Origin of the sequence: Isoptericola maris, from assembly GCF_048065335.1 — a bacterium.
In the GTDB taxonomy this organism is placed as follows: Bacteria; Actinomycetota; Actinomycetes; order Actinomycetales; family Cellulomonadaceae; genus Isoptericola; species Isoptericola rhizosphaerae.
Window position 1 is genome coordinate 1 of sequence record NZ_JBLUNY010000012.1, and the last position, 57,671, is coordinate 57,671.

Annotated in this window: 48 protein-coding genes (1 of these 48 running past the window's edge); 6 read left to right on the forward strand and 42 right to left on the reverse strand. The window is 72.7% G+C overall.

The features are described from left to right. Positions 1-106: 106 nt before the first annotated feature. The 3 genes from ACH5HR_RS15225 to ACH5HR_RS15235 form a co-directional block, all read right to left on the reverse strand. Entirely contained in the window at positions 107-403 is a 297-nt protein-coding gene (locus tag ACH5HR_RS15225; protein ID WP_416478643.1) for a WXG100 family type VII secretion target, read from the reverse strand. 126 nt (positions 404-529) lie between these two features. After that, on the reverse strand, positions 530-1,129 hold the full coding sequence (locus tag ACH5HR_RS15230; RefSeq protein WP_416478645.1) for a hypothetical protein: 600 nt from the start codon (positions 1,127-1,129) through the stop codon (positions 530-532). Between the two features lie 172 nt (positions 1,130-1,301). After that, the gene (locus ACH5HR_RS15235; protein ID WP_416478643.1) at positions 1,302-1,598 is read right to left on the reverse strand and encodes a WXG100 family type VII secretion target; all 297 of its coding nucleotides are present in this window, start codon (positions 1,596-1,598) and stop codon (positions 1,302-1,304) included. A gap of 285 nt (positions 1,599-1,883) precedes the next feature. On the opposite strand from ACH5HR_RS15235, the gene ACH5HR_RS15240 reads away from it, so the two are divergent. Continuing rightward, a complete protein-coding gene (locus ACH5HR_RS15240; RefSeq protein WP_416478647.1) occupies positions 1,884-2,135 on the forward strand; it encodes a hypothetical protein in 252 nt (83 codons plus the stop codon). 15 nt (positions 2,136-2,150) lie between these two features. Here the strand turns inward: ACH5HR_RS15240 and ACH5HR_RS15245 are convergent, their stop codons facing one another. The 20 genes from ACH5HR_RS15245 to ACH5HR_RS15340 form a co-directional block, all read right to left on the reverse strand. Next, positions 2,151-2,957, reverse strand: coding sequence for a hypothetical protein (locus ACH5HR_RS15245; RefSeq protein WP_416478648.1), 807 nt, complete (start codon positions 2,955-2,957; stop codon positions 2,151-2,153). Next, positions 2,954-3,571 carry a hypothetical protein gene (locus ACH5HR_RS15250; protein WP_416478650.1) on the reverse strand — a complete coding sequence of 206 codons (618 nt, stop codon included), beginning with the start codon at positions 3,569-3,571 and terminating at the stop codon, positions 2,954-2,956. The genes ACH5HR_RS15245 and ACH5HR_RS15250 overlap by 4 nt, the downstream gene beginning before the upstream one ends. Before the next feature lie 29 nt (positions 3,572-3,600). Further along, positions 3,601-4,269, reverse strand: a complete 669-nt coding sequence (locus ACH5HR_RS15255; protein ID WP_416478651.1) for a hypothetical protein — start codon at positions 4,267-4,269, stop codon at positions 3,601-3,603. Between the two features lie 71 nt (positions 4,270-4,340). Next, positions 4,341-5,780, reverse strand: coding sequence for a hypothetical protein (locus tag ACH5HR_RS15260; RefSeq protein WP_416478652.1), 1,440 nt, complete (start codon positions 5,778-5,780; stop codon positions 4,341-4,343). Between the two features lie 9 nt (positions 5,781-5,789). After that, a complete protein-coding gene (locus tag ACH5HR_RS15265) occupies positions 5,790-6,095 on the reverse strand; it encodes a DUF6317 family protein (protein WP_416478653.1) in 306 nt (101 codons plus the stop codon). 102 nt (positions 6,096-6,197) lie between these two features. Beyond that, entirely contained in the window at positions 6,198-10,691 is a 4,494-nt protein-coding gene (locus ACH5HR_RS15270; RefSeq protein WP_416478655.1) for a type VII secretion EssC family protein, read from the reverse strand. Between the two features lie 32 nt (positions 10,692-10,723). Then, complete coding sequence (locus tag ACH5HR_RS15275; RefSeq protein ID WP_416478656.1) at positions 10,724-10,981, reverse strand: hypothetical protein; 258 nt, start codon at positions 10,979-10,981, stop codon at positions 10,724-10,726. Then, positions 10,978-11,679: a hypothetical protein gene (locus ACH5HR_RS15280; RefSeq protein WP_416478657.1), complete on the reverse strand. Its 702-nt coding sequence runs from the start codon at positions 11,677-11,679 to the stop codon at positions 10,978-10,980. Before ACH5HR_RS15280 ends, ACH5HR_RS15275 begins: the two co-directional genes overlap by 4 nt. Beyond that, complete coding sequence (locus tag ACH5HR_RS15285) at positions 11,672-13,303, reverse strand: serine/threonine-protein kinase (RefSeq protein ID WP_416478658.1); 1,632 nt, start codon at positions 13,301-13,303, stop codon at positions 11,672-11,674. Before ACH5HR_RS15285 ends, ACH5HR_RS15280 begins: the two co-directional genes overlap by 8 nt. Beyond that, entirely contained in the window at positions 13,304-14,995 is a 1,692-nt protein-coding gene (locus ACH5HR_RS15290; protein WP_416478659.1) for a hypothetical protein, read from the reverse strand. Further along, the gene (locus ACH5HR_RS15295) at positions 14,992-15,828 is read right to left on the reverse strand and encodes a PP2C family protein-serine/threonine phosphatase (protein ID WP_416478661.1); all 837 of its coding nucleotides are present in this window, start codon (positions 15,826-15,828) and stop codon (positions 14,992-14,994) included. The genes ACH5HR_RS15290 and ACH5HR_RS15295 overlap by 4 nt, the downstream gene beginning before the upstream one ends. Next, positions 15,825-17,312 (reverse strand): RDD family protein, encoded by a 1,488-nt coding sequence (locus ACH5HR_RS15300; RefSeq protein WP_416478662.1) that lies wholly within the window; start codon positions 17,310-17,312, stop codon positions 15,825-15,827. The genes ACH5HR_RS15295 and ACH5HR_RS15300 overlap by 4 nt, the downstream gene beginning before the upstream one ends. After that, positions 17,309-19,822, reverse strand: coding sequence for a transglutaminaseTgpA domain-containing protein (locus ACH5HR_RS15305; protein WP_416478663.1), 2,514 nt, complete (start codon positions 19,820-19,822; stop codon positions 17,309-17,311). Before ACH5HR_RS15305 ends, ACH5HR_RS15300 begins: the two co-directional genes overlap by 4 nt. Continuing rightward, positions 19,815-21,173, reverse strand: coding sequence for a DUF58 domain-containing protein (locus tag ACH5HR_RS15310; protein ID WP_416478664.1), 1,359 nt, complete (start codon positions 21,171-21,173; stop codon positions 19,815-19,817). Before ACH5HR_RS15310 ends, ACH5HR_RS15305 begins: the two co-directional genes overlap by 8 nt. A 50-nt stretch (positions 21,174-21,223) precedes the next feature. Then, a complete protein-coding gene (locus tag ACH5HR_RS15315; RefSeq protein ID WP_416478666.1) occupies positions 21,224-22,198 on the reverse strand; it encodes an AAA family ATPase in 975 nt (324 codons plus the stop codon). A gap of 55 nt (positions 22,199-22,253) precedes the next feature. Next, positions 22,254-28,292 carry an Ig-like domain-containing protein gene (locus ACH5HR_RS15320; protein ID WP_416478667.1) on the reverse strand — a complete coding sequence of 2,013 codons (6,039 nt, stop codon included), beginning with the start codon at positions 28,290-28,292 and terminating at the stop codon, positions 22,254-22,256. Between the two features lie 161 nt (positions 28,293-28,453). After that, positions 28,454-29,494, reverse strand: a complete 1,041-nt coding sequence (locus ACH5HR_RS15325) for an NAD(P)/FAD-dependent oxidoreductase (protein ID WP_416478669.1) — start codon at positions 29,492-29,494, stop codon at positions 28,454-28,456. After that, positions 29,491-30,036: an isoprenylcysteine carboxyl methyltransferase family protein gene (locus ACH5HR_RS15330; protein ID WP_416478671.1), complete on the reverse strand. Its 546-nt coding sequence runs from the start codon at positions 30,034-30,036 to the stop codon at positions 29,491-29,493. The genes ACH5HR_RS15325 and ACH5HR_RS15330 overlap by 4 nt, the downstream gene beginning before the upstream one ends. Continuing rightward, complete coding sequence (locus ACH5HR_RS15335; RefSeq protein WP_416478672.1) at positions 30,027-31,106, reverse strand: type III polyketide synthase; 1,080 nt, start codon at positions 31,104-31,106, stop codon at positions 30,027-30,029. The genes ACH5HR_RS15330 and ACH5HR_RS15335 overlap by 10 nt, the downstream gene beginning before the upstream one ends. A gap of 50 nt (positions 31,107-31,156) precedes the next feature. Continuing rightward, on the reverse strand, positions 31,157-31,537 hold the full coding sequence (locus ACH5HR_RS15340; protein ID WP_416478674.1) for a cupin domain-containing protein: 381 nt from the start codon (positions 31,535-31,537) through the stop codon (positions 31,157-31,159). 54 nt (positions 31,538-31,591) lie between these two features. Here ACH5HR_RS15340 and ACH5HR_RS15345 point away from each other — a divergent pair, with 54 nt between their 5' ends. Continuing rightward, positions 31,592-32,437 (forward strand): UbiA family prenyltransferase, encoded by an 846-nt coding sequence (locus tag ACH5HR_RS15345; RefSeq protein ID WP_416478675.1) that lies wholly within the window; start codon positions 31,592-31,594, stop codon positions 32,435-32,437. A gap of 15 nt (positions 32,438-32,452) precedes the next feature. On the opposite strand, the gene ACH5HR_RS15350 is transcribed toward ACH5HR_RS15345, so the two are convergent. After that, the gene (locus tag ACH5HR_RS15350) at positions 32,453-33,001 is read right to left on the reverse strand and encodes a hypothetical protein (protein ID WP_416478677.1); all 549 of its coding nucleotides are present in this window, start codon (positions 32,999-33,001) and stop codon (positions 32,453-32,455) included. Beyond that, positions 32,998-34,605: an OmpA family protein gene (locus tag ACH5HR_RS15355; protein ID WP_416478678.1), complete on the reverse strand. Its 1,608-nt coding sequence runs from the start codon at positions 34,603-34,605 to the stop codon at positions 32,998-33,000. Before ACH5HR_RS15355 ends, ACH5HR_RS15350 begins: the two co-directional genes overlap by 4 nt. A 205-nt stretch (positions 34,606-34,810) precedes the next feature. Between ACH5HR_RS15355 and ACH5HR_RS15360 the strand changes: the two genes are divergently transcribed. Further along, entirely contained in the window at positions 34,811-35,389 is a 579-nt protein-coding gene (locus ACH5HR_RS15360) for a prepilin peptidase (RefSeq protein ID WP_416478679.1), read from the forward strand. Between the two features lie 192 nt (positions 35,390-35,581). Further along, positions 35,582-37,078, forward strand: coding sequence for a S1 family peptidase (locus ACH5HR_RS15365; protein ID WP_416478680.1), 1,497 nt, complete (start codon positions 35,582-35,584; stop codon positions 37,076-37,078). Between the two features lie 93 nt (positions 37,079-37,171). Here the strand turns inward: ACH5HR_RS15365 and ACH5HR_RS15370 are convergent, their stop codons facing one another. The 16 genes from ACH5HR_RS15370 to ACH5HR_RS15445 form a co-directional block, all read right to left on the reverse strand. Further along, on the reverse strand, positions 37,172-38,215 hold the full coding sequence (locus ACH5HR_RS15370; RefSeq protein ID WP_402372639.1) for a polyprenyl synthetase family protein: 1,044 nt from the start codon (positions 38,213-38,215) through the stop codon (positions 37,172-37,174). A gap of 44 nt (positions 38,216-38,259) precedes the next feature. After that, the gene (gene nuoN / locus ACH5HR_RS15375; RefSeq protein WP_416478681.1) at positions 38,260-39,996 is read right to left on the reverse strand and encodes an NADH-quinone oxidoreductase subunit NuoN; all 1,737 of its coding nucleotides are present in this window, start codon (positions 39,994-39,996) and stop codon (positions 38,260-38,262) included. After that, the gene (locus tag ACH5HR_RS15380) at positions 39,993-41,603 is read right to left on the reverse strand and encodes an NADH-quinone oxidoreductase subunit M (protein ID WP_416478707.1); all 1,611 of its coding nucleotides are present in this window, start codon (positions 41,601-41,603) and stop codon (positions 39,993-39,995) included. Before ACH5HR_RS15380 ends, nuoN begins: the two co-directional genes overlap by 4 nt. A gap of 15 nt (positions 41,604-41,618) precedes the next feature. Beyond that, the gene (gene nuoL, locus ACH5HR_RS15385; RefSeq protein WP_402372644.1) at positions 41,619-43,565 is read right to left on the reverse strand and encodes an NADH-quinone oxidoreductase subunit L; all 1,947 of its coding nucleotides are present in this window, start codon (positions 43,563-43,565) and stop codon (positions 41,619-41,621) included. A gap of 15 nt (positions 43,566-43,580) precedes the next feature. Next, positions 43,581-43,880: an NADH-quinone oxidoreductase subunit NuoK gene (gene nuoK / locus ACH5HR_RS15390; RefSeq protein WP_402372646.1), complete on the reverse strand. Its 300-nt coding sequence runs from the start codon at positions 43,878-43,880 to the stop codon at positions 43,581-43,583. Then, entirely contained in the window at positions 43,880-44,677 is a 798-nt protein-coding gene (locus ACH5HR_RS15395; RefSeq protein WP_402372649.1) for an NADH-quinone oxidoreductase subunit J, read from the reverse strand. The genes nuoK and ACH5HR_RS15395 overlap by 1 nt, the downstream gene beginning before the upstream one ends. Next, positions 44,674-45,480 carry an NADH-quinone oxidoreductase subunit NuoI gene (nuoI, locus tag ACH5HR_RS15400; RefSeq protein ID WP_416478682.1) on the reverse strand — a complete coding sequence of 269 codons (807 nt, stop codon included), beginning with the start codon at positions 45,478-45,480 and terminating at the stop codon, positions 44,674-44,676. The genes ACH5HR_RS15395 and nuoI overlap by 4 nt, the downstream gene beginning before the upstream one ends. Further along, entirely contained in the window at positions 45,477-46,817 is a 1,341-nt protein-coding gene (gene nuoH, locus ACH5HR_RS15405; RefSeq protein WP_402372654.1) for an NADH-quinone oxidoreductase subunit NuoH, read from the reverse strand. Before nuoH ends, nuoI begins: the two co-directional genes overlap by 4 nt. Beyond that, positions 46,814-49,405, reverse strand: a complete 2,592-nt coding sequence (locus tag ACH5HR_RS15410; RefSeq protein WP_416478683.1) for an NADH-quinone oxidoreductase subunit G — start codon at positions 49,403-49,405, stop codon at positions 46,814-46,816. Before ACH5HR_RS15410 ends, nuoH begins: the two co-directional genes overlap by 4 nt. Next, entirely contained in the window at positions 49,402-50,742 is a 1,341-nt protein-coding gene (gene nuoF / locus ACH5HR_RS15415; protein ID WP_402372658.1) for an NADH-quinone oxidoreductase subunit NuoF, read from the reverse strand. The genes ACH5HR_RS15410 and nuoF overlap by 4 nt, the downstream gene beginning before the upstream one ends. Beyond that, positions 50,735-51,583, reverse strand: a complete 849-nt coding sequence (gene nuoE, locus ACH5HR_RS15420; RefSeq protein ID WP_402372661.1) for an NADH-quinone oxidoreductase subunit NuoE — start codon at positions 51,581-51,583, stop codon at positions 50,735-50,737. The genes nuoF and nuoE overlap by 8 nt, the downstream gene beginning before the upstream one ends. Next, positions 51,580-52,941 (reverse strand): NADH-quinone oxidoreductase subunit D, encoded by a 1,362-nt coding sequence (locus ACH5HR_RS15425; RefSeq protein WP_402372663.1) that lies wholly within the window; start codon positions 52,939-52,941, stop codon positions 51,580-51,582. The genes nuoE and ACH5HR_RS15425 overlap by 4 nt, the downstream gene beginning before the upstream one ends. Then, on the reverse strand, positions 52,938-53,696 hold the full coding sequence (locus ACH5HR_RS15430) for an NADH-quinone oxidoreductase subunit C (RefSeq protein WP_402372666.1): 759 nt from the start codon (positions 53,694-53,696) through the stop codon (positions 52,938-52,940). The genes ACH5HR_RS15425 and ACH5HR_RS15430 overlap by 4 nt, the downstream gene beginning before the upstream one ends. Next, the gene (locus ACH5HR_RS15435; protein WP_402372669.1) at positions 53,693-54,244 is read right to left on the reverse strand and encodes a NuoB/complex I 20 kDa subunit family protein; all 552 of its coding nucleotides are present in this window, start codon (positions 54,242-54,244) and stop codon (positions 53,693-53,695) included. The genes ACH5HR_RS15430 and ACH5HR_RS15435 overlap by 4 nt, the downstream gene beginning before the upstream one ends. A 58-nt stretch (positions 54,245-54,302) precedes the next feature. Further along, a complete protein-coding gene (locus ACH5HR_RS15440) occupies positions 54,303-54,665 on the reverse strand; it encodes an NADH-quinone oxidoreductase subunit A (RefSeq protein WP_402372671.1) in 363 nt (120 codons plus the stop codon). A gap of 77 nt (positions 54,666-54,742) precedes the next feature. Continuing rightward, positions 54,743-56,068, reverse strand: a complete 1,326-nt coding sequence (locus ACH5HR_RS15445; RefSeq protein WP_416478686.1) for a geranylgeranyl reductase family protein — start codon at positions 56,066-56,068, stop codon at positions 54,743-54,745. 224 nt (positions 56,069-56,292) lie between these two features. On the opposite strand from ACH5HR_RS15445, the gene ACH5HR_RS15450 reads away from it, so the two are divergent. Then, a complete protein-coding gene (locus ACH5HR_RS15450; protein WP_402372675.1) occupies positions 56,293-56,451 on the forward strand; it encodes a hypothetical protein in 159 nt (52 codons plus the stop codon). A gap of 117 nt (positions 56,452-56,568) precedes the next feature. On the opposite strand, the gene ACH5HR_RS15455 is transcribed toward ACH5HR_RS15450, so the two are convergent. After that, positions 56,569-57,261, reverse strand: coding sequence for a demethylmenaquinone methyltransferase (locus ACH5HR_RS15455; RefSeq protein ID WP_402372677.1), 693 nt, complete (start codon positions 57,259-57,261; stop codon positions 56,569-56,571). Between the two features lie 90 nt (positions 57,262-57,351). Here ACH5HR_RS15455 and ACH5HR_RS15460 point away from each other — a divergent pair, with 90 nt between their 5' ends. Next, positions 57,352-57,671 carry the start of an isochorismate synthase gene (locus ACH5HR_RS15460; protein WP_416478688.1) on the forward strand. It continues 1,054 nt past the right edge of the window, so 320 of the gene's 1,374 nt are visible here — the first part of the coding sequence; the start codon lies at positions 57,352-57,354; its stop codon lies beyond the right edge, outside the window.

Sequence of the window (57,671 nt, forward strand, 5' to 3'; positions counted from 1 at the left end):
GCCGCCCGCTCGCTGCTCGTCCGCAGACGTCGAGGGGCGGCCCGGACGAACCGGACCACCCCTCGACACCACCAGCCCCGCAGGGCCGGGCACCGCTGAGACGACGTCAGCCGCGGATACCCTGCGCCAGCTGCGCGTCCGCGTCCGACAGCGTCTGCGCCGCCTGCTCCAGGAACGACGCCATCCCCTCAAGACCCTCAATGGCCTGCGTCGTGCCCGTCGTGAACTCCTCGTAGGACGTCTGGAACGCCCCCGACGCCTGGTCGGTCACGAAGCCCGACGACACCAGGTTGCTCACCTGCGTCTGCAGGTTCTGCAGCACCTCGGTCAACTGCTGCTGACCGCTGCGCAGCTGACCAGCCTGAGACCGCAGCTCGTCGTACGTGACGTTCATGTTCGCCATGAAAAACTCCTCGATCGTCGCTTCGGCCGGCCCTCGTGCACTGGCCGATCCGTCCGTCGAGGACGACCCTAGCCGTCACCATGGGCGGCGGTCGATGGGGACTCCTCCCCATGGAGCATCGACGTCTCATGGCCGCACGGTCGGTTCCGCCACCCCCGTCAGGTCGGCGACCGCGCGTTCCACGTCAGGACCCGCCATGCCGCCTGCCGCGCGCAGCGGACGGTAGGCGGGGACGAACGCCGCCGCCGCCGTCCCGTCCCGCAGCCACACGGCCGCGGCATCCCGGTTGCCGTACACCGCCCGGCCCGCGGCGACCGCCTCAGGCCCGCGCCGCACCGTCCACCGCGGCCCGGTGTCCTTGCGGCCCCAGATCTCGAAGGCATCAGGTGCCGCCACGACGGCGACCGCGCTGCCACCCATCGGCAGCCATCCCTTGCGTGACGCCCCGAGGCTCGCGGCGATCTCCGTCATCTCCGCCGTCGTGAAGCCCGGCACCACGACCGCGCCCGGTCGACGGGACGCTGCGTTCTCAGCACAGGAACGAGCCCGCCGGGTGACCACGGCGACCGTGATGACGACGATCGCCATGACGACCAGCAGCGCGATCCAGATCGCCGCGGCGTCAGGGTCGCCGTCCTGGAGTGTGCGCACCAGTCGCAGGATCGACACGACGCCGATCACCACCAGCGCGACGGTGTAAGCGATGCGCTTGTTCTTGGCGCTCACGCGAAGGATCCTCTCGGTTCTGGGATGTCGTCGGGACCTTACCGCGGACCGACGTCCGGGTGGCGGGCCGCCCGCTCGCTGCTCGTCCGCAGACGTCGAGGGGCGGCCCGGACGAACCGGACCACCCCTCGACACCACCAGCCCCGCAGGGCCGGGCACCGCTGAGACGACGTCAGCCGCGGATACCCTGCGCCAGCTGCGCGTCCGCGTCCGACAGCGTCTGCGCCGCCTGCTCCAGGAACGACGCCATCCCCTCAAGACCCTCAATGGCCTGCGTCGTGCCCGTCGTGAACTCCTCGTAGGACGTCTGGAACGCCCCCGACGCCTGGTCGGTCACGAAGCCCGACGACACCAGGTTGCTCACCTGCGTCTGCAGGTTCTGCAGCACCTCGGTCAACTGCTGCTGACCGCTGCGCAGCTGACCAGCCTGAGACCGCAGCTCGTCGTACGTGACGTTCATGTTCGCCATGAAAATCTCCTCAGTCTCGCTCCACCGGCCGACCTCTAGCCGGCCACCCGTCGTCGAGGACGACCCTAGCCGTCACCATGGGCGGCGGTCGATGGGGACCTCTCCCCCCCGGAGCGGGGTCTGTTCGCGGTGCCCGAGCGACGAGCGCGACGCTCGCGAGGACGAAGATGATCGCGACCATGGGGCTCCCGCGCTCCGACGGCGGCGCCGGCCGGCAAAATCCCGTAGCCTGCGGCCGTCACCACCCACTGCGCCCGCCGTCGGGCGGAACGAGGAGAACACCCGATGCCTACTCGCACGAACGGCTCCCCGCCGACCCGCCGGAAGAAGATCGAGACGCCGGTCATGATCGCGACGTTCATCTGCATCGTCCTCGCGGGCATCGGCGCCCTCACCGGCTTCGAGGTCCTCGGTGGGCTGGGACCTGTCCCGGTGCTGATCGTGCTCATCGTGGCGGTCTTCGCCGTCGGCGCTGCCATGACCGTCCGGAGGATCGGTGCGCTGCGGACGGCGTCCGCGGACAGACCGAAGGGCTGACCAGCCACCCGCCGGTCAGCCTGCGCGTGAGCTGCGCCGCCTCTCCTGGCGCCGCGCAGTCAGCTCCGCGAGTCGCGCCTTGCGCTGGTTCGGACTCATGGTCGCGACCCCCTCCGTCGTCGGCTCGGGGCCACCGGTGAACCTGCGCACCCAGGCTCGCCGCCCGAGCACCACGCTCCACAGCGCGAGCCCCGCCGCGGCGAGGAGCAGCACCACGCTCGCCACGGAGGGGACGTCGCGCGCGAGACCGACGAGGGCCAGGAACCAGCCGAGACCCGCTGGGAGCATCGCGAGAAACATGCGCCCGTCAGGAAGCCATCCAGACACGTAGAACCGCATCAGCAAGCGCGTCAGCCTCGACTCGCGTACCGGCTGGAGCGACAGCGCCACCCCACCGACCGTGGGCAGACCGATCGTCCGCCCGCGTCCTACCCGCTGCGTACGGGACAACGGTTCGCCGGCGTGTCCGGGACGCAGCGAGCGGCCGACGTAGACGAAGGACAGGGCGGCCAGTGGCCAGCTGACCGCCGGCAGGTACCAGAGGACGCCCGGCCCCCAGAGGACCACGAGCAGCGGGATCGCCAGAGCGAACGCCACGCCTTCGGAAGGGTCGGTCGCGATGCCCTCCCACACTCCACCCAGCTCCATGGTGCCGTCCATGGCGACATACACCAGGATGCCCGGGCCCAGCCCGAGGACGACGAGCGAGAGCACCGTCCATACCAGGCCCACCACGAGGTAGCCCATCGGCCTGAGGGCACGCGCCGCCCGGCCAGGGACCGGCGGACCGGCGACGCCGTGCTCGTCGGACGCGCCTGTCACCGTGCGGCCCGCTCCGGTCGGGCCTGGTCCGCCACCCGCCCGTCCTCGCCGTCCGGCTCCATGAACGTCAGCGAATCGAGGATCTCGTCGAAGAGCGTGGCGAACGGCTCTGCGGACGGGATGCCCGGCACGTTCACCCGCGCCAGGAGAAGCTTTGAACCGTCCGGGTACGGGATGTGGTACTCGAGTCGCATCGTGAGGACGACGTCACCCTCCTCCGTGTGCCCCTGGGTCATCTCCGCGACACGTGCGACGGGACCGTTGCGCTGCGGCGCGACCTCGCCCGACGGAAAGCCAGCACTCAAGGCTTCCGCGACGTCGCCGCGGTCACGAGCCTCGGCGGAGGCCTCGGGCCACTCCTCGTCCCGGGCAAGGATGACGGCCGGGAACGGCACACCCGGCAGCAGTTCCAGAGACATCAGGTAGGTGTGGACACCTGCCGCCATCGCGGCACGCACGTTCTCCGTCACCTCCTGGGCCGCCTCCCGGCGGGCGCGGGCGAGCCGGTCCGCCCTGCCCACCTGGCGCCGCACGAGCCGGCGCACGTGCGCGACCGCGGTCTCCTCGTCGTCCAACGGGATGTTCGACCACGTCCCGGGAAGGACGATCCGCATCCGTCCCTCCCTGAAACCCACCTCGCGCGTCACGCCGCCTCCAGCTCCACCGACAGACCATCGAGCAGGTCGACGACCGCCTGCGCCATGTCGTCGAACACGGAGACCCCGTTCGCGATCACGGTCACCTCGAGCATGTCAGGGCTCCCCGGGGGGAAGACGCCGAGCGCGACACGTTCCTCCAGGTGCGCGACCCCGTCGCCGAGGTCGCCGTCGAGATGACCGATCATGAGGTGCGCGCCGCGCACAGAGCCCGCGGGCACGTCCGCGTCGATCGCCTGGGCATACATGTACGGCGGGTCGTGCGAGTCGGCGACCAACCGCTCGAGGTCCGCGGCGAACGACTCCACGGTGAGCCCGGCCTGCGCTACGACGGTCAGCATGGCGTCGACCTCGCCCCGCTTCGGCTGCCGGACCAGGAACGCCACCGCGAGACCACTGATCCCGCTGGCGGTCGCCGACCGCGCCACGTCGGCGATCCGCTCCGCGAGCGCCTCCGACGGATCGGCCTCGGCCGGCGTCGGTTCGTCCGAACCGGGCACGACCTGCGAGAGAGTCGTCACGGCGTCCGCCGCACCGGGCGGGACGAGGCGGGCGGCGGTCTCTCGTGCCCAGCCGTCGATGTCGTCCAGCCCGAGCGGCACGAGCGTCCATCCGTCGTCCAGGCTCAGCTCGTAGCCGGCCACCCTGCGTGTCACGTCGGTCTCCTTGGTTCGAGGCTGCTGACCGGGCTCATCCTAGGGCTGGCAGCGGTCCACGGGCCGGGGCGTCAGCCGGGATCGGGCACGCCGCCGGCGAGGCTCAGTCCACCGCCGATGAGCTTGCCGTACGGACCGCCCATGCCGGACGTGCCGAGGCTGACGCCCGGAGTGACGGCGCTACCGAAGTCCCCGACACCCATCTCGTTGGCGAACGAGACACCGTTGCGCACACCGTTGAAGGCCGTCACACCGAATCCCCCGACCGCGGCGATCGACGAGGTCACCGAGCTGATGTTGTCCATGTGGATGGTCCCGATGGACCCGGGCAGCCGAGCGTCCATCCGACCCATCACCTGCATCATGTCGGTGACGTCGTCGTTGCCGAAGATCGACCGCATCCCCGAGGCCGTGAAGGGGTTGGGGAACATGGTCTTCAACCCCTGCCCGATGTTCCCTCCACGGAACAGGCCCGCGACCTGCTTGTCCGCAGCCGAACGGACGAAAGGCGACTTGAGGACCTCAGTGACGCGCTGCCCGTTGGTCTGCGCGAAGACCTTCCGTGTGCTCTTGAGCGTCGCCGCGCCGAAGACGTTCTTGGCATTCCTGGGCGACATCCGCGAGGCCGTCTGCACGACCATGCGCGCCTTGGAGTACTTCGCGAGGGCGCTGATCGCCTTGCCTCCGAAGAGCGACAGCGCGGCGAGGCCGGCGGCGCCGACGACACCCCACCATGATCCTTGTCCTCTCGCGGCCTTGAACACTGCGTTGACGACGGCGAGGATCGCGCCGACGGCCGCGAGCACGAGGAGGATCTGCCCGAGGATCGGTACCCAGGACAGGAAGATCGCGAGGATGCCGGCGATGTCACAGATGACCTTGACGACCTTGTAGACGTTGTCCCAGACCTCGCCGGCCTTGTCCCAGAACCCGTCCTCGAGACCGTTCACCTTGTCGCCGGTGACTACCTCGTCGATCCTGTCCCGCGCGCCCCGCGCCGCGCTGTCCTTGTACTCTCTCGCCTCGTTCCACTGCCCCTGCCAGTAGCTCAGGCTGCCTTCCAGGCTTGAGACACGCGCGTTGGCGGTCGTCAGTGCGCTGTTCGCGCTGTCGATCTCACCCTGCTGAGAATCGTTGGGCAGGTCGTCGACCTCGCTCTGGGCGTTGCTCGCCGTCGCCCGCGCGGACGCCAGGTCGTCCTCGATCGTTGCGATCTGGGCCGCCGCGGTCTCCGAGTCGGAGATCGCGACGTCCAGGAACGACGCGTAGGACACCAGGGCGTCACCCGTCTCTCGGTACCGCTCCGTTGCCTTGGAGATGTCCTCCTTGACGTCCGACGCAAGCTTCTTCGTCTCGTCCATCGACTGCGCGGTGGTGCTCGCGTCGTCGACGATCGACTCCAGCGTCGAGGTCGCCCGCTCGATGGCGTCCGCGATCTCCTGGTACTTCTGCCCCTTGCTGCGGACCAGCTCGGCGTTCCCGTCGAGCTTCTGCCACTGCGTGTCACCCATGACGTCCTCCTACTTCGCGTTCTCCGCGGCGTCTTCGAGCGCCTTGGCAAGCTCTGTGTCGATCTCGGAGAACGTGTCCGCGACCTGCTGGATGATGCCCTGCAGCTTCTCGACGTTGCCGGTCATCTCCTCGCGCTTGATGCGCCACTTGTCCGCGAAGTCGCTGACCTTGTCCCGCAGCTCGTCGTGCCCGGTCGCGTCTGCGGCGTCCTCGGCCCGTTCGTCGGCCCCCTCGAACTCCTCCTGGATCGTCTTGAGGTCGGTCGCGAGCGTGCGCAACGCCTCCATGTCGATCGACAGGTCGTATCCGGCCACGTCTCTCCCTCGTTCTCGCAAGCTCGCCATCACCGCCGGGCAGCACGCTAGTCCAGCGGGTCCGTCGCGGTCGATGGGGAGTCCTCCCCATCGACCGGGCGATCAATCGTCCAGGACCAGCGGCAGCTGTACCCGCGTGTGCTTCCCGCGGGCGATCCACGCGCCGCGGCCAGGCGGGAACTCACCCTTGCCCGCGCGCGGCAGCGACGTCTTGAGGATCGTGTCGCCGTCGAGGTTCTCCGGCTGCAGGATGAGTCCGCGGCGGCCGTTCTTCACCTCGCCGAGCAGCGGCCAGGTGGCGCCCCAGCCGCCGGTCTCCGCCTCGGCGACCAGCAGGTGGTCGCTGTTGCGCATCGCCTTCGTGAGGTCCTGGATCGGCTTGTCCGCCGGGGACTGCAGGTACTCGTTGATGCCCTCGATGAGCACGACGATGCCGGGATCGACGTCGTCGTCCTGGACCGCGTCGAGGAGGACCGTGGCGAGCGCCTTGACCTTCTCCGCCCCCGTGGCCACCTCGGTCCAGGGCAGCTTGTCCGCGATCGCCGACCGCCCCTGCGCGAACAGGTACAGCCGCGCCTCGGGGTTGGCGCGCAGGACGGACCGCCCGATCGCGACGAGCGCGTTGCTGCGCCCCGAGCCGGGCGGCCCGGCCACGACCATCGTGCCCGTCGGGTCGAAGCCCACCGGTCCGAGCGTGATGCCGTCCAGGCCCAGGACCGGCTGCCCGTCGAGGCGGGGCGGGAGCTCGTCCGCGCGGTACTCGGTGGGCAGCACCCGCACCGCCGGTGCCGGCCGCACCCCGGCCTCGAGCATGGACCGGCCGAGCTTCTCCGTGGCCGCGGCCTGCGCCGAGACCGACGTCGTGCCGCCGATGACCGCGACCTGCACCTCGAGGCCGTCGAGCAGAGCCCGCCCGTTCGGTGAGTCCGAGGTGATGACGTCGCGCGGCGCGTTGAACGCCAGGTACCCGTCGTCCGTCATCCGCAGCAGCAGGTTGCGCTGCACCATGGACCGCACGTACGTGGGGACGGCGCCGGCGCGGTCGGCGGTGAACACCGTGTGCATGCCCAGCGCACGTCCGTCGTTGAGGATGTCGCGGAACACGTCGAACCACTCCGCGCGGCCCGCCCCGACCTCGAAGTCGTCGCGGAACCCCGGGAACCCGTCCACCAGCAGCAGGATGCGGGGCACGTCGGAGCGCCCCGTGAGCTGGCGGTACTCGGTGATGCTCGACGCCGACACCGCGGCGAACTCCTCGCCGCGCCGCTGCAGCTCGCCGCGCAGCATCCGCATCACGGCCACCACGCGCTCGATGTCGTCGCCCTTGGCGATCCCGCCCACGTGGGGCAGCGACGACAGCATCCGCAGCGCCCCGGCGGCGAAGTCCAGCCCGTACACGTGGACCGGGCCGCCGCGCGGCGTGATGCCCGCGGCCGCGGCGAGCGTGCGCAGGGCCGTGCTCTTGCCGGCGCCGCCCGTGCCGTACACGCCGAGGTGACCGTCGGAGTCCGGCTCGAAGTAGACGGGGCGCTGCGCCTGCTGCTCCGGAATGTCGGCGACACCGACGAGCAGCTCGGTGTCGGTGCGCTGGTGGAGCCTCGTGAGGTCGTAGGCGTCGGCCATCGAGTCCAGCCACGGCCGGCGCGGGGCCGGCAGGCGCGCCGCGGTGAACGCCGCGGTGATCTGCGCGACGAGCCGCTGCTGGTCGTTGGGGCCGAGGTCGACGTCGTCGTCCACGACCGCCGACGGGTCGACGGGCTCCTCCCACTTCTCCTCCCGCCCGAAGTGCAGCCCGGCCACCTCGATCGCCGCCCGTTCCGGCTCACGCGTGCTCCAGGCGCCCGCATAGCCGGACTGGAAGGCCTGCAGCCGGCCCGGGCCGGTCTTGACCACGCCGCGACCGGGGATCGCCGGATCGATGTGCGCCGCGTCCTTGATGTCGACGACGTCGCTCGAGTCCGACTCGTCGGCCATCCGCAGCGCCACCCGCAGGTTCGTGTTGGCGCGCAGGTTGTCCTTGATGACGCCCGCAGGCCGCTGGGTGGCCATGATGAGGTGGATGCCGAGCGACCGCCCCCGCTGCGCGACGTCCACGACGCCGTCGACGAACTCCGGCACGTCCCCCACCAGCGCCGCGAACTCGTCGATGACGATGACGAGCGCCGGCGGGGTGTCCGGGTCCCCCCGCTTCTCCAGCTCGAGCAGGTCCTTGACCTTCTTGCGGTTGAACAGGTGCTCGCGGTGGTGCAGCTCGGCGCGCAACGACGTCAGCGCGCGCAGCACCAGGTGCTGGCTGAGGTCGGTGACCAGGCCGACGCAGTGCGGCAGCTGCACGCAGTCGGCGAACGCCGACCCGCCCTTGTAGTCGACGAAGAGGAACGTGACGCGGTCCGGGCTGTACTCGGCGGCCATCGCGAGCACCCACGCCTGCAGGAACTCCGACTTGCCCGCGCCGGTGGTGCCGCCCACCAGGGCGTGCGGGCCCTGGGTGCGCAGGTCGAGGTGCTGCGGGTCGAGACCGGCCGAACCGACGATCGCGCGCAGCGAGCCCGCCCGCTTGCGAGGAACGGCCTGGGCGCGGTCGTACACGGAGAGGTTCTGCCGCCAGCGCTCGATCACTGCTCCGGGGTCCTCGAAGAGGTCGTGCCCGAGAAGCCCGGGCATGGTAACCGAGCGGGGCAGGTCGGAGGAGTCGTCCACGATCGCGCCGGCGTCGAACACGGGCGCCAGACGCCTGCCGTAGTCGAGGGCGGTGGTGGGGTCGACCTCCTCCAGCTCCACGTCGTCGACCCACCGGCCCAGGCGCACCATGCCCACGCGCGGACCGTGCTCGCCCAGGTCGACGAACGTGCGGCACGCCGCCGGCATGGTCGCGGCGTCGACGGAGATCCACAGGGGGAACACGCCGGCGTCCGGCCCGTTCTCGGCGAGCTGCACGAGCCGGGCGCGCTCGACGTCGATGTCGTCGCTGATCACCACGACCACCGCGGGGACCGGTGACTTCGTCCCGGTCTCCGCCTTCTTGCCGCCGACCTCCGCGCCGCGCTCGAGTGCCGCGTCGTCCTCGTCGATCGCGCCGCGGCGCTGCGGCCCCCGCTGCGTCTTGAGCCGGGTGGCGACGAGCTCCTCCAGCTCGGCGACGAGCCGCGCGGCACCGCTGGCGGAGTCGGCGAGGTGGTGGCCCTCGATCGGGCTGTGCGGCGACGACGTGTGCGGGATCCACGTCAGCCACTCCAGCGGCCGCGTCCACACCGGGCTGACCATGCCCGTGACGACGAGCTCCGACGGCGAGTGCAGTCCGGTGAGCTGCAGCAAGGCCGCGTTCAGGCTACCGGCCACCCGCGCGGGCGGACCGGCGAAGCCGAGCGCCCCGGCGTCGTACAGGTTCTCCACCACCGGGACGCCGGCGACGTTCTCGTAGCGGTCGACCACCGCGTCGAGACGGTCCTGATACTCCTTGAGCATCGCGCCCTTCGGCGCCTCCTTGACCGTGTTGCGCGACGGCATCGTCCCGATGCCGAACCGGACGTTGAGGAAGCTCCAGTGCTCGGGCCTGCGGGTCCACAGCATCGGGCCGTGCCGCATGGCCTCGGCGTAGACGTGCGGCGTCGCCGGGGCCTCGCGCAGCCGCACGGACCGCTCCGTCTCCTCCTCGGCGGCCAGCGCCTCGCGCAGACCGACCAGCCGTTCCTCGAAGCGCGCGATGTCGCGTTCCCGGCGCTTGCGCTCCTGCCGGCCCCGCGTGAGGTAGTTGCCGATCAGCAGCATCGGCGACAGCGCCATGAACATGAAGCCCATGGGCCCGCGGCCCATCGCGATCATGAACCCGCCCATGAGCACCGGCGCGAGCAGCGCGATCCAGGGGAACTCGCGCGGCTCGGTCTCCTTCGGCACCTCCGGCGACTCGAACTCCTCGCCCGTGTACCGTGCCTCGACGCGCGGCGAGCGGGTGAAGGGCACCGGTCCGGCCTTGGGCGCGACCCCGGACAGCGTGCGCGGCTGGCGCCGCTCGATCGTCATCGTCGTGTCGCCCACGACGACGCGCTGGCTGCCCTCGACGCGCAGGCGCTGCACGTGGTCGCCGTCGACGAGCACGCCGTTGGCCGACCCGAGGTCGACGACGTCCACGACGTCGCTGACGTCGAGGCGCAGGTGCCGCTTGGACACCAGCGGGTCGGTCAGCACGACGTCGCAGTCCCCCGCCCGACCCAGCACCCAGCTGCCCTCGGGCAGGTCGATGCTGCTGCCGTCCGCGAACCTCAGGGTGGCGCGCACGTCGTGCGACCCCGGGTAGTCGAAGCCCGGCCGGTCCAGCTCGACGACCGCGACCTCCGCACCCGAGCCGATCCAGGCCTCACCCAGTGCCGCGTCCGCCGGCAACCGCACCGGCTTCTCCTGGCCGGGCAGCCGCGCCTCCAGGGTCCGGGGCCGGTCGTCCGCGCCCCCGGCCCCGCCGGAGGGCACGGCCCGCGCTCCCGCAGGGTCGACCCGCGCGACGGTCGACGCCACCTCGCCGATGGTCGCGGCGGCGTCGGCCGTGATGACCACGTCGTCGTGCGTGGTGTCGGGGCGCCGGAGCGTCACCTTGACGCGCATCGTTCTCCTCGGTTCTGGTCTCGGTCAGGGCGTCAGCGTCGCCGGGTCAGCAGGGTGGCCACCGCCGTCACGACGGCGGCGACCAGGGCGCCGACCACCATCACCGTCCAGGTGGTCGCGTCGGTCGCCTCGCGGGCCAGGGCACCGTAGAAGTCCGCGGGATCGCCGGTGCCGGCCCCGTCGGCGAGCACACCGGTCGCGACCCTGACGACGAAGACGATCGCGGCGACGGCCGCCGCCACCACGACGGCGAGCTGCCACCACGTGGGGCGGGCGGGACGGTTCGTCACTCGGCGTCCTCCTCGACGTCCAGCAGCGGCAGGTCCTCGGCGCTCACGAGCCGCGAGGCCACCGCGTACTCGACCAGCCGTGCGCGCCGGTTCGTCGCGAGCCCGCTCCCCGGGCGTCCGCGCAGCCCCTTGACCCCGATCCGGTCGAGCTTCTCGCACACGTTGTCGAGCTTGCGGTTGAACCGCGTCGTGGTCCAGCCGAGCCGGGCCGCGGCGTCCGCGGACGACGGGATCTCCGACACGCCCGTGCCGTCCCGGCGCAGCATCGGCTCGCACAGCGCGACGACGAGCTGGCGCTGGCTCGTGGTGAACGGGATCAGGCCGATGGTGGTGGCACCACCGTCCGGCTCCTCGGTGCGGATCTCGGCGTACGGCGCCGGCTCCAGACGAGCCAGCAGCTCGTAGGTGGTGGGCCCCGCCGTGAAGACGATGGAGGTGGACGGGAAGACGATCGGCAGGGAGTTGCCCGGCGACAGCCACGACTGCACGCCGCCGGCCGCGTCGCACACCGTCACCGCCAGACGTCCGCCGACGTTCCCGAGCCACCACAGTCCACCGCTCCGGGTGATCTGCAGGAAGCGGCGGTGCAGGTAGGGGTTGTCGTCCAGCTCGAGGTCTCCCTCGCGGCCGATCTCGAACACCTTGTCCGGGTCCGGGCGGAACCACTCCCCCGCGAACTCCACGGCGAGCTCAGTCATCGACGCACTCCAGCTGCGACTGCACCGACATGGCGCCCGACCGGTTGATGACGACCTCGACGCACGTCTGGCCGCCCTCGGCGCGCGGCACGCGGACCTCGGTCTCCTCGGTCGGCTGGTACCGGGTCTCCGCACCGATCTCGGGCACGCGCCAGCCGTAGACGTCGCCGTCCTGCGGCTCGGGGTTGGTCCACGTGAAGAGGACCTCGTCACCCTCCACCGTGCCCTCCAGCTCGGTGACGCCGGGCACGAGCCCGCCCAGGTTGTCGGCCGGGCCGCCCGGCTCGTCGACCGCCTCGGTCACGGCGGGGTCGGGCGGCGTGCCCTCGTCGACGGGTGCGTCCGGTCGGAGGGCGACGACGACGGCGACCACGGCGGCGACGGCCACGACACCCGCAACCACCAGGGCCGCGACGACCCCCGGCCGCCCGGCGGGACGCCCCTCCGGCGCGGCGGGCTCCTCGGGCGACGTCGCGGGGGATGCCGGTGCCGCCACGGACCGGTGGACGGTGTCGCCGAGGTCGTCGGCGAGCCCGGGGGCACCGGACGCCGCGCGATATCCGGGCGGCGACGCGGCGCTCCCGGGCGTTGCCGGGGACGCCGCCGAGGCGACGGAAGCGGCCGACGACGCGCTACCGGCCGGGCCCCGAGGATCGACCGAGACCACCTCACGCAGCCGTGTGCCGACGTCGTCCTCGTCGGCAGGGCTGGCGCCGCCGTCGTCCGGGCCGTCGTCCTCGTGCACGACCCGGTCGTCGTCGAGCAGGTCGATCGGCGTGACGGCGAAGGCCAGCTCCGTCTGGACGGCCTGCAGGGCGCGGGCGAACGCGAGCGCCGTCGGGTACCGAGCCGCGGGGCTCTTCGCCATGGCGGTCCCCAGCACCCGCTCCAACGAGGCGGGCACGTCCGAGCGCCCCGTGGGGCGTACGGGAGCCGACTCGATCCGGGCCACGAGGTCTGCGCTCGAGTTGGGTCCGCCAGGCACCTCGAACGGGGTCCGGGACGCCAGCAACGAGTAGGTCGTCGCCGCGAGCCCCCAGACGTCCGTGCCGACACCGGTGCCGGGCGGGTCGGCGAACGACTCCGGTGGGGACCACGGGATGGACATCCCCTCGGCCCGGCCGGCGTCGTCCAGCGTCGAGGAGATGCCGAAGTCCGTCAGCGCCGGGTGCCCGTACTCGGTCACGAGGATGTTCGCCGGCTTGATGTCACGGTGCAGGATGCCGGCGCGGTGCGCCGTCTCCACCGCGCCCGCGATCTGCACCGCGATGCGCAGCACGTCCGGGACGCTGAGCCGCTCGCTGCGGTAGCGCGCACCCAGGTTCGGGCGCGAGCAGTACTCCAGGGCGAGGAAGGGCCGGCCGTCCGCGGCGACGTCGGCCTCGTACATCGTGACGATGGACGGGTGCGTCGAGAGCGTCGCCATGAGGTCGGCCTCGGCGTCGAAGGCCTCCCGCTGCCCCTCGCCGGTCCACTCGTGCAGGAGCACCTTCATCGCCACCCGGCGGCGTGGTCGCCGCTGCTGGTAGAGGAAGACGTCGGAGAACCCGCCGGACCCGATGAGCGAGACGTAGTCGAAGCCGTCGATCTCGGGAGGCGGGGAGGGCGGGCGCTTGCTGCTCACTCAGAGGATCCCTTCGAACGTCAGCGTGACGCCGTCACCGAGGTCGACGACGTCGCTCGCGACGACGAGCACGGGCTCGCCGGGGTGCAGGCGCAGCGGCGGCTGCCCGGCGCGCAGGAGCGTGGTCCCGTTCGTGGTGCTCATGTCGCTGACGAGCACGTGCCAGCCCTCGAGCCGCACCTCGACGTGGGAGCGTGAGATGTCCTGCTCCGGGCTGGGGACGGTGACGAGTCGGGGCAGGTCGTCGCCCGCGGCGCGCGGTGAGCGTGGCCGGCGTCCCACGACGACCGGTCGGTCCAGCGTGACCCGCGGCCCGTCGGAGACGGCCATGACTCCGAGGGACGGCCGGGGCACCTGCTGCGCCTCGCCGACGAGCGGCTGGCCGCACGTCGCGCAGTGGTCCCGCTGCGGCGGGTTGGGGTGGCCCGCACCACAGGTCCGGGCCAGGATGGCGGGCCGACCGGGCAGGGGCGCCGAGGCGAACGACGGTCCGGGTGCCTCGGGGGCTTCCGGCGCACCGGGGACCGCCTGCTCACCCACCGGGTTCTCGTCCGCCGTGTCGGCGAGCGTCACTCCCGCGACCGACCGCAGGTCGGCAATAGCCGAGGACATCACGGTGCTGCCGTCGATCTCGTCCTCGACGCCGGCCGCGACGTCCGGCCCGGGTGCCGCGGCCGGAGTAGGCGCGTCGGGCACGGCGCCGTCCGACGCGACGCCCGGGTCGGCGCCGCCCGGCCGGGCCGACGCTGCAGGCTGGGCCGACGCTGCGGGCTCGGCGTCCTCGCCGTCCTCGTCCTCCGCGGGGCGGACCGCAGCGGCCTCGACCCCCTGCATGAGCGTGGCACCCCACAGGTGGTCGAACCCCGTCGTCTCCTCCACCGGAGGCTCGACCGCACCCGAGGAGTCGCTCGGGCCCGCGGGCACGGCCGGGGCGTCCACCGGGCCGGGTGCTTCGGGCGCCTCAAAGCTCTCGGAGGGCCCGGGAGCGAAGGTCGCCTCCGGAGCGAAGGTCGCCTCGGGCACGATCGTGGCGTCCGAGGCACGCGGGACGTCCGGCGCGCTCGAGTCCGCCGACGACGACCCGTCCGGCTCGTCGACCACCGCACGGTGCGCCGGCGAGGCCTCCGCGTCCCCGGGCTCGGGCGTCGTGGACCGGTGCGGGACGACGTCGTCGTCGACGTCCCACGGTTCCGGCGCTGGCTCCGCCCGACGCGGGGCCGAGGCTGCCACGGCGTCCTCCGTGAGCCGCACGCCCACCGACGTCACGAGGACCACCCCGGAGGTGAGGGGCAGCGCCCGGACGTCCACGAGATCGGCGTCCGGCTCGGTGGTCCCGACCTGGACCGCCAGGTCGACGACGTCGTCGAACGTCCGCTCGGCCCACGTGGTCACGCCGTCCCCGGAGACCTGCTCGCGCCCGTCCGTCCGAGCGACCGTCACCGAGGCGGCTCCGCGCGCCGCGACCTGCACCCGCCGATCGTCCACCACGGCGAGCGCGAAGGGCGGCAACGAGGCCAGGCTCGCCCCGAAGGCGCCGGTGAGCACCTCGAGGACCCGCACCACACCGCCACCGTTCTCCAGGACGCCCCAGAGCTCGGCCACCAGCTCCGGCGTCACCTTCTCGGGCAGCACCACCACGGTGCCGCCACGCACGACGGCGTAGGCCGGACCGATCACGTAGCGTGCCGTCACGTCAGCGCCCCTCTCCACGGCGACCGCCGGGGCACCGTGTCCTCCTCGTCCTGATGGTCCGCGTGCCCGTCCCGCGGGGCCGTGCTCTCGAGAGCCTCCGTCAGCCCGTTGGCATCGACCACGACGACCGTGATGTTATCGCGGCCGCCCGCGTCCAACGCCTCTTGGACGAGCCGGTCCGCCGCCGCCTGCGGGTCGGCCTCGGCGAGGAGGATCAGGGAGATCCGCGCGTCCGGGACCTCGCCCGTCAGTCCGTCGGAGCACACCAGCAGCCGGTCCCCGGCGTGGACCGGCAGGAACCAGAAGTCCGCCTCGGGGATCTCGGGTGCCCCCAGCGCGCGAGTGACGACGTGACGGCGCGGGTGGGTCAGCGCCTGGTCGCGGGTGATGCTGCCCGCGTCCACCAGCTCCTGGACCTCCGAGTGGTCCACGCTGACCTGTTCCAGGTCGCCGTCGGCCAGGCGGTAGGTCCGCGAGTCGCCGACGTTCACGACCAACCAGTAGGGCTCGCCGCCCTGCGCGGTGAGGGCGACACCCGTCAGCGTCGTCCCCGCGCCCCGACCGGTCGCCGTCTCGATGCCGCAGACGGCGTCGTGCGCCCTCCGCACCCGGCAGCGCACCTGGTCGACCCCGACGACCTCGGCACCAACCAGCGGCCGCAACGCCTCGACGGCCGCCTCGCTCGCCACCTCGCCCGCTTCGTGGCCGCCCATCCCGTCGGCCACGAAGAACACCGAACCGCCCGCGAGGTACGAGTCCTCGTTGAGCCGGCGCCGAGCGCCGCGGTGCGTGGCGGCTCCCCAGAGCAGGCCGATGCTCGTCGGGTCGCTCATGCCCCGCCGTCCGAGCCGATCACCGTCAGACGGCGTTCGCCGAGCTGGACGACCCACCCTGCCGTGACGGTCACGGGTTCACCTGCGCGGAGCTCCCGCACGGACCCGCTCGGGGCGACGGCCGCGCTGCCGTTGGTGCTCCCCAGGTCGGTGACCTGCAGCCCGTCCGGCGTCGGGAGCAGCTCCAGGTGGGTCTTGGACACGGACCGCGTGAGGTCCTCCACCCGCAGCAGGGTGGCCGCGGCACCGGCGTCCTGCTGGGGGTTGCGGCCCACCAGCGTGCGCGTCGTGACGTGCACGCGCCGGTCCGGCTCGACCTCCACGACGATGCGCGACGGCACCGCCGTCGCCGCCCCCTCGCTGCGGCGCGACGAGACGCTGAACCGGGTCGCCTCGAGGTCGTCCTCGAGCGCGGCTGGCACCCTGCCCACCGCGTCCGCGTTCCCGGCCTCGGCCGGGCTCTGGGGTGCCGGCACCGTCGGCGGGGTCTCGCGAACCGGCACCGCCGGGCTCCCCGGGCCCGGGCGCCCCTGGGTCGCGGCATCCTGTTCCGGCAGGGCCGGGGACACCCCGGGGACCCCCGTGATGACTCCGCCCGAGGGCGTTCGCTGCCCTGCCGCAGGGAAGGACCAGGGGTCCGTCCCGCCCGCGGTGGCCGGACCCTGCGGTGCGACCGGGCCCGCCGGCTCGACGGGCAGGCCCCCCGTCGGGGCCGCCGACGCCGCCGAACCCTCTGGTACGGGGAGCGACGTCGCCGGGGCGAAGCTGCGCGGCGGGACGCCCCGGACGTCCCGGACCAGCGCGCGCGAAGCCTTGTCGTGCCAGCCCTGCCGCCGGCCGGTCGCGTCGAAGGTCGGCGAGACGAGCACCAGCACGGTGCCGATCAGGGGCAGCACACCGCAGAGCGCCAGGACGAGCCAGCGCAGCAGGCCACGGCCCGCACCGATCGTGCCCTCGCCGTCGAGCGCCATGGTACGGATGCCCAGCACGGCGTTGCCGAGGGTCCGGCCGCTGAGGCCGTCGGCCAGCGCGAGACCGAGCCACCCCAGGAGACCGATCAGGCCGACCACCCCGTAGACCACACCGAGGGCGGCCATGAGCTCGCTCGTCGCCGCCTGGACGCCCAGCTCCGTCGTGGTGTCCCCCACGGCGGCGTAGCGGTCGGGGACGCCGGTGGCCAGCGCCGCGACGAGGCCTCCCGCCCCGGCCACGAGCGAGACGGCCGCCAGGTCGAGCACGTAGGCGCCCGCCCGCCGGCCCGTACCGGCCAGCGGCGGCTCGGCCCGTGCGCCGGACGCCGCGCGCAGCATCCCGGCCGCGCCGTGGCGCGTGCTCTCCCGCAGCTCCGGCTCCGTCGTCCCCTCGAGGCGCGGGCTGATGGCGCCCGGCTGCCGGTGCGGCGTCGCTACCGTCGGCGTCCCGCACACCGTGCAGAACGCACCACTCTGCTCACCCGCCCCGCAGGCGGTGCACGTCGTCGTCATCGTTCCTCCCGCTGCTGCGCCCGTGCCTTCTGCCGTCGCGCGCGGGCCATCCTGCCACGCACGGCCTGGACGCGGGCCGCGGCGGTCCGGGCGAGCGCCCGCGGACCGGCCGTGAGGCCGCGGAGCACCACGGTGCGCACGGGAGGCGCCCCGACACCCCGCACCGACCGCAGCGAGAACCGCGCGGCGACCCGACGGCGCCACGGGACCGAGCGGTGCAGCTCGTGCAGCACCCCGTCGACGTCCGTCCAGTACTGGTCGACCTCCGCGACCGTCGGTGTCTCCGCGCCGAAGACGACGTGGTCGGCGCGGCGGGCGAGCACTGTGGTCGCTGCCGCACCGGACGGTGCGTGCTCGGCGAGCAGCCGCGCACCCTCGCGACGTGTCGCTGCGGGAGGCACTCCCGCGCCGAGGTCCGTCGCGGTGTCGAGGACCTCACGCCAGCCACCGCTGACCCGGTCGACGAGCACGGGTGCCGACCGGCGTCGACCCCGGCGGCGCGCCTTGAAGGCCAGCACGAGCAGCAGCGGCAGCACCAGGACCGCGAGCGGGATGCCCACGGTCACGACGACGGTGGCGATCCGGCGCCAGTCCACGCCCTCGGCGTCGTCCTCGTCGCGGTCCTCGTCCTCGACGTCGCCCGGGTCGGCCTCCGGCGGCTCCTCCGGAGACTGAGGGTCCTCGAGGACCGGCGGCTTGGGAACCTGGCGGGAGCGCGGCAGCGGCTCGACCTTGTTGTCCTCGTCGGGCACGACGTCGAACGGGACCCAGCCGTGCCCCTCGAACGGCACCTCCACCCAGGCGTGCACGTCCGCACCGGTCACGGCGTACGGCGTCCCCGGCGTCCACGTCTTCTCGTCCGGGTAGAAGCCCATCACCACGCGCGCCGGGATGCCGGTGCTGCGGGCCATGAGGGCGAGCGCCGTGGCGAACTGCTCGTCGTCGCCGACCATCTCGTCCTTGGCGAGCAGCTCGTCGAGGCGTGCCGCCGAGTGACCGGGGCGAGAGGCGGGCTGGTTCTCCAGCCCGTGGGAGTAGACGCCGGTCGCGACGAGAGCGTCGCGGATGTTCGTCAGGCGTTCGAACGGGTCGGTCGCGTCGGCGGCGAACTGCTGCGCCTTCGCCGGCACGGCGTCCGCGACGTCCTTCGGGTCGGGCAGATCGACCTCCAGGATCGGTGTCTCGGCGAGAGTCTCCTCCGCGGGCACCTCGTCGACCACCGTGTCGAGCCGGTACGAGTCGCCCGGGCGCAGGCCGGCGGTGACGATCGCGGTGCCGGAGGTGCTGTTGTAGTACGTCGAGGCCGACAGCTCCTCCGCCCGGTCCCCGGCGAACTCGATGCCGGACAGCTCGCCCAGGTCCGGCAGCCAGACACCCGAGTAGCCCGTGACCGTGACGTCGACCGACACGCGTTCGCCGCTCGCGACGGTGTCGATCACCTCTCCGGCGCGGCTGAACACGCCGGTCTCGCCCCCGCTCGAGACGTCGTACACGGTCCCGGCGTAGGTGTCGAGGGTGGCGAGCCGCACCCGGCTGCCCTCCGGCATCCCCTCCACCGTGAACAGGGTGGTATCCGTCAGGTCCTTGGTGTAGCTGCGGAAGCCCACCAGCGGGCTCGTGTACTCGTGCAGGTCGAGCGGCGGCGTGATGATCTCGCGCAGGACCACCCGCTCGCCGGCGGAGAGCTGCGGCGCGACGAGCACCGCCGCGACGCCGCCCAGCGCGAGGATGGCCGCTCCACCGCGCAGCCGTTGGGCACGCAGGCGCCGGGTGGCGCCGCGGCTCGCCTCGGAGAGCAACCGGTTGGCCCCCATCCGGCTCTCGGCGGCGCGCCACGAGGCCCACAGCAGGCCGAGGACAGCGACCACGAGCCCCTGCAGCACGGGCAGCGCGGGCAGGACGGTGCCGAGCAGCGCGACACCGGCCAGCGCCACGACGACGGGGAGCATCGCCCACGCCGCTCGCGTGGCCCGCCACGCGATCGTGCCGGACAGCACCCCGGCGAGCAGCAGGAGGAGGAACGGCACGACGGCGAGCTCGGGGAACGACGACAGCGGCGGGACGGAGGTGATGAACTCCTTCCACCCCTGCACGGCACCGAGCGCCAGCTCCTGCCAGGTGGCGGGTGTCGGCACGACACCGCCCAGCGCGGTCCCCGGGAGGGCGAGCGCCCCACCCAGCAGGAAGTAGGCGAGCACGGTGGCGAGCGCCGTCAGGAGGACCGGCCAGCGCTGCCACGCGGCGACCCACGCTACGAGCAGCCCGACGCCGGCACCGCCGAGCGCGGGCAGGAGATACCCGTCGGTCCCCCAGGCCGGCCCGAAGCCGAGGGCGACGACCGCGAGCATCGCCGCCAGCGCGACGCCGTCGACCGCGCCCGCCGCCGTCAGGGCCCGCGGTCGCGTGCTGTCCCGGCCGCGGGCTCGCGTGGTCGCCGCACGCGCCTGCGTGCGCGACGTGCCTCCCGTGCTGCCGGTGCCCTCGGCGAGACCTGTTCGCTCGTCAGTCATGCATCCTCCGCAGTGCGAGGGGGAGGTCGGCGAGCTCGCCGAGGGTCAGCACCTGCATGTCGGCGACGCGCCCGCGGCTCACGCCGCTGCCGGGCGCGCACCGCAGCGCGACCAGGCGGGCGTCCACCGGCAGCCGCACGGCCGCCGCACGCAGGTCCGTGGAGGTCACCGTGCTGCCCACGACGACAGCGACGACGGAGGCGTCCATCGAGGTCCTCGACGCGACCCGCGCGACCTCGGCGAGGCTGGTGCGGCCCGCGGCGAGCTCCAGTCGGGTCAGGTCGTCGAGCAGCCGGGTGCGGTGGTCGCCGCGCACCCGGCCGCGCTGGACGAGCACCGTGAGACCGCCGTCCTCCCGGATGGCCTGCAGGCCGAGGGAGCCGCACACCGAGACCGCGAGCTCGAACTCGTCGGGATCGGCGTAGTCCTCGGCGCGCGTGGACAGGATGACGGCGAGGCGGGACCGGCGGGTCTCCTCGAACTGGCGCACCATGAGCTGGCCGGTGCGCGCCGTCGACTTCCAGTGGATGTGCCGGCGGTCGTCGCCGGGGACGTAGTCGCGCAGGGCGTGGAACGAGATGTCCGAGTCGGAGATGTCGGGGGTCACCCGGCCCTCGAGGTCGTGCAGCAGCCCCGTCGACGAGCCGGAGAGCGGCAGCGTGCGCGGGTGGACGAACAGCTCCTCCGGCTCGGTCCACACCAGCTCGCGGCGCAGCAGCCCCAGCGGGTCGGCGCGCACCGAGCGCACCGGACCCAGCGGGATGACGGCGCGCCGCTGCGTGGGGACGGCGAAGATCTCCTCGTGCTCCGCCTGCGCCCGCAGCCGCGGCACCGGGAACGTCGCGACGCCCCGCCCCACCTGCAGCTCCATGACGGCCGGCAGCATGGGCCGCGCGGACCCGTTGCGCACGACCAGCCGGCCGACCGCGCGGTCGCCGACGACGACGCGGCGCGAGGCCACGTCCAGCGTGACGTCGTACCGCAGGCGGCCGAGCACGAAGACCACGGCGCCCACCAGGGCCACCGTCACGGTGACGGCGATGATCGCCGTCTCCTGCCACCGCAGCGCGACACCAGCCCACCACGAGGCGACGGTGAGCACCAGCACGCACCAGCCGAGCGGTGAGACGACACCCAGCACGGGAGCGCTCCGGGTCCAGACCTGCGCCGACCCGGCACCGATCGCACGGCCCGCCGAGGCGGCGTGCGCGCGCAGCGCCGGCCACCAGGAGCGGCGCCTGCGCCGCCCTGCCGGCGTCGCGACGTCGGCAGCACCGGGGTCGACGGCGTCCGGGGAGGCGTCGGGTGACGCGGCGGCGACCTCCGGCTCGGCGGTCGTGGTGCTGGTCATGGTGGCTCCGGGAGGAGAAGGCGGGTCGGGGTTCGGTGCGGGGCCTGCCGTCAGGCGGTCCGGCGCTCCTGCGGGGCGGCGACGTCGGCCAGCAGGCGGGTGACGACGGACTCCGCCGTGGCGCCGGCGAACTCGGCCTCGGGGTCGAGGACCATCCGGTGGCCCCACACCGGCCGCAGCAGCTCCTTGATGTCGTCGGGCAGCACGTAGTTGCGCCCGTGGGCGGACGCCCACACCTTGGCGCAGCGCACGAGGGCGAGCGCACCGCGCACGGAGACGCCCACGTGCACGTCCGCGGCCTCGCGGGACTCCTCGGCGAGCCGCGAGACGTACTCCAGCACCGCGGGATCGACGTGGGCGGACGCGGCGAGCGCGCTCATGTCCACGACGGCCTGACCGGTGATCACCGGCTGCAGCGCAGCGCTGCGGTCACGCACCGAGGAGCCCGCGAGGATCTCGACGGTGGATGTGAGGTCCGGGTAGCCGATCGACGTCTTCATGAGGAACCGGTCGAGCTGTGCCTCGGGCAGCCGGTAGGTGCCCGCCTGCTCGATCGGGTTCTGCGTGGCGATCACCATGAACGGCGAGCCGACGTCGTGCCCGACGCCGTCGACGGTGACCTGTCCCTCCTCCATCACCTCGAGCAGCGCCGACTGGGTCTTGGGCGAGGCGCGGTTGATCTCGTCGGCCAGCACGATGTTGGCGAAGATCGGTCCGCGGTGGAAGTCGAAGGTGCCCGACTTCTGGTCGTAGATCGTCACGCCCGTGACGTCGGAGGGCAGCAGGTCGGGCGTGAACTGGATGCGGTGGTTGGTGCCCTGGACGCTCGCCGCCATGGCGCGCGCCAGCATCGTCTTGCCGGTGCCCGGGGCGTCCTCCAGCAGCAGGTGGCCGTCGGCCAGCATGCAGGTCAGCGCCAGGCGGATCTGGTCGTCCTTGCCGAGGACGGCCTGCCCGACGTTGGCGACGATGCGGTCGAACGTCTGGGCGAACCAGGCAGCCTGCTCGGGGGTCATGGTGCTCATCGGGTTTCCTGTTCTCTCGGCAGCACGGCTGCGGCCGTCGTCGTCGGCACGGCGTCTACCAGGTGATCCGGTTGCTCGAGCCCCACGGTGTGGTGACCCACACCTGGTTGCCCGGGCGGCCGTAGTAGCAGTAGAGGTCACGCGGCCCGGCGTCGCCCGAGCCGTTGGTCCGCGTCCGCTCCATCGGGGAGTGCCAGGACGAGCCGGCCGTCGAGAACTGCCCGGTCGAGGCCATGCACTTGTAGGTGAACGTCGTGTTCGGGTCGGCGTTGCGGATCGTCAGATTGATGTACCGGCACGACGAGTGGGTGCAGTCACCGTAGGGGTCGTCGCCGTACTCGCGCGCACCCTTGCTGATGGTGACCGTCGGTTGAGGCTTCGGGTCGGACTTCGCGCTGGCGCACTTCCTGGCCGACTGCCCCTCCCTGTCGGTGGCGGTGACGCAGATCTGCTTCGTGTCGGAGTATCCGGCGTTCACCGTCTTGCTGCCGTTCTTCGCGGTGCTGCTGAAGGCACCGCTGACCTGCACCGAGACGCCGCGGCCGTTGGTCGAGGTCGACCAGCTGAACGACACCTTCTGGTCACCGCCGCTCGCGGAGACGCTCGGCGTCGGCACCGGGCCGAAGGGCTTGACCGCGTTGGACCAGTCCGTCCAGGCTGAGCATCCCGCGGCGTTGCACGCCCTGACCCGGAACCGGTAGGAGCTGCCGTTCGTCAGGCCGCCGTACCGCAGGGAGGTCGCGGTGGTCTGGCGGGAGCCGCCGCCCTCGGCCGCCACCGTGTAGGTCAGCGCGTTGCCGTTGGCGTCCGCCGCCCCCCACGACACGTCGGCCTTGCCGCTCATGCCCGTGCCCACGCTCGCCGACGGCTTGCCGGGCACCGTCGGGATGCCGTAGGGCGTCACGGCGTTGGACGCCGGGCTCTTGGCGCCCTTGCCGGCCTTGTTCTCGGCGGTCACGACGAACGTGTAGCTCGACTTGGTGTCCAGGCCGGTGAAGTCGTACGACGTCTTCGACGTCGTGACGGTGTCGACCACGGATCCACCCCGACGCACGTCGACGTGGTACGTCTCCACGGCGTCACCGTTCGCGAACGGCGCCTTCCAGCTCACCGCGACCCGTCCGCCGAGCTCGGTGTCCACGCGCGAGGCGCTCGGGGCCGCGGGCGCGTCCGGCGGGCCGGCCGGGATCTCGGTCGCCGAGTACTCGCCCCAGTCGGACGGGTCGGGTGCCAGGTTCACGGCCTGCACGCGCACCTTGTAGGCGGTGCCGTTGGTCAGCCCCTCCCAGACGATGCGGTTGCCCGTGACGCCGACCTTCTGCGTCTGCCCGGAGGCCGGGGCCGGCGAGATCTCCAGGTTGACCGACTCGATCGGCGAGCGGTCGGAATAGGTGGCGTTCTCCCAGGTCACCGTGAGCGACTCGTCGCCGAACTCCAGGTTCGGGGCGGCCGGCGGGTCCGGCTTCTCGTCCGGCCGCGCCTCGGCGGAGGATGGCGACGGGTCGGAGTCACCGACCTCGTTGGTCGCCACCACCTGGAACGTGTACGTCACGTTGTTGGTCAGACCGTCGAGCGTGCAGGTGGTCGTCGCACACTGGAACTCGTCACCCTGGTCCGAGCGGACGGTGTAGCCCGTGATCTCGGCGCCGTTGTTCAACGGCGGCGTCCACGACAGCACGACCGTCTCGGAGCGCACCTCCTCCACGGAGGGCGTCGCCGGGGCCTCGGGCACACCGAGGACGTTGACGGTGATCCTGCCCTCGACCTCGCGGTCGGGGTCCTCCGTGGCGTCCTGCACGCGGTAGCGCACCACCATGGTCCCGACGAAGCTCTCCTTCGGCACCACGACCACCTGGTCGCCGTCGACGGTCGCCCCGCCCTCGCCGGTCTCGACGGTCGGCTGCCCGACGAGCTCGAGCGGCCCCCGCTCCGCGAACGGGTTGGAGTCGTTCGCGAGCACCGGGACGGACACCGGCTCACCCTGGTGCGCGCCGTCCACCGTGTCCGGGTTGGCCTTGGCCAACGGGCGCGTGGAGGCGACGACGTCGACGTTCAGCGACCCGTCGACCGACGGGTTGTTGCCGTCCGACACCGTGAACGGGATGGTGACCGACGAGCCCTTGGGCACGTCCGGGTCGGCCTGCAGGGTCACGACACCGTCGGCGAGCACCGCACTGACGCCGGCAGGTGTGCTCCCGAGGCTGAAGGTCAGGGGGTCGTCGTCCGGGTCGCTGGCGTAGCGACCCAGATCGACGTTGCTCTCCTCGCCGGCGGCCACCTGGCCGGCCGGCGCGCCCGGCTCCGGCGGGAGGTTCTCGGGCGGCAGCACCTTGATCGGCACCTGGACCAGCGCCGTGTGGTCCTCGGGATCGCCCTCCAGCCCGTCGGTGACCTGGGCGCTCACCGACGCCGGCCCCACGTAGTCCTCGTCCGAGGTGTACGTCAGGTGCTGCGCGTCCTCGATCTCCACGCTGCCCGCCACGGCGCTCACGCTGTCCGGGTCGGCGATCTCCGGTGTGCCTCCCGCGGCGACCACCACGGTATCGGTGAGGTCGACGTCGAGCGGCTCGCCCGACATCACCTCGAGCGGCACGAAGTCGGGCTTGAGCCGCGGGTGCGTGCCGCCTGCGAGGTCGCCCGCGGGCGGCACCTGCAGGAACGCGCGGGCCTCCAGACCGTCCTGGTCCGTCACCGTGTAGGTGAGCAGCTGCCGCTCGGCTCCGAGCCGCACGTCCACGACGCCGTCCTCGTCGACCGTCGCGGTCGACGCGTCGAGCGTCACGGTCAGCTCGCTCGCCGCACCGTCGGGGTCCTCGTCGTTCTCGAGGACGGGCACCTGCACGCTGGTCTGGTCGGCCGACAACTCGGAGGGCAGCACGACGTCGTCGCGGGCGATCGGTGCGAGCAGCGGGGCGTCCTCGGTCACCTCGATCGTCACCGAGCCCATCGCGCGGGCGCCCCAGGTGTCCTCCACGGCGTAGTAGAAGCTGACGGTGCCCTCCTTGCCCGGGGTCCGCAGCACGATGCGGTCCTGCTCGACCTCGGGGTCGAGGGGGTCCTCGGCCTCGATCGCACCGGGCACGAGCCCGATCTGGTCGCCGTCGGGGTCGGAGTCGTTGCGCAGGGCGGGCACCGCGACCCGTCGGTCGGGTCGCACGGTCATGACGTCGTCGGCCGCGACCGGCGGGTGGTTCTTGACGCCCGGCGGCGAGATCCCGACACGGACGGTCCCCACCGCGGTCTCGCCGCGCGAGTCCTGCACCGCGTAGGTCAGGATGTCCTGGCCGCTGACGTCGTCGGTGGCCCGGAAGTCGATGTAGCGTCCGTCGACGATCTCCGCCATCCCGAGGGAAGGCGGCTGGACGATGTTGAGGAGGCGGACGGAGTCCCCGTCGGGATCGATGCCGTCCAGCGGCACCTCCACCCGGACGGTGCCGCCGGACAGCACTCTCGCCTCGGTGTCCTGCGGCACGGGCGCCGCGTTCTCCTCGCTGTCGCGGATGTGGATCGTGACCTGGGCGGAGTCCTCCTGCCCGTTCGGGTCCTGGACCCGGTAGATCGCGTACGCCGTGCCGCCCTCGGAGCCGGCGCGGAACCGCAGCTGGCCCTCCGAGGCGAAGATCTCGCCCTGGCCGGGCTCGATGGTCTGTTCCAGCTCGTCGTCGAGGGTCAGCTCGAGCCCGTCGGGGTGCGTGTCGTTCTCCAGCACCGGGATGTTGACGTAGTCGCCCGTGTGCACGGTGACCTCGTCGGGCACCGCGTGCGGCGGCTGGAGCCGGTCGGGCGCGGGGATGGGCAGGATGCGCACCTGGCCCGTCGTGGTCTCCTCGCCGTTCGAGACCGTGTACTGCAGGGTGACGGCGTCCGAGATGCGCCGCGACTCGGTCACGCGGAGCATCTGGTGCCCCAGCACGGCGACCGTGACACCGGCGTCCTCCGGTACGTCGACCGACTGCACCACGAGGACGCGACCGGCCGGGTCGGTGTCGTTCGCGAGCACGTCCACCAGGGTGGAGCCACCGGCGGGCAGGAGCGCCGTGTCTGCCACGACGACCGGCGCGCCGCCGGCGTCGTCCGGGTCCTGCACGTCGACGCGCACCACGCCCGTGGTCGAGCCGGGGCCGTCGCTCACCTGGTAGAGCACGTCGTAGGACTTCGGCTCGTGGGCCAGGAACGTGAAGGTGCCCGCGTCGTAGTTGGGCGTGATCTCGGCGGGTGCCGCCTCGCTCACGGAGGCGAGTCGCAGCGCGTCGCCGTTCGGGTCGGTGTCGTTCTCCAGGGGCTCGATGGTCACCGGCTCGCCGGCGGGCACCACGACGTGGTCGCCCACCGCCACCGGCGGCTCCTGGGATTCGCCGAGCACGTCCACCCACAGCGTGCCCTCGACGACCTCTCCCCGACCGTCGCCGACCGTGAGGTTGACCTTCTTGCGCCCGGTGGCCGACCCGTCGTCCTGGAACTCCACGAGCCCGTCCGGGTAGGCGCGCACCTCGTCGCCCTTGACCGTCGACGACGCCGTGGCGAGGTAGACGTCGTCGCCGTCGGGGTCGCGGAAGAACGGCAGCACGCGGATCTCCGCCGTCCCGCCCTGCTGCACGCGCAGGACCGGCTCGCCGGTCTGCTCCGGTGCCGCGTTGTCCTCGTCGGGCACCACCCGCACCCGCACGGTCGCCGTGTCGGTACCCCCGCGACCGTCGCTGACCTCGTACTCGAAGGAGACCCGTCCGGATGCGTCCTCGGGCACGACGGCCTGCAGCGCCTTGCCCCCGAGCACCTCCTGGATCTCCAGCTCGTCCGGTTGGTCGCCCTGCAGGGCGGCGGTGATGACGTCGCCGTCGGGGTCGAGGTCGTTGGCCAGCACGTCCAGCACCGTCGCGCGGCCCGGCCGCACGCCGAACGAGTCGTCGTTCGCCTCCGGCGGGTCCTGACGCTCGCGGTCGACGATCGTCGTGTCCACCAGCTCGGGGGTGTCGTCATCGGCGTTCACGTCCTCGCCGTCGCCCTCGTCGGGGCGCTGGACGTCCCAGTCGTCGACCTTCTCGTACTCCTGGAGGGCCATCCAGACCGTGCCCGCCGACAGGTCGTTCAGCACGACGTTGTTCCGGTTGACGCGGTACTCGAGCTGCGTCTGCGGGTCGATGCCCTCCAGCACCCGGTCGAGGTCCCGGTCGGTGCCCGGGCAGTCGCGCACGATCTGTCCGCTGGCCGACCACGCCCCGAACAGGCATCCGTCGAGCTGGACGGGCGCGGCCGGCACGCCGGAACCGCGCCGCTCGATCGCCGGTCCGCCGTCCAGCGGCTGCTGCACCAGGCCGGTCGACGTCGCGTAGGCCACGGTGTCGGTCGCCGCTCCGGGCTGCTGCAGCCGTGCACCCTGCGCGTCCGCCACCGTGACGGCGTCGCCACCGGGGAGGAACAGGCGGCCGGACGTCCGGTCGAGGACGACGACGTCGTCGCCCACCGCCGTCAGGAGGACGTCGCTCGACTCCCCGGCCAGCTCCAGCTCGGTGCTGGTGGGGTCCTCGCCGGGCGTCAGCGTCCACAGCAGTCCGGTGGCCGGCACGGCGGCGTGCACGGTGCCGTCCTGCGCGACCACCACCTCGGCGGGCCCGCCGAGGTCCAGCGTGGGGTCGGCGTCCTCCAGGTCCAGCGTCGCGAGGCGGTCGAACGCGGTGACCCACAGCTCGCCCGACTCGCCGTCGGTGACCGCCACCCGGCCACCACCCGCGGTGACCTCCGCAGTGGGGCGGACGGCGGTGGTGGAGTGGTACTTCAGGCGGGCGACGTCGACGATGCTCGCCGCGCTGTTGCCCTCGTCCGGGACGAGGACCTCGCTCGCCTGCTGCTCGACGTCGAAGTCCGCGCTGCCCGCGAGGAGCGTGCCGTCGATCGCCTGGGCCTCGGTGTTGAACCGGCCGACCAGGCCGGCGGACTGCTTGGTCACCCACACGCCGGAGTCGTCGAGGTCGACGTCGGCGGTCGCCTCGCCGTCGTAGAGGAAGGCCGCGGCCGCCACGCCCCCGGACAGCACGACGACCGCTGCCGTCGAGATGCTCGTCCGTCGGTCGCCGCGCAGGCGCGTGAGCAGGCTCAAGTTTCCCCCAGATTGGTGACGACCGGGCGGAGATCTTGGACAGGCCTCCGGCACCCTGTGAGCATCGCCTGCACAGGATAGCCAGGACGCCCCGCACGGGGGCAAGGTTTCTCGCGATGCGGCGATGGGTAGTTGTCCCCATCCCTGGGCAGGTCGGGCGCCTACCGCGCCAGCCGCTCGACGACCGCCCCGTAGGCCCTCGGCAGGCGGGCCGCCGTCGGCACCACCGCGCGGCGCAGCGGCGACTGCGCCGTGCGCACCAGCCCGGCCGTCAGCACCCGGTAGTCCCGCGTGACCCGTCGCCACGCCCGTTCGTACGCGGCGGCGTCGTCCAGGTGCGCGACGGCGGCCCGCGCCTGGGCGAACCCGACCCGCAGCCCCTCGCCCGTCAGGGCGTCCACGTACCCCGACGCGTCCCCGACCAGCCGCACGCGGCCGGCCGTGCGCGCCGACGTGCGCACCCGCAGCGGGCCCGCGCCCCGCACCGGCCCGTCCGGCACCGCGCGCACCAGTCGCCCGAGGAGCTCGGGGATCGACTCCAACCCCGCGTCGAAGCCCGCCCCCGGCGGGCCGAGCAGGGCGACACCCACCAGCCCGTCCGCGACCGGTGTGACGTAGGCCTCCGCACGCGGCCCCCAGTGGACCTCCACCAGGTCCGACCACGGCGCCACCCGGTAGTGCCGGCGCAGCCCGAACCGCCGACCCGCACCGACCCGGCCGGGACCACCCTCCGCGGCCCGCTCCAGGCCGACCTCCCGGCGCACCCGCGAGTGCAGCCCGTCGCAGGCCAGCAGCCAGCGGGCCCGCACGCCGCACGCCGTGACGCCGTCGTCGTCCTGAGCCACCGACGTGACCCGGCCCGGCACGACCACCACGCCGGCCGCGAGCGCCGCCTCGTGCAGCGCGGCGTGCAGGGCGGTCCTGCGGACTCCGCGGCCGGGCCCCGCACGGAAGCGGTGGTCGGCCACGCGCCCGTCCTGCCGGTAGGAGATCCCCCGGATCTCCCGACCCGGCGGGTCGGCCCCCAGCCGCCGCGTCGCCGCGAGCGTGCCGGGCATCAGCCCCTCGCCGCACACCTTGTCCACCGGAGCGGCCCGCGGCTCCAGGACGACGACGTCGAGCCCGGCGCGGCGGGCCTCGATCGCGGCGGCGAGGCCGACCGGCCCGCCCCCTGCGACCAGGACGCCGGTATCGGTTCTCACCGCCGGCCGGGGTCCTGCGCCGGTTCCACCGCGGCTTCGAACGCCCGCTCCTCGGCCGGGATCCGGAACCCGAGGAGCAGCCAGGCGTTCAGCACCGTGAAGCCGACGGCGGTGATCCAGGCCGAGTGCACCAGCGGCAGGGCGATGCCCTCGAGCACCACCGCCACGTAGTTGGGGTGCGGGATCCACCGGTAGGGACCACGGCGCACCAGGTCGAGCCCGGGGACCACGATGACCCGGGTGTTCCACTGCGGACCGAGGGTGCCGATGCACCACCAGCGCAGACCCTGGCTCGCCAAGACGAGGACGAGCATCGGCCAGCCCAGCCACGGCAGGAACGGCCGGTCCAGCGCGACGACCTCGACGACGCACGCCACCAGCAGCCCCGTGTGCAGCACGACCATGGGCCCGAAGTGCCCGCGCCCCGACTCGACCCCGCCGCGCGCGAACGACCAGCGGGCGTGCCGGGCCGACACGACGAGCTCGGCGAGGCGTTCCAGCCCCGTCGCCAGCACCAGGGCCGCGTACAGCATCACGCCCATCCCGCCTCCCGACCGCTCAGGAGCACCAGCTCCGCGGCGACCCCCGGCCCGAAGGCCATCAGGACCGCCCACTCCCCCGGCCGTGGTGCGCCGTCGTCCAGCGTCGCGGCGAGGACGTGCAGCACGGACGACGACGACAGGTTCCCCTCGGCCGCGAGCGTCGCGCGGGTGCGCGCGACGGCGCTCTCCGGCAGCGCGAGAGCGTCCCGCACCGCGTCCACCACCTTCGGGCCACCGGCGTGCACGATCCACGTGCCGACGTCGTCCACCGTGAGGTCGTGCGGCGCAAGCAGATCCTTGACGTCCCCGGCCAGGTGGGCGCGCAGGAGCTCCGGGAGCTCCGGTGACAGCACGATGCCGAACCCCGAGTCGCGCACGTCCCAGCCGAGGGCGTCCGCCGTGCCGGGATACAGGTGGCTGCGGCTGCCCATCACCTGCGCCGCCGGTCCTGTCCCGCGGCGCACGGCGTCCCCGCCGACGACGACCGCCGTCGCGCCGTCCCCGAAGAGGCCGGAGGAGACGAGGTTGGCCGTCGAGGTGTCGTCGCGCTGGAAGGTGAGCGAGCACAGCTCGACCGAGACCAGCAGGGCGACCTGGCGCGGGTGCCCGGCCAGGTACTCGTGCAGGTGAGCCAGGCCCGCCGCCCCGCCGGCGCACCCCAGGCCGAAGGACGGCACCCGCCGGACGTCGGGGCGCAGCCCCAGCCGGTGCACCAGGGCCGCGTCGATCGACGGCGCGCCCAGTCCTGTCACGGACGTGAAGAACACCAGGTCGACCTCGTCCGGCTCGACCCCCGCGCCCGCGAGCGCCTCCCGGCCCGCCCGTTCGGCCAGGTCCGTCCCGACCCGCACGAAGTGGGCGTTGGCGTCGCCGAACGACGTCAGGCCCGCGTACTCGTCGATGGGGAGCGCCAGGTGGCGCGTGTCCACGCCGGAGGCGGCGTGGACCCGGTGCGCGAGCCTGCGGCGTGCGCCCTCCGGAGCGAGCAGCGGCACGATCGCCTCCGAGATCTGCTGCTGCGGGTAGACGTCCGGGGGCAGCGCGGGGGCGACGGCCAGCACACGGGACATGCTGGCATCGTGGCACCTCACCGGCCTCGACGCGCGGGGGACGGTGCGGGTCAGAGGCGGACGGCTCCGGCCGCGAGCGCGGTGAGCAGGATCGAGGAGTCCTCGAGAGCCTCCAGGCGGTGCCGTACCGGCGGGATGACGACGAAGTCGCCGACGGTCCCCTCCCACGACTCCTCCCCGGCGACCAGCCGCACCCGCCCCCGGAGCACCTGCAGGGTGGCCTCGTCGGGCGCGTCGTGCTCGCTCATCTCGCGACCGGCGGTCAGGACGGCCACCACCTGACGCAGCGCGTGGTCGTGGCCGCCGCGGATGGTGCGGGCACCGCGACCGTTGGTCTGGCGAGCCTTCGCCATGAGCTCGTCGGTCAGTGCGGGCAGGGACAGCGATTCCACGGCGGGCTCCGGTCGGTCGACGTCGAGGGACGCCCTCATGCTGCCACCTGGCTCCCGGTCGTGCCGAGAGCCGGGCGGCACTAGGTTCACGACATGTCCGACGTCGGGAACCTGGTTCGCAGCATGGTGGCGGCCACGCACCCGGTCCCGGCCGCGGTGGTCACCCTGTTCGCGCTGGCGCTGGCGCTGCCCGTGGCACCGACCATCGGCCGGGCGCTGCTGGTCACCGCGGCCGTCGGGGCCGGTCAGCTCTCGATCGGCTGGAGCAACGACTGGCTCGACGCCGCCCGGGACCGCCAGGTGGGCCGCACCGACAAGCCGACCGTGCGCGGGTCGGTCACACCCGCCACCCTGCGCACCGGCGCGTTCGTCGCCGCGGCGGTGAGCGCGGTGCTGGGTCTGGCCGCCGGGCCGGTCGCGGGCGTGGCGAACGTCGGCGTGGTCGCCGGTGGCTGGGCCTACAACCTCGGGCTCAAGCGGACGGCGTGGTCGTGGTTGCCCTACGCCGTCGCGTTCGGCCTGCTGCCCGCGTTCGTCGTGGCGGCGGCCGGCGGTGGCCGCGTCGTGGCCGGGTGGGCCGTGCTGGCGGGCGCGCTGCTCGGCGTCGGGGCGCACGTGGCCAACGTGCTGCCCGACCTCGACGACGACCGAGCCACCGGGGTCCGCGGGCTGCCGCACCGGCTCGGGCGACGTGGCGCCGGCGTCGTCGCCCCGGTCGTGCTGGGTGCGGGCAGCGTCGTGACGCTGATCGGGCCGCCGGGTGCTCCTGCGCTCCCTGCCCTCCTGCTCACGGCGGGCGCGTGCCTGCTCGCCGTCGCGGCGGGCGCCGTCGGGCTCGTCCGGCCGCACAGCCGGGCGCCGTTCCTGCTCAGCATGGCCGTCGCCGCCGTGTGCGTCACCGAGGTGGTGCTCGCCGCGGACGCGGTCGGCGCCGGCTGACGCGGGGTCGGGCCTCTAGCTCTCCCGTGAGAGCCGGCGGGCGAGCAGGCCGAGCCCGAGCACGACGAGCCCGGAGACGACGAAGAACGCCCCACCGCCCGCGCCCGAGGACGAACCGTCGACGTCCGCGACGCCGATCGACTCCACCCCGGCACCGTCGCAGGTCACGGCGCCCAGCATCGGGTCGAGAGTCGTCAGTCGGACCCAGCTGGCACCCCCGGGCTCCTGCCGGACCGCCGAGCCCGCAGCCTCTGGCGCCCCGTCGACGGCGACCTGCCCGTCGTCGGTGGTGCACCTGACCGAGCCGACGTCCACGCTTCCCGGCTGCGCCCACAGCACCTGCGCCTCGTCGAGACCGAATACCTGCAAGGGCTCGCCGGCCGCGACCGTCTCGGCCGGAGCGAACGGGCGCTCGGTGTCGGCCTGCGAGGACCACGGACCGACGTCCGCCCACAGAAGGACACCGACAAGCACGACCAGAGGTGCTGCGATCAACGCGATCCGCGAGAAGAGCCTCAGGGAGGCACGGATCCAACCGGTCTCCACGCGCTGGGCCCCCCTCATCGCACCGGGATGTCGGTCAGGCGGAACGGCTCGGCCCCGAGGTTGTGGTTGAGCTGGACCGTGATCGTCTCGGCGTCCTCGAAGCCGGGGTACACCGCGGTGAACGTGACCGTCTCTCCCCCGTCGACCTGGCGCAGGGTGTCGAGCTCGCCCAAGGGGTTCCACACCTCGGTGTCCCCCTCGTCCCTGATCTTGTAGTCGTACGGGTACACGGCGGACGCCCCCGAGAGCACCGTGAGACCCAGCATGTTCTTCGGCACCGTCACGTCGTCCCCGCGGTACGACCAGTAGCCGGCGAGGTTGCCGGGCCCGAATCCCGAGTCGACCTCGTCGTCCTCGGCCGTGACGTGCAGGTCCAGGACGAGCGAGTCACCCACGCGCCGGGCCTCCGGCACGGTGAAACGCCACGTGCGGATCCCGCTCTCGATCACGGCTCCCTCAGCGCCGGTGCCTGTCGGGCCGTCGTCGAACGGCGGCAGCTCGCCCTCGGCCGCGACTTCGGTGGTGGTGGTCACCTCGGAGACGAGCGTGAGGGCCACCCGCCGGTTCAGCTGCCGGTTCTGGTCCGACGTGTTCGCCACCAGCGGCTCGCTCTCCCCCTTGCCCGACGTCTCCAACGGGTACTCGGCCGGATCGAGACGCTCGGCCAGGGCCCCGGCGACCGCGTCCGCGCGCTGCTCGGAGAGCTTCTTGTTCGACGCGTCGTCACCGACGTCGTCCGTGTGCCCGACCACCGCGACCGTGCCCGGAGCGCGGTCCTCGATGCGACGAGCCGCGGCATCGATCGCCTTCTGGGCGTCGGAGCGCAGCTCGGCCGAGGAAGAGTCGAAGAGCACGTCGCCACCGAGGTTGACCGTGACCTCCTCGGTGGACTCGAGCACCTGCACCGCACCGTCCAGCTCCGCGGTGAAGGACTCCAACGGCAGGACCGGTGCCTCCGCCACCTGCGCCGGGTCCGCGGCTTGCGCCGGTTCGGCCTCCGCCTCTTCCTCCGCGGCAGCAGGCAACGTCGGTGCGGGGATCTCGCCGTCCAGCACGGGCACCTCGTCCAGATAGCCCCCGGGTAGCAGGACGCCCAGTGACGTCACCGAGGCCCCGGGAGCCGCATACACGCGTTGCACGCGCAGTCCGCCAGTGTCGAGGCTGAACAGCCGCTCCCCCGCGCCGACCGGATCGCCCTGAGCATCCAGGCCCGGGAGGTAGACCTCCTTCGCCGTCAGATCCACCAGGCGGATGCCCCCACCCTCGACCGGACCGTCTGTCACCTCACCACTGAAGAGCCTGCTGAGCGTCACGTCTTCAGTGGCATCCGTCGTCAGGTCCATCGTGAGGACCACGTGGTCGTCCGAACGGGTCAGCGGATAGACGGCCGCCTGGAGCTCCGCGCCGCCGGCGACCAGGTCCAACGTCGCGGCCGGTGACGCGGCGGCGTCGGGCTCGGAGGAGGCGGGCTCGGACTCCGTGCCGGACGACGGCGATACCGACGCGCTGGCCGCGCCGTCAGGGTGGGAAGCGGTGCACGCTGCAAGCGGGACCGCCAACCCCATCACCAGGACTACCAGCGCCACCCCGACGGCACCGCTGACCACCTGATTCCCACGCACGGGCACTCGCTCCTCCACGACGGCCGACGACGCGGCGGGGCCGTTCGCTCCCGCCGGACGCCAGTCTGCCCGTGATCCGCCGCGGGCGTCGGTTCTGTCCACAGCTTCGACGGCGCGCGCTCGCAGTGGCCGCCGCCATCGCGACCTGGCGTCCCGCCTGTGGACGGGCCACACCGAGCACGCCCCGCTCCCCTACGATCCTCGCGTGCCGACCCTCACCGAACGCGCCGCGCTCGAGACGTCGCCGTACCGGCGTCGCATCGTCGTCGGCGGCACGCTCGCCCTGGTGTGGGCGGTGTGGGCGAGCGGCCCGGGATGGTCGACGCCGGCGCTCGCCGTCGCCGCGGTCGCGGGCGTCGCGCTCGGGGTCGTCGACGGGGCGACCCACCGCCTGCCGGACGCCCTCACCTACCCGACCACCGCCGTCGTCGGCCTGCTCCTGGCGGGCGCGGCGCTCGCCGGTGACTCCTGGGACGTGGCGCTGCGCGCGCTGCTCGGGGCGCTCTCGCTGGGCGCCGGGTACCTGCTGCTGCACCTGATCAGCCCGTCGGGTCTCGGCCTCGGTGACGTCAAGCTGGCGGTGCTGCTCGGGCTGGTCGGCGCCTGGTACGGCTGGTCGGTGCTGTGGGCCGTGGCCGTGCTGCCGTTCCTGGTCGGCGGCCTGACCGCCCTGGCCCTGATCGTCACCCGGCGAGCCACCCGGCGGACCGCGATCGCGTTCGGACCCGCGATGCTCGTCGGTGCGGCGCTGGCGCTGACGGCCGCCCGGGTCGGCCCGGCCTGACCCGTTCGGCGGGCACGATCCACCCGAACCGGGCAGGCTGGTGCCCGCACCACCATCGATGCTCCGGGCTACCGTGTCCGGCCTGGATACTACCTCGGTATGACCTGAATAGTATCTGGGCAGATGCTGAACGATGAGCATACCGTGGGGTCTGCCGGGTACTCCGCCCGGCACCTGACGGAAGGAAGCTCCATGAGACGAACGACCTTCAGGACGCTCGCCACCACCACGGCGACGCTCACCTTCGTGGCCACGGCGTTCACCGCCCAGGCTGCGAGCCCGACCCCCGACGCCGACGACCCGCTCGGCGACGCGGACCTGGCGGAGAAGTACCCCGTCGAGCTGCTCGAGGCCATGCAGGACGACCTCGACGTGACCAAGGACCGTGCCGTCGAGCGCCTGGACTTCCAGGCCGACGCTTCGATCACCCTCGACGAGCTCGACGACGAGCTCGGCGACGACTTCGCGGGCCTGTGGCTCGACACCGACGACGACGTCGTCTACGCGGCCGTCACCGACGCGGGCAAGTCCTGGACGGTCCGCAAGGCCGGCGCCGAGGCCGTCACCGCCCGCTACTCCCTGGAGGACCTGGAGCAGTGGCAGTCCTCCCTCACCGCGCCCCTGACGGACGTCGACGGCGTGCCCGGCACCTACGTCGACCTCGCGGAGAACACGATCGTCGTCCAGGTGCACCGCGGTTCCCGCGGTGAGGCCCGTCAGGCGGCCCGGGTCGCCGGAGTCCCCCAGCGCGCCATCACCTTCGAGGTCACCACCGAGGAACCCCGCACCTACCAGGACGTCGTCGGCGGCAACGCCTACTACATCGGCAGCGGCTCACGCTGCTCCGTCGGCTTCGCCGTCACCACCGGGTTCGTCACGGCCGGGCACTGCGGCTCGACCGGGGCGACGACGTCCCAGCCGAGCGGCACCTTCGCCGCCTCGATCTTCCCCGGCAGCGACATGGCCCACGTCCGGACCGGCTCCGACGACAACCCCGTCGGCGCGGTCAACGACTACAACGGTGGCACCGTCGCGGTCGCCGGCTCCACCCAGGCTCCCGTCGGCTCGCAGGTGTGCCGCTCCGGTTCCACCACGGGCTGGCACTGCGGCACCATCCAGGCCTACAACGCCACCGTCACCTACCCGCAGGGCAGCGTGAACGGCCTCATCCGCACCACGGTCTGCGCCGAGCCCGGCGACTCCGGCGGCTCGCTCCTCGCGGGCGACCAGGCGCAGGGCGTCACCTCCGGCGGGTCCGGCAACTGCCGCTCCGGCGGCACGACCTACTTCCAGCCGGTCAACCCGATCCTGTCCCGCTACAACCTCACCCTCGTCACCAACGGCGGTGGCGGTGACGACGGCGGCGACCCGGGCACGTCCTGCACCGGCTCCTCCTACACGGGCAACGGCTCCCTGAACCGCGGCGGCCAGGCCGTGCACCCCGACGGGACCTACTGGAACCAGAGCGGTTCCGCGACCATCACCGCCTGCGTCGAGGGCCCCTCGAACGGCGACTTCGACGTCTACCTGCAGCGCTGGAGCGGCAGCAGCTGGTCCACCGTGGCGCAGGGCACCACGACGTCGAGCCTCGACGCGCTCACCTACTCCGCGTCGTCCGGCTACTACCGCGTCGTCGTCCACGCCTACTCGGGCTCCGGCGCGTACACGACGGGCATCACGGTGTCGTGACGTCCTGACAGGCTCCTGATCGCGCGGGACCCGCGGGTCAGGCCGGCGGGCGCGGGCGTGAGGACGACAGGTCCTCGCCCCGCGCCCGTCCTCTCAGGTGGCCCGGTCGGCCAAGGCGGTCGCCAGGTCCCCGAACGCCTGCTTCACCGGGCCCTCGGGCAGCGGCGCCAGCTCGGCCGCCGCCTCCCGCGCCCAGCGCACCGCGAGCTCGCGCGTCTCGGCGAGCACACGGTGCTCGCGCAGCTCGGCCACGACGGCGGCCAGCGCCGCGTCGTCCGACAGGTCCCCGTCGAGACGGGCCAGCAGCTCGATGTCCGACGGCGTGGCCTCGCCGCGCTCCACCCGACGGCGCAGCAGCAGCACCGGCATGGTCGGGACGTGCTCGCGCAGGTCGGTCCCCGGCGTCTTGCCGGACTCGGTGCCGGACGACGCGATGTCGAGCACGTCGTCGGCGAGCTGGAACGCCGTGCCCACCTTCTCGCCGTACCCGGTGACCGCCCCGACGATCTCGTCCGAGCAGCCACCAAACATCGCGCCGAGCCGTGCCGACGTCGCCAGCAGCGACGCCGTCTTGTCGCTGAGCACCTGCAGGTAGTGCTCGACGGCGTCGTCCCCCACGCCCGGTCCCGTCGTCTCGTGGAGCTGACCGAGGCACATCCGTTCGAACGTCTGCGACTGCAGCACCACCGCCTCCGGCCCCAGACCCGCCACGAGCGCCGAGGCGCGCGCGAACAGCAGATCGCCGACGAGGATGGCGACGGAGTTGCCCCAGATGGTGTGCACCGCCGGTGCACCACGGCGCACCGGCGCGGAGTCCATGACGTCGTCGTGGTACAGCGAGGCGACCTGGGTCAGCTCGACGACCACGGCGGCGTCGACGAGCCGCGGGTCCGCCCCGTCCCCCAGCTCGCCCGCCAGCAGGGTCAGCAGCGGCCGGAACCGCTTGCCGCCTGCGGAGACCAGGTGACGCGAGGCGTCGTCGGCCAGCGCGTCCGTCGACGCGACGGCGGCCGCCAGGGCGGTGTCCACCTGTGCCAGCCGTCCCGCGAGCCGTTCGGCCAGCTCGGGATCGTTCAGCGGGATGGCGGTCGGCAGCGCGGCTGAGGCGCCGGCCGAGGCGTCGGTAGCACGGGTCACGATCCGAACCTATCTGCCCGGACCGGGCCTCAGCGAACCGGGCGTCACGGCTGCAGAGGCCGGAACGTCGCCGCCTGCGTGGCCCAGTCGAGTGCCATCTGCGGCACCACCCCGAGCAGGACGACCCCGACCGCGCACAGGACGATCGCCACGGTCGCCGGCCCGCGCGACGTCACCACGACCACGGAGGCCCGGGCGAGCGTGGACCGCGCCGCGGCCAGCGTGGCGGTCGCCGGTGCGCCGCCGTCGGCCGAAGGCTCGCCCTCGGCCGACCTTGCGCCGTCGGCCGCCGAGCCGCCGTCGGCCGCGCCGGCGTCCTCCGCGTCCTCGGAGCGCGGCGTGAGCACCATCAGCACGATGAGCCGCACGTAGAAGAACACCGCGACCGCCGAGGCGAGCACGCCGAGCACCGCGAGCGGCCAGGCGCCCGCGGCCACCGCCGCGGAGAACACCGCGAACTTCGCCACGAAGCCCGCGGTGAGCGGGATGCCCGCCATCGACAGCAGGAACAGGGTGAACGCCGCGGCGAGCCAGGGCGAGCGACGCGCGAGCCCGGCCCACTGGGACAGGTGCGTCGCCTCCCCGAGCACCACGCCGTCGGCGTCCTGCTCGCGCACGAGCGTCACGACCGCGAAACCACCGAGGGTCGCGAGCCCGTAGGCGAGCACGTAGAACAGCACGGCCTGCGACCCGACCTCGGAGAAGCCCACGAACGCGACCGCGAGGAACCCCGCGTGCGCGATCGAGGAGTACGCGAGCATCCGCTTGACGTCCGTCTGCACGACGCCCGCGGCCGTGCCGATCAGCATCGTGAGGATCGCCACGGCCCACAGCCCGACCTCGAGGTCGCGCCGCAGCGGCTCGTCCAGACCCGCCGCCAGCGTGAAGATCACCCGCACCAGCGCACCGATCGCGGCGGCCTTGACGCACGCCGCCATGAAGCCGGTGATGGGGGTGGGTGCACCCTGGTAGACGTCCGGCGTCCACGTGTGGAACGGGGCGGCACCGATCTTGAACAGCAGGCCCACCGTGATGAGCAGCACGCCCGCGATCACCAGTCCGGGCATCAGCTCGAGCACCTGGCTCTCCGGGTGCGCCAGGACGAAGAGCGCACCCTCGATGCTGACCGTCCCCGCGAACCCGTAGACCAGCGCGATGCCGAACAGCATGATGGCGCTCGCGAACGACCCGAGCAGGAAGTACTTGAACGCCGCCTCCTGGCTGAGCAGCCGCCGACGGCGGGCCGTGGCGCACAGCACGTACAGCGGCAGCGACAGCACCTCGAGCGCGATGAACAGCACGATGAGGTTGTCCGTGGCGGGGAACAGGAGCATGCCACCGGTGGCGAAGAGCACCAGGGGGTAGATCTCCGTCTGCTGCAGCCCGGCCTCCCGCGCGGCGTCCTCGTAGGTGGTGCCGGGCACGGCAGCCGCCGTGGGCGCGAACGCGTCCTGGCCGGTGCGCGTGCGGTCGGCGATCACCAGCACGCCGAGCAGCGCCAACACCGCCACCACCGTCTGGATGCCCAGCGTGAACGGGGTGAGCAGGTACGTGCCGTCCACCACGAAGGCGTACCCCTCGGTGGTGACGCGGTCCCACAGCAGGACCACGGACGCGAGCGAGCCGACGAGGGCCGCGAGGGTCAGGACGACCTGGGTGGTGCGGCGCGCCCGGTCGGGCACGAAGGCCTCGATCAGGACGCCGACCACGCCGGCGGCCAGCACCACCAGGACGGGCATCAGGACGCCCCACTCGATGACGGGTGCCTCGAACGCGTTCACTGCTCGCTCCCCTCGAGAGCCCCGAGGACGGGCTCCGGATCGGTCTCACCCACGTGCTCGACGGAGACGCCCGCGGGTTCGCGCACGTAGTCCAGCGCCGGCCCGGGCATCAGCCCGAGCACCACCAGCGCGGCCACCAGCACGCCGGCGACCGTCTTCTCCCGGACGTCCAGGTCCTTCGCGCCGACGACGTCGGCACCCACCTCGCCGGTGAACATGCGCTGGTAGGTCAGCAGCACGTAGACGGCGGCGAGCACGACGGCGGGGATCGCGACCAGCACCGGCGCGGGCCACCGGGCGAACGCGCCGAGGAAGACCATGATCTCCGAGACGAACGTGGCCAGACCCGGCAGCGCGAGCGCCGAGAGGCCCGCGACCAGGAACGTCCCGCCCAGCACCGGCGCGACCTTGCGCAGACCGCCGTAGTCGGCGATCTGCTGGCTGCGGCGCGGGTGCCGGGCGATCACGAACCCGGCGAGCAGGAACAGCGCCCCCGTCGAGATCCCGTGGTTGAGCATCATGAAGCTCGCACCCGAGATCCCCAGGGACGTGAAGGTGAAGATGCCCAGGATGATGAACCCGAAGTGCGACACCGACGTGTAGCCGATGAGTCGCAGCAGGTCGGTCTGGCCGATCGCGAGGATCGCGCCGTACAGGATCGAGATCACCGCGAGCACGATGATCGCGGGAGCCGCCCACCGGCTCGCCTGCGGGAACAGCGGCAGGCACAGGGTCAGCATCCCGAACGTGCCCACCTTGTCCAGGACGCAGATGAGCAGCGTGGAGGTGCCCGGCGTCGAGTTCTGGGTCACGTCCGGCAGCCAGGTGTGCACCGGGAACATCGGCGCCTTGATCGCGAACGCCAGGAAGAAGGCGCAGAACATCAGCCGCTCGACCGTCGGGTCGAGCTCCAGGCCGGTCATGCTCGCCGTCAGGAACGCGTCCTCGGGGCGCAGCCCGGTAGCCGGGTCCACCGGTACCTGCAGGTACAGCGCGACGACGGCGACCAGCATCACGAGCCCGCCCGCGAGCGAGAACAGCAGGAACTTCACCGCCGCGTACCGGCGCTGCGCGCCCTGCCCGAAGCCTCCGATCAGGAAGTACGCCGGGATCAGCATGGCCTCGAAGACCACGTAGAACAGGAACACGTCGCGCGCCGTGAACACGACCACCATGAAGGACAGCAGCACCAGCACGGTGGCGAGATAGCGCCGCAGCCGGACGTGGTCACCGCCCTGCTCGTGCCAGGCGGCGAGGATCACCAGCGGCACGAGGCCCACGCTCAGCGCGACCAGCAGCAACGAGACCCCGTCGACGCCGACGGCGTAGCTCGCTCCGAGTGCCGGGATCCACGCGTACGTCTCGGTCAGCTGGTGGGTGCCCGCCGCCGACGTGTCGAACGCCAGGAAGGCGCCGACCAGCAGGGCGACCTCCACCAGCGAGCCGACGAGAGCCACCGTGCGGGCCGTGCCGGCGCGGAACGCGCCGCCCCCGCTCGCCGCGCCCGAGGCGGGGCGCCCGCGCCCCGCACCGGTCAGCACCGTCGCCGCGGCCGCGACCAGCGGCCACACCACGAGAGCAGTCACCCAGGGAAAGCCGGACATCATCATCCCTTCCACGCCTCAGCTCGCCCCCTGGCCGGAGACCAGCCAGATCACGAGCACGATCACGCCCAGACCACCCAGGGTCGTCGCGGCGTACTGCCGGACGTACCCGGACTGCAGCCCGCGCAGCCAGCCACCGAGGCGTCCCACGCCCCCGGCCAGGCCCAACCAACCCGCGTCGACGGCCGTCCGGTCCGCGAAGACCATCGACCGCGTCAGCACCTTCCCCGGCAGCATCACGAGCCCCTCGTTGACGTCGTCCTGGTGGAGGTCCACCCGAGCCGCACGCACCAGCGCAGAGGCGGGTGGCGGCGTCGTCGGCACCCGCTGCACGGCGTACTGCACGAAGGCGAGCGCCGCGCCCAGCACCACGAGGACGAGGGTCAGCGTCACGATCAGCCAGATCGGCAGGACCGGCTCATGGTGCTCGGCGTGGCCCGTCACCGGCTCGAGCCAGTGCACGAACCGGTCGCCCGCGTTCAGCACGAACCCGAGCCCGACCGATCCGATCGCCAGCACGACCATCGGCAGCGTCATGAGCCACGGGGACTCGTGCGGGTGCCGCACCGGGGTGCCGTCGGCCGCGCCGTCACGACCCGCACCGCCCGCGAGCTCCGACGCCCACCGCCGTCGGCCCATGAACGTCATGAAGAACAGGCGCGACATGTAGTACGCGGTGATCCCGGCGCCCACCAGGGCGACGATCCCGAAGACCCACGGGCGCCAGCCCTCTCCCACGAACGCGGCCTCGATGATCTTGTCCTTGGAGTAGAAGCCGGAGAACGGCGGGACGCCGAGGATCGCCAACCAACCGAGGCCCATCGTGATCGCCGTGACGGGCAGCAGCCGGGCCAGCCCGCCGAACCGGCGCATGTTCACGTCGTCGTCCATCGCGTGCATGACCGAGCCGGCCCCGAGGAACAGGCCGGCCTTGAAGAAGCCGTGCGTCAGCAGGTGGAAGATCGCGAACGCGTACCCGACGGGTCCGAGCCCCGCGGCGAGCATCATGTAGCCGATCTGCGACATCGTCGAGGCAGCCAGCGCCTTCTTGATGTCGTCCTTGGCGCAACCGACGATCGCCCCGAACAGCAGGGTCAGCGCACCCACGACGGCGATGACGAGCTGGGCGTCCGGCGCCGCCTCCAGGAGCGGTCCCGAACGCACCAGGAGGTAGACCCCCGCGGTCACCATCGTGGCGGCGTGGATCAGGGCGGAGACCGGCGTCGGGCCGGCCATCGCGTCGCCGAGCCACGCCTGCAGCGGCAGCTGGGCCGACTTGCCGCAGGCCGCCAGCAGGAGCAGCAGCCCGATCGCCGTCGCCGTGCCCTCGTCGACGGCCCCGGCCGTCCCGAGCACCGTGGCGAAGTCCACCCCGCCGAACGTGGCCAGCATGAACATCATCGCCGCGATCAGGCCCATGTCGCCCACGCGGTTCATGACGAACGCCTTCTTGCCCGCCACCGCGTTGGGCAGGTGGTGGTCCCAGAACCCGATGAGCAGGTACGAGGCGAGGCCCACGCCCTCCCACCCGACGAACAGCAGCAGGTAGGAGTCCGCGAGGACGAGCAGCAGCATCGCCGCCACGAAGAGGTTGAGGTAGGCGAAGAACCGACGGCGGTCGCGGTCGTGCGACATGTACGCCACCGAGTAGAGGTGGATCAGCGAGCCGACGAAGCTGATCAGCATGACGAACGTCATCGACAGCGGGTCCACCTGGAACCCGAGGTCCACCGACAGCGGGCCCACGTCGATCCAGCTCGCCGTCGTGTGGACGCCCACCCGCTCCGCGGCGTCCACGCCCAGCATGTCGAGCAGGATCACCAGGCCGATCACGAACGTCGCCGTCGAGGCGAGCACACCGAACCAGTGCCCCCACCGGTCGCTGCGGCGCCCGACCAGGAGCAGCAGCGCCGCGCCGATCAGCGGCGTGGCGACCAGCCAGGGCGCGAGGGAAAGAGTCTGCATCAGTCGTCGGCCCCTCTAGCTCTTGAGCAGGTTGACGTCGTCGACCGAGGCCGACCGGCGGGCACGGAAGATCGTCACGATGATCGCCAGTCCGACGACGACCTCCGCGGCGGCCACCACCATGACGAAGAACGCGAGCACCTGGCCCGTGATGTCACCGTGCATGCGGGCGAACGTCACGAGCGCCAGGTTGGTGGCGTTGAGCATGAGCTCGACGCCCATGAACACGACGATCGCGTTGCGACGCAGCAGCACCGTGGTGGCACCGAGCGCGAACAGGATCGACGCCAGGTAGAGGTAGTTGACGAGCTCCATCAGCCCTCCTCCTCGTTCTGGTCCGGCGCGGGCCGGTCCACCTGGATCCGTTGCACCAACAACCCCTCCGCGGTGAGCAGCTCGGACGCCGAACGCTGCTGGCCGCGGATGCGCAGCACGCGCGGCACCGAGTGCTCCAGCGGGCGGCCCTGCGGGTCGAGCGCCGGGGTGTCCATCGCGTTGTTCTGCGCGTAGACGCCCGGGGCGGGCAGCGGCGTGAGCTGCCGGCCGGTCGGCAGCAGCGCCACCTTCGCCTCGGCCAGCGCGCGCTGCGTGGGCTTCTTGCCGAGCCGGCGCCGGTGCGTGAGCACCAGCCCCGCGAGCGCAGCCGTGACCAGCAGGATGCCCACGACCTCCATCGCGATCACGTAGTGCTGCAGCAGCACCCGGGCCAGCGCCACCGGGTTGGTGACGGCGTTGGCCTCGACGAGGCCCACCGACGGCGGGAAGGTCGCCTGGGCGACGACACCGAGCAGCACCGCCGCGAGCCCCGCGCCGAGCAGCAGGCCGATCCAGCGCTGACCGCGGATCGTCTCCGTGAGCGAGTCCGCGGCGTCGACCCCCACGAGCATCAGCACGAAGAGGAAGAGCATCATCACGGCGCCCGTGTAGACGACCACCTGGACGATCCCGAGGAACGGCGCCTCCTGCGCCACGTAGAGCACCGCGAGGCCGATCATCACGAACACGATGCAGACGGCGGCGTGCACGGCGCGGCGCACCACGAGCAGCCCCGCGGCAGCGATCACCATGAGCGGTGCCAGCGTCCAGAAGAGGACCTCCTCACCGCCGCTCATCGCGTGCCCCCCTGGCCAGCCCGCGACGCCTCGCGGGCCGCGCGCTCACGAGCAGCCGACCGCCCGTCGATGTTGGACTCCTCGGCCGCGGCACGCGTCGCGGCGGCCCGGTCCTGGTCCGGACGCAGCCGGTGCTGGTCCGGCGTCGGCGGCGGCGCGTCCCCGGCGACGACGGCGGCCGCCGCGTCGAGCGTCGGGTCGTCCGGGCGGCGCTCGCGCACCCAGTCGACCTGTGCGGCGGTGGGTGCGCTCACCTCATCGCGGTAGTACTCGGTGTCCGTCGTGCCCTCGACCATGGGGTGCGGCGCGGCCAGCATGCCCTCGGCCAGCGGTGCCAGGATGTCCTGCTTCTCGTAGATCATGCCCTCGCGCGTGGGACCGGCGATCTCGTAGTCGTTGCTCATCGTGAGCGCCCGGGTGGGGCACGCCTCGATGCACAGCGCGCAGAAGATGCAGCGCAGGTAGTTGATCTGGTACACGCGGCCGTACCGCTCGCCCGGGCTCATGTGGGCGCCCTCGGGCAGGTCCGCGTTGTCGGCACCCTCGACGTAGATCGCGTCGGCCGGGCACGCCCAGGCGCACAGCTCGCAGCCGATGCACTTCTCCAGCCCGTCGGCGTACCGGTTGAGCTGGTGACGCCCGTGGTAGCGGGTCTGCGGAGCCGTCTTCTTCCGGGGGTACTCCTCGGTGACGGCCGGTCGGAACATCGACGAGAACGTCACGCCGAACCCGGCGACCGGGGCGAAGAGCTCGCCCACCGGCCCCTTGGTCGGGCGCAGCGGCTCGTACGGCTTGTCGGTCATCGCGTCTCCTCCGCGTCGACGTCGGCCGGGGAAGCCGGGGGGTCCTGCGGTGCCGGCGGCACCGTGCGACGGGCACGCGGCGAGGCCGGCAGCGCCTGTCCGGGCAGGGGTGGCACGGGGAAGCCGTCCGCGAACGCGTCGAACCCGCCGCCGTCGTCCGGGCCCGCGCCGCCGACCGCCCGCCTGTCGGGTGCCTTCCGGTCCGGCCACAACCACAGGATGACCATCACCAGGGCGAACACCACGAGGATCGCCACGATCATCTGCGTGCGGGTCACGCCCGACAGGCCGGCCCAGCGGAACGAGGCCAGCGCCACCAGCCACACGATGGCGAACGGGATGAGCACCTTCCAGCCGAACACCATGAACTGGTCGTAGCGCAGCCGCAGCAGCGTGCCGCGCACCCAGACGAAGAAGAACATCAGCACCCACACCTTGGCCAGGAACCACAGCACGGGCCACCAGCCGGTGTTGAGCACGCCGTCGCCGATCATCGACAGCGGCCACGGGGCGCGCCACCCGCCCAGGAAGAGCGTCGTGGCGACCGCGGAGACGTTGATCATCGCGATGTACTCGGCCAGGAAGAACCAGGCGAACTTCATCGACGAGTACTCGGTCATGTAGCCGGAGACGAGCTCGCCCTCGGCCTCGGGCAGGTCGAAGGGGAGCCGGTTCGTCTCCCCCACCATCGAGATGATGTAGACCACGAACGCCGGTGCCAGCGGCAGGAACCACCACAGGGCCGTCTGGGACTCCACGATCGACGAGGTCGACATCGACCCGGCCATGATGAAGACGCTCACCAGCGACAGACCCATCGCCAGCTCGTAGCTGATGACCTGGGCGGTGGAGCGCACGGCGCCCAGCAGCGGGTACGTCGAGCCGGAGGACCAGCCGCCCAGCACGATGCCGTAGACGCCGATGGAGGCGCACGCCAGCACGTACAGCGTCGCCACCGGGAAGTCGGTGAGCTGTGCCGGGGTCGAGTAGTCCGTGAACGGGATGGTGACGCTCGGCCCGAACGGGATCACGGCGAAGACGAGCAGCGCGCAGAACACCGAGATCATCGGTGCCAGGAGGTACATGACCCGGTCGGCGCGCGTGACCGTCAGGTCCTCCTTGAGCAGCAGCTTCATCGCGTCGGCCAGCGACTGCAGCAGACCGATCGGACCGTGCCAGTTCGGCCCGGGACGCAGCTGCATGCGAGCCACGACCTTGCGCTCGAACCAGATCGCGAAGAGCACGCTCGTCAGCAGGAACACGATGATGAGCACGGCCTTGACGATGGTCGTCACGATCGTGTCCGCGCTGAAGTCGGCGGCGACTCCGGGGATCATGCGTCGTCTCCCTTCTCGGCCGGCGCGATCCGCACCGGCTCGCCGGGCCTGGCACCCAGGTCGTCGTGGACCCGGCAGCCCCGGGAGGCCGTCGGCAGCCACACCACGTGGTCGACCATCTCCGTGATCGCCACCGGCACCGTGACCGAGCCGCGGTCCGTGGAGACCGTCACCAGGTCGCCGTCGAACACGTCGAAACCGGCCGCCGTCACGGCGCTGACCCGCGCCACGGGGCGCTTCGCCGTCCCCGCCAGGTGCTCCTCGCCGTCCTGCAGCGCGCCGTCATCGAGCATCAGGTGCCAGCTCGCGAGGACGGCGGTACCGGCGGCGACGGCGGGCGGCTCGGGCGGACCGGACCGCGGGGCGGCAGCCCGCCCGCCCGTCCACGCGCCGAACGCCGCGATCGCGCGGTGCGCGTCGAGCGGTTCGGCCGCCCCGAGGTCCACGTCGAGCTGGGCGGCGAGCGCGTCGAGCACCCGGTGGTCGGGCAGCGCCGACGACTCGAGCGCCTGGCCGAAGGAGCGCACGCGGCCCTCCCAGTTCCAGTAGGACCCGGCCCGCTCGACCGGTGGCGCGACGGGCAGCACGACGTCGGCCAGTGCGGTGGCCTCGGTGTGCCGCACCTCGAGCGCGACGACGAACCGGGCGGCACCGAGCGCCCGGCGGGCGTGCTCCGGGTCGGGCAGGTCGGCCAGCTCGAGGCCGCCCACCAGCGCGCCGGTGAGCTGACCGACGCTCAGGGCGTCGAGGATGCCGTCCGTGTCCAGGCCGGGGGTGTCGGGCAGCGACCCGGCGTCGACGCCCCACGCCGCGGCGACCTCGGCCCGGGCCGCGTCGTCGACCAGCGGGCGCCCGCCCGGGAGCAGGCCCGGCAGCAGGCCGGCCTCGACGCCGCCACGCTCACCGGCGCGGCGCGGGATCCAGGCGACCCGGGCACCCGTCGCCTCCGCGAGGCGCAGCGCCGCGGTGTACGCGCCGGGCGCACCGGCGAGGCGTTCGCCGACGAGCACGACGGCGCCCTCCTGGCCGAGCGCACCGGCCACGTCCTCGATCGTCTCGCGGTCTGCTCCGGCGGGCACCAGGCCGCCGTCGGCCTGGGTGGCGAGGGTGCTCAGCCAGTCCGCCTCCGTGCCGGGCGCCGTCGGCAGCAGGGTGCCGTCCAGCCGGGCCAGGCCGCGGCTGCGGAACGGCGCCACCGAGAACACGCGCGCGCCGGCCTTCACGGCCTTGCGCAGGCGCAGGAACGTGATGCCGCCCTCCTCCTCGGCCTCCAGGCCGGCGAGCAGGACCGCGGGCGCGGCCTCCAGGTCGGCGAACGTGACGCCGACGCCGGTGCCCGCCACCCGGTGCGCGAGGAACGCCGTCTCCTCGACCGAGTGCACACGGGCACGCTGGTCGACGTCGTCGGTCCGCAGCACCGTCCGGGCGAACCGGGACCAGGCGAAGGCGTCCTCCACGGTGAGCCGGCCGCCCGGCAGGACGCCGACCCCGCCGTCGTCCCGCGCGGTGGCCAGGCCCTGCGCCGCGACCTCCAGGGCCTCGACCCACGACGCCGGCCGCAGCTCGCCGTCCTCGCGGACCAGCGGCGTCGCGATCCGGTCCGGAGCGGACTGCCACGTGAACGCGAAGCGGTCCTTGTCGGTGATCCACTCCTCGTTGACCGCCGGGTCGTCGCCGGCCAGCCGGCGCATCACCTTGCCGCGGCGGTGGTCGACGCGGATCGCGGCCCCGCACGAGTCGTGCTCGGCGATGCTCGGGCTCGAGACCAGGTCGAACGGGCGCGAACGGAACCGGTAGGCGGCGCTGGTCAGCGCACCCACCGGGCAGATCTGCACCGTGTTCCCGGAGAAGTAGGAGGCGAACGGCTGGCCCGAGACGTCGGGCTGCGCGATGCCGAGCGGGACGTCGACCACCTTCGAACGGTCGTCCCCGGGCGGCGCGAAGTCCAGCACCTGCTCGTCGAAGCGGCCGATCTGCTGCTCCGCGCCGCGCTCCTGCAGCGCGATGAACTCGTCGCCGGCGATCTCCTCGCTGAAGCGGGTGCAGCGCTGGCACAGCACGCACCGCTCGCGGTCGAGGAGCACCTGGGAGGAGACGTGGATGGGCTTGGGGAAGGTGCGCTTGATGTCGACGAACCGTGACGTCGCCCGGCCGTTCTTCATGGCCTGGTTCTGCAACGGGCACTCGCCGCCCTTGTCGCAGACCGGGCAGTCGAGGGGGTGGTTCATGAGGAGCATCTCCATGATGCCCTCCTGCGCCTTGTCCGCGACCGGCGAGGTGCGCTGCGTCTTGACGACCATGCCCGGCGTGACGGTCATGGTGCAGGACGCCTGCGGCTTCGGCATGGCGCGCACGTTGCCCTCGCGGTCCGGCATGGCGACCTCGACGAGGCACTGGCGGCACGCCCCGGCCGGCTCCAGCAGCGGGTGGTCGCAGAACCGCGGGATCTCGATGCCGACCTGCTCCGCCGCGCGGATGATCAGCGTCCCCTTCGGCACGGTGACCTCGACCTCGTCGATCGTGCAGGTCACGGTCTCCACAGGGGCGTCGGCCGCGCCGGGCGTCCCCTTGTCCGTGGTGGCGGTCATCGGTGGCCTCCCGCACCCGCGAGCGCCGGCGGCGCCTGGGGTGTGTCGTCGAACAGCGTGGACCGGGCCGGGTCGAACGGGCAGCCCCGGCCGTCGAGGTGCGCCTCGAACTCGTCCCGGAAGTACTGGATGCTCGAGGTGATGGGCGACGTCGCCCCGTCACCCAGCGCGCAGAACGCGCGGCCGAGGATGTTGTCGCACAGGTCGAGCAGCAGGTCGATGTCGGGGGCGGTGCCCTCGCCGGCCTCGATGCGGTGCAGCACCTGCTTGAGCCAGTAGGTCCCCTCCCGGCACGGTGTGCACTTGCCGCAGGACTCGTGGGCGTAGAAGTCCGTCCAGCGGCTCACGGCGCGCACCACGCAGGTGGTCTCGTCGAAGATCTGCAGCGCCCGGGTGCCGAGCATGGACCCCGCCGCCCCGACCGACTCGTAGTCGAGGGGGACGTCGAGGTGCTCCGCCGTGAACAGCGGCGTCGAGGACCCGCCCGGCGTCCAGAACTTCAGCTCGTGGCCCTCGCGGACCCCGCCGGCGAGGTCGAGGAGCTCGCGGAGCGTGATGCCGAGCGGCGCCTCGTACTGCCCCGGCCGGGTCACGTGCCCCGACAGGGAGAACAGGCCGTGGCCCTGCGACTTCTCGGTCCCCATCGACGCGAACCACTCGGCACCCTTGGCCACGATGCCGGGCACGGACGCGATCGACTCGACGTTGTTCACCACGGTGGGGCGGGCGTACAGGCCGGCGACGGCAGGGAACGGCGGCTTGAGGCGCGGCTGGCCCCGCTTGCCCTCGAGGGAGTCGAGCAGCGCCGTCTCCTCGCCGCAGATGTACGCGCCGGCCCCCGCGTGCACCGTCACCTCGAGGTCGAACCCCGACCCCTGGACGTCGGTGCCGAGATAGCCCGCGTCGTAGGCCTCCTGCACGGCGGCCAGGAGGCGGCGGTAGACGTGCAGCACCTCGCCACGGACGTAGATGAACGCGTGGTGGCACCCGATGGCGTAGCTCGTGATCGCCACGCCTTCGATCAGGTGCTGCGGGCTGGCGAGCATCAGCGGGATGTCCTTGCAGGTGCCCGGCTCGGACTCGTCGGCGTTGACCACCAGGTAGCGCGGTCCGCCGTCGGGCGCGGGGAGGAAGCCCCACTTCATGCCGGTCGGGAAGCCCGCGCCGCCGCGTCCGCGCAGCCCCGAGTCCTTGACCGCCTGCACCAGGTCCGCCGGGTCCTGCGCCAGCGCGGCACGCAGACCCTCGTAGCCACCGTGGGCCAGGTAGGTCTCCAGCGTCCACGACCGCTCGGCGTCCCAGGTGTCGCTGAGCACCGGCGTGAGCACGTCAGTCATCAGAACCCTCCGTTCGCTTGCCCGGCTCCGACGCGTCCGGCATGCCCGGCTTCTCGTCCTGCGCCGTCGTCGGTTTGCGCTCGGCGCTGGACTGCGCCGTGCCCGTCTCCGGCGGCACCTCGGTCGCCGGCTCGCCCGCCGCGTCCGCGCCGTCGGGCTCGGGGGCGGTCCAGCCCCGCTCGCGCGCGATCCGCAGACCCTCGAGCGTGGGGCCGCCGGCGCCCGTGCCCTCGTCGGCGCGCCCGTCGGGGAAGCCCGCGAGGATCCGGCTCGTCTGCTTGAACGAGCACACGCTCGACGCCCCGCGGGTCGGCACGACCTCCTCGCCCGCCCGGAGGCGGTCGGCGATCTCGGTGGCCGACTGCGGGGTCTGGTTGTCGAAGAACTCCCAGTTGACCATCATCACGGGGGCGTAGTCGCAGGCCGCGTTGCACTCGACGCGCTCCAGCGTGATCGAGCCGTCCGGCGTGGTCTCGTCGTGACCGACGTCGAGGTGCTCGGACAACCGGTCGAAGATCGTGTCCCCGCCCATCACGGCGCACAGCGTGTTGGTGCACACGCCCACCGTGTACGTCCCGTTGGGGTGGCGCTTGTACTGCGTGTAGAACGTCGCGACGGCCGAGACCTCGGCGGCGGTCATCTCCAGCCGCTCGGCGCAGAACAGGATCCCGTCCCGGCTCACGTAGCCGTCCACCGACTGCACCAGGTGCAGCATCGGCAGCAGCCCGGACCGCGGGTCGGGGTAGCGTGCCGTGATCTGCTCGGCGTCGGCCGTGAGCGCGGCCAGCGTCTCGGCGTCGTACCCCGTGCGCGACCGTGCGCCCACCGGTTCGGCCGTCATCGGTCCACCCCTCCCAGCACCGGGTCCAGGGACGCGACGGCGACGACGACGTCGGCCACCTGGCCGCCCTCGCACAGCACCGACACGGCCTGGAGGTTGTTGAACGACGGGTCGCGGAAGTGCGCCCGGTATGGTCTCGTGCCGCCGTCGGACACGAGGTGCACACCCAGCTCGCCGCGGGGGTGCTCGACCGTCTGCCACGTCTGCCCGGCCGGGACCCCGAACCCCTCGGTCACCAGCTTGAAGTGGTGGATGAGGGCCTCCATCGAGTTGCCCATGATGTGGCGGATGTGGTCCAGCGAGTTGCCCTGGCCGTCGGCCCCGACGGACAGCTGGGCCGGCCAGGCGATCTTCTTGTCCGCGACCATCACGCGCGCGCCCTCCGTGTCGTCGAGGCGCTGCAGGCACTGCTCGACGATCTTCAGCGACTGGTAGCACTCCTCGAGGCGCAGCACCACGCGCGAGTACGAGTCGGCGGCCGTGTCGGTCGGGACGTCGAAGTCGTACGTCTCGTACCCGCTGTACGGGAAGGCCTTGCGCACGTCGTACGGGTGCCCGGCCGAGCGCAGCACCGGGCCGGTGATGCCGAGGGCGAAGCAGCCCGCCAGGTTCAGCACGCCGACGTCCGTGAGACGCGACTTGAAGATCGGGTTGGCCAGCATCAGGTCGCCGAGCTGGCCCAGGTAACCGCGCACCTTGGGCAGCGCCGCGCGGACCTGGTCCGTGAAACCCTCCGGCGCGTCCGTCGCGACGCCGCCCGGACGGACGTACGCGTGGTTCATGCGCAGGCCGGTGATCGCCTCGAAGAGCCGCAGGATCTCCTCCCGCGCGGTGAAGCCGATCGTCATGACCGTCGTCGCGCCCATCTCGTTGCCGCCCGTACCGAGGCAGACGAGGTGCGAGGCGACGCGGTTGAGCTCCATCATCAGCACCCGGATGACGCTCGCGCGCTCGGGGATGTCGTCGGTGATGCCCAGCAGCCGCTCCGTGCCGAGGCAGTAGGCGGTCTCCTGGAACAGCGGCGCGAGGTAGTCCATCCGGGTGCAGAACGTGGTGCCCTGCGTCCAGGTGCGGTACTCCATGTTCTTCTCGATGCCCGTGTGCAGGTAGCCGATGCCGCAGCGCGCCTCGGTCACCATCTCGCCGTCGATCTCGAGCATCAGCCGCAGCACGCCGTGCGTCGACGGGTGCTGGGGACCCATGTTGACGACGATCCGCTCCTCGCCGATCGCCTCGCGCGCGATCTCGTCCCAGTCGCCGCCGGAGGCCTCGAAGCCCGGCACGCTGGGGCCGTAGTCCTCGCTCGGCGGGCGGGTCGAGCGCGCCGCGTGCGGGCTGTCATACGCGGGCGCGGTCATGAGTACTGCCTCCTCGTGTCCGGCGGCGGCACCGTGGCGCCCTTGTACTCCACGGGGATGCCACCGAGCGGATAGTCCTTGCGCTGGGGGTGCCCGGGCCAGTCGTCCGGCATCTCGATGCGGGCCAGGCCGGGATGGCCGTCGAACACGATCCCGAAGAAGTCCCAGGTCTCGCGCTCGTGCCAGTCGTTCGTCGGGTAGACGCCGGTGGTCGTGGGGACGTGCGGGTCGGCGTCCGGGCAGGTCACCTCGAGGCGCAGCCGGCGCGCGTGGGTCACCGACGTCAGGTGGTAGACGGCGTGCAGCTCGCGCCCGGCGTCCTCCGGGTAGTGCACGCCCGAGACCCCGAGGGAGAGCTCGAAGCGCAGGTCCTGGTCGTCACGCAGCACCTGGCAGACCCGCACGAGGTGCTCGCGGGCGACGTACAGCGTCAGCTCCGCGTCAAGGCTCGGCCCGTCGCCCTCGGCGGACCGGCGCGGGTCCGTGATCATGACCCGCTCCACGGCGTCGCCGAACGCGACGCCCTGCTCGTCGAGGACCTCCGCGAGGACGTCGACGGCCTCGTCGAACCAGCTCCCGTAGGGGCGCGTGGCGGCCGGGGGCATCGTGACCGTGCGCACCAGCCCGCCGTAGCCCGACGTGTCGCCCGTGTCGTGCGCCCCGAACATGCCCGTCCGCTCGGCGACGAGCTCCGCCGTCGGCTCCGGCAGGTCATGACCTCCGCGGGCGACCTCGCGCCCCTCGCCGGCCGTCACCGCAGCAGCCCGATCATCTGGGACGTGGGCGTCGCCTCGAGCGCCGCCGCCTCGGCAGCCTTCGCCGCCTCGACCCGGTTCACGCCGAGCGGCGCGTCCTGGATCTGCTGGTGCAGCGCGAGGATCGCGTTGATCAGCATCTCGGGACGCGGCGGGCAGCCCGGCAGGTAGATGTCGACCGGCAGGACGTGGTCGACACCCTGCACGATCGCGTAGTTGTTGAACATGCCGCCGCTGGACGCGCACACGCCCATCGACAGCACCCACTTGGGCTCGCTCATCTGGTCGTAGACCTGCCGCACGACGGGCGCCATCTTCTGGCTGACGCGCCCGGCCACGATCATCAGGTCCGCCTGGCGCGGCGACGCCCGGAAGACCTCCATGCCGAACCGGGACAGGTCGAAGCGCGACGCACCGGCCGCCATCATCTCGATGGCGCAGCACGCCAGCCCGAACGTCACCGGCCACACGGACGCCTTGCGCAGATAGCCCGCGAGGTCCTCGATCGTCGTGAGCAGGAAGCCCGACGGCGATTCCTCCAGCCCCATGTCTCCTCCTTCGCGGAGCGTCGGTGCCACCGCGGTGGCACCCTTGCCGAACTTCCTGTCAGACCCAGTCGAACCCGCCGCGCCGCCACTCGTAGACGAACGGCACGGTGATCAGCACCAGGAAGATGAGCATCGCCGCCAACCCGAACCCGGCCAGGACGACGAAGTCCACGGCCCACGGGTAGAGGAAGACGACCTCGATGTCGAACACGATGAACGTCATCGCCACGAGGTAGTACTTGATCGGTAGCCGGCCGCCGCCCATCGCGAGCGGCGTCGGCTCGATGCCGCACTCGTAGGCGTCGAGCTTGGCGCGGTTGTAGCGCTTGGGCCCGATGACGGCGCTCGCCGCCACCCCGCCGAGCGCGAGGACGGCGGCGATCCCCATGAGGACCAGCACCGGGACGTACGGGTTGCTCATCGGATCTCCTCCACGCTTGCGTCACTCCGTCGTGCCACGTCGGGTCTCATGCCCAGCTCCTCCAGGGCTCCTCGGCCTCATGCACGGGGCACCACCCTCGTCAGTCCCGCGATCACCCGGTCGACCCAGTCGCCGCCGCGGGGCTCGTAGCAGTCCGAGAGCAGCTTGAGGACGAACTGCATGACGACCCGCCGTGGCAGCCCGTACCGCACGCACAGCCGCATCACCGCGGGGTGCTCGATCAGGCGCACGAACCATCGCCCGAGCGTGTAGTAGCCGCCCAGGTCGTCACGCATCCGGTCGGTGTAGGTGGCCAGCGTGCGTTCGCGGGCGTCGTCGGTGACGCGGGTGCGGGCCTGCGCGATCGCGTCGGCGGCCACCCGGCCGGCCTGCAGCGCGTAGGCGATGCCCTCGCCGTTGAACGGGCTGACCATGCCGGCGGAGTCGCCGACGAGCAGCGCCCCGTCGGCGTACATCGGGGTCCGGTTGAACCCCATCGGCAGGGCCGCGCCGCGCACGGGACCGACCTGGTTGTCGGGCGTGAAGCCCCACTCGGCGGGCGTGTTGCGCATCCAGGCGGCCATCAGCGCGCGGTAGTCGTGCCCGGTGGCGGACTGGCGTGCCGGCGTCGAGCTCACGGAACCGAGGCCGACGTTGGCGGTGCCGTCGCCGAGCGCGAAGATCCAGCCGTAGCCGGGCAGGAGGTTCGACTCCCCCGGCACGCCGTCCCACAGCTCGAGGTGGGACTCCATGAAGGCGTCCTCGTGACGGGATGTGGTCCCGCCGGACTGCTCGGTGCGGAAGTAGGTGCGGACGGCGGTGCCCATGGGACGGTCGTCCCGACGGGTGATGCCGAGCGTGGTCGCGAACCGTGAGGACACGCCGTCGGCGGCGACGACGACGGGAGCGCGGTAGGTGGTGGCAGGCCCGTCGGCGCGGCCGCGGCCGTCGAGCGGCTGGGCCGTGACGCCCACGACCCGGCCGCTGCGCTCGTCGGTGAGCGCCCCGGCGACCCGGGTCCGCTCGACGAGCTTGGCGCCGGAGGCCTGCGCGTGCTGGACCAGCCGGTGGTCGAGCGACATGCGGGACCGGGCCATCCCGTAGCCGGGGTAGGTGGTGAGCTCGGGCCAGGCGAGCTCCCAGGACCGTCCGCCGGCCACGACGCGCAGACCCTCGTTGCGGATCCAGCCGTCGTCGGCGCGGGTGTCGACGCCCATCCGGGCGAGCTCCGCCACGGCGCGCGGCGTCAGGCCGTCGCCGCAGATCTTGTCCCGGGGGAAGGACGCCTTGTCCAGCAGAAGGACGTCGAGACCGGCGGAGGCGCACCAGTGCGCGGTCGAGGCGCCGGCCGGCCCGGCGCCCACGACGATCACGTCTGCGTCGTCGCGATGCGATGCTCGCACTGCCCCACCTCCCTCGAAGAGAGACCCCGACTCCGTTGCCGGGGACGTCTTGTGAACTCAGTCACAACGTACTGCGCGTCACTCTAGTCACGATCCTCCGCAGATGTGTAGGAAGGCAAACCTTCCCTGGCGCGCACGCTGGCGTCGAGGCAGGTCGCGACATACGGTCGAACCGCATCCGCGCACCGACCGACCACGCACCTCTCATCAGGAGGCACCGCACCATGAAGGCAACGACCGCGCTCGTCATCGGCGCCGCACTGGGCTACTTCCTCGGCACGGAGAAGGGTCGCTCGACCCTCGACCAGGCCAAGGGGTGGGCCACCGAGACCTGGCACGACCCTCGGGTCCAGGAGAAGGTCGCGGAGTTCAGCAAGAGCTGACCGCGGCCTCGGCCTGCCGAACAACGAGTTCTGGACCGTTCTGGCTCACCAGAACGGTCCAGAACTCGTTGTTCGGCGGCCAGGGAGACCGGGGGCGGTCAGGGAGACCGGGGGCGGTCAGGGGCGGACGGCGCGGTGCAGGGCGACGATGCCGCCCGACAGGTTCCGGTAGCCCACCTGCGCCCACCCGGCGTCCAGCATCAGCCGGCCGAGCGCCTCCTGGTCCGGCCAGGCGCGGATCGACTCCGCCAGGTACTCGTAGGAGTCCTTCTCCCGCGTCACCGTGGACGCCACGACGGGCAGCGCCCGCATCAGGTACTCGAGGTAGGCCCGCCGGAACGGCGCCCACGTCGGGTGCGAGAACTCGCTGATGACGATCCGCCCGCCCGGCCGCACGACCCGCAGCATCTCGGCCAGCGCCGCCGAGGTGTCGACCACGTTGCGCAGGCCGAAGCTGATCGTCACCACGTCGAAGGCGGCGTCCGCGAACGGCAGCCTGGTGGCGTCCCCCGCCACGAACGGCAGGTCCCCCCGACGCGACTTGCCCACCTGGAGCATGCCGAACGAGAAGTCCGAGGGCACGACGACGGCACCGGCGTCCGCGAACGGCTCGCTGGACGTCCCCGTCCCGGCCGCCAGGTCGAGCACCCGTTCCCCGGGGCTCGCGTCGACCGCCGCGACGGTGATCCGTCGCCACCGGCGGTCCTGCCCGAGCGAGATCAGGTCGTTCGTCAGGTCGTACCGCCGAGCGATCCCGTCGAACATCGACGCGACCTCGGCGGGGTTCTTCTCCAGGCTGGCGCGGGACACGTCGCACATCGTGCCACGTCTGCCCCGGACCGGCCGCCGGGACCCTGCCACGCGGGCGTCACGGTGCGTCGGCGGCGTATCCTGGACGCGATGTCCGCCACGCCCCACCCGGCGCCGGTACCGCCGTCGGGCGCGTCCTCCGGCAGCCGCACGTACGCCACCGAGCCCCAGCCGCTCGTCGTGCGCACCACGCGCATCGACCCCCTGCCGGCAGACCTGACGGCCCTGGTGGACCTGCTCCCGGACACGCAACCGCTGACGTGGGTGCGCCGGGGCGACGGCCTCGTCGGCTGGGGGGAGGCACTGCGGCTCGACACGTTCGGGCCCGGCCGGTTCGCCGACGCCGAGGCCGCCTGGCGCTCCACGCTCGCCCGCGCCGTCGTGCGCGACGAGGTCGGCCTGCCCGGCAC

Coding starts and splice junctions, on each gene's coding strand:
- ACH5HR_RS15225 (WP_416478643.1), bottom strand. CDS start 403: ATGGCGAACATGAACGTCACGTACGACGAGCTGCGGTCTCAGGCTGGT.
- ACH5HR_RS15235 (WP_416478643.1), bottom strand. CDS start 1,598: ATGGCGAACATGAACGTCACGTACGACGAGCTGCGGTCTCAGGCTGGT.
- ACH5HR_RS15240 (WP_416478647.1), top strand. CDS start 1,884: ATGCCTACTCGCACGAACGGCTCCCCGCCGACCCGCCGGAAGAAGATC.
- ACH5HR_RS15250 (WP_416478650.1), bottom strand. CDS start 3,571: ATGCGGATCGTCCTTCCCGGGACGTGGTCGAACATCCCGTTGGACGAC.
- ACH5HR_RS15260 (WP_416478652.1), bottom strand. CDS start 5,780: ATGGGTGACACGCAGTGGCAGAAGCTCGACGGGAACGCCGAGCTGGTC.
- ACH5HR_RS15270 (WP_416478655.1), bottom strand. CDS start 10,691: ATGCGCGTCAAGGTGACGCTCCGGCGCCCCGACACCACGCACGACGAC.
- ACH5HR_RS15280 (WP_416478657.1), bottom strand. CDS start 11,679: ATGACTGAGCTCGCCGTGGAGTTCGCGGGGGAGTGGTTCCGCCCGGAC.
- ACH5HR_RS15295 (WP_416478661.1), bottom strand. CDS start 15,828: ATGAGCGACCCGACGAGCATCGGCCTGCTCTGGGGAGCCGCCACGCAC.
- ACH5HR_RS15300 (WP_416478662.1), bottom strand. CDS start 17,312: ATGACGACGACGTGCACCGCCTGCGGGGCGGGTGAGCAGAGTGGTGCG.
- ACH5HR_RS15305 (WP_416478663.1), bottom strand. CDS start 19,822: ATGACTGACGAGCGAACAGGTCTCGCCGAGGGCACCGGCAGCACGGGA.
- ACH5HR_RS15310 (WP_416478664.1), bottom strand. CDS start 21,173: ATGACCAGCACCACGACCGCCGAGCCGGAGGTCGCCGCCGCGTCACCC.
- ACH5HR_RS15315 (WP_416478666.1), bottom strand. CDS start 22,198: ATGAGCACCATGACCCCCGAGCAGGCTGCCTGGTTCGCCCAGACGTTC.
- ACH5HR_RS15330 (WP_416478671.1), bottom strand. CDS start 30,036: ATGGGCGTGATGCTGTACGCGGCCCTGGTGCTGGCGACGGGGCTGGAA.
- ACH5HR_RS15335 (WP_416478672.1), bottom strand. CDS start 31,106: ATGTCCCGTGTGCTGGCCGTCGCCCCCGCGCTGCCCCCGGACGTCTAC.
- ACH5HR_RS15340 (WP_416478674.1), bottom strand. CDS start 31,537: ATGAGGGCGTCCCTCGACGTCGACCGACCGGAGCCCGCCGTGGAATCG.
- ACH5HR_RS15345 (WP_416478675.1), top strand. CDS start 31,592: ATGTCCGACGTCGGGAACCTGGTTCGCAGCATGGTGGCGGCCACGCAC.
- ACH5HR_RS15350 (WP_416478677.1), bottom strand. CDS start 33,001: ATGAGGGGGGCCCAGCGCGTGGAGACCGGTTGGATCCGTGCCTCCCTG.
- ACH5HR_RS15365 (WP_416478680.1), top strand. CDS start 35,582: ATGAGACGAACGACCTTCAGGACGCTCGCCACCACCACGGCGACGCTC.
- ACH5HR_RS15380 (WP_416478707.1), bottom strand. CDS start 41,603: ATGATGTCCGGCTTTCCCTGGGTGACTGCTCTCGTGGTGTGGCCGCTG.
- nuoL (WP_402372644.1), bottom strand. CDS start 43,565: ATGCAGACTCTTTCCCTCGCGCCCTGGCTGGTCGCCACGCCGCTGATC.
- nuoK (WP_402372646.1), bottom strand. CDS start 43,880: ATGGAGCTCGTCAACTACCTCTACCTGGCGTCGATCCTGTTCGCGCTC.
- ACH5HR_RS15395 (WP_402372649.1), bottom strand. CDS start 44,677: ATGAGCGGCGGTGAGGAGGTCCTCTTCTGGACGCTGGCACCGCTCATG.
- nuoI (WP_416478682.1), bottom strand. CDS start 45,480: ATGACCGACAAGCCGTACGAGCCGCTGCGCCCGACCAAGGGGCCGGTG.
- nuoH (WP_402372654.1), bottom strand. CDS start 46,817: ATGATCCCCGGAGTCGCCGCCGACTTCAGCGCGGACACGATCGTGACG.
- ACH5HR_RS15410 (WP_416478683.1), bottom strand. CDS start 49,405: ATGACCGCCACCACGGACAAGGGGACGCCCGGCGCGGCCGACGCCCCT.
- nuoF (WP_402372658.1), bottom strand. CDS start 50,742: ATGACTGACGTGCTCACGCCGGTGCTCAGCGACACCTGGGACGCCGAG.
- nuoE (WP_402372661.1), bottom strand. CDS start 51,583: ATGACGGCCGAACCGGTGGGCGCACGGTCGCGCACGGGGTACGACGCC.
- ACH5HR_RS15425 (WP_402372663.1), bottom strand. CDS start 52,941: ATGACCGCGCCCGCGTATGACAGCCCGCACGCGGCGCGCTCGACCCGC.
- ACH5HR_RS15435 (WP_402372669.1), bottom strand. CDS start 54,244: ATGGGGCTGGAGGAATCGCCGTCGGGCTTCCTGCTCACGACGATCGAG.
- ACH5HR_RS15440 (WP_402372671.1), bottom strand. CDS start 54,665: ATGAGCAACCCGTACGTCCCGGTGCTGGTCCTCATGGGGATCGCCGCC.
- ACH5HR_RS15450 (WP_402372675.1), top strand. CDS start 56,293: ATGAAGGCAACGACCGCGCTCGTCATCGGCGCCGCACTGGGCTACTTC.